Annotated in this window: 60 protein-coding genes and 1 pseudogene (1 of these 61 running past the window's edge); 20 read left to right on the top strand and 41 right to left on the bottom strand. The window is 45.9% G+C overall.

Annotated elements, in window-relative coordinates; all coding sequences use genetic code 11:
- The 3 genes from recJ to lysS form a co-directional block, all read left to right on the top strand.
- Positions 1-372 carry the 3' portion of a single-stranded-DNA-specific exonuclease RecJ gene (recJ, locus tag ICN25_RS06865; protein ID WP_216180525.1) on the top strand. Its footprint begins 1,374 nt before the window's first position, so only the last 372 of its 1,746 coding nucleotides appear in the window; its start codon lies off the left edge, out of view; its stop codon occupies positions 370-372.
- 28 nt (positions 373-400) lie between these two features.
- Positions 401-1,505, top strand: a protein-coding gene (prfB, locus tag ICN25_RS06860) for a peptide chain release factor 2 (protein WP_216180522.1) whose coding sequence is annotated in 2 segments (ribosomal slippage) — positions 401-481 and positions 483-1,505 — 1,104 coding nt in all. Because the reading frame shifts where the segments join, the coding sequence is not laid out codon by codon here.
- A 34-nt stretch (positions 1,506-1,539) separates the two neighbouring features.
- The gene (gene lysS, locus ICN25_RS06855; RefSeq protein ID WP_216180519.1) at positions 1,540-3,090 is read left to right on the top strand and encodes a lysine--tRNA ligase; all 1,551 of its coding nucleotides are present in this window, start codon (positions 1,540-1,542) and stop codon (positions 3,088-3,090) included.
- Positions 3,091-3,174: 84 nt separating this feature from the next.
- Here the strand turns inward: lysS and ICN25_RS06850 are convergent, their stop codons facing one another.
- From ICN25_RS06850 to ICN25_RS06840, 3 genes are read right to left on the bottom strand one after another with little or no spacing between them, the layout of a single operon-like run.
- Positions 3,175-3,627 carry an OsmC family protein gene (locus ICN25_RS06850; protein ID WP_216180516.1) on the bottom strand — a complete coding sequence of 151 codons (453 nt, stop codon included), beginning with the start codon at positions 3,625-3,627 and terminating at the stop codon, positions 3,175-3,177.
- Between the two features lie 28 nt (positions 3,628-3,655).
- Positions 3,656-4,141, bottom strand: coding sequence for an isoprenylcysteine carboxylmethyltransferase family protein (locus tag ICN25_RS06845; RefSeq protein ID WP_216180513.1), 486 nt, complete (start codon positions 4,139-4,141; stop codon positions 3,656-3,658).
- A 41-nt stretch (positions 4,142-4,182) separates the two neighbouring features.
- Entirely contained in the window at positions 4,183-4,455 is a 273-nt protein-coding gene (locus tag ICN25_RS06840) for a hypothetical protein (RefSeq protein ID WP_216180510.1), read from the bottom strand.
- Between the two features lie 149 nt (positions 4,456-4,604).
- Here ICN25_RS06840 and ICN25_RS06835 point away from each other — a divergent pair, with 149 nt between their 5' ends.
- Both ICN25_RS06835 and ICN25_RS06830 read left to right on the top strand, forming a co-directional pair.
- A complete protein-coding gene (locus ICN25_RS06835) occupies positions 4,605-5,381 on the top strand; it encodes a ferredoxin--NADP reductase (RefSeq protein ID WP_216180507.1) in 777 nt (258 codons plus the stop codon).
- 107 nt (positions 5,382-5,488) lie between these two features.
- On the top strand, positions 5,489-5,653 hold the full coding sequence (locus ICN25_RS06830) for a hypothetical protein (RefSeq protein ID WP_216182353.1): 165 nt from the start codon (positions 5,489-5,491) through the stop codon (positions 5,651-5,653).
- A 19-nt stretch (positions 5,654-5,672) separates the two neighbouring features.
- Here ICN25_RS06830 and ICN25_RS06825 read toward each other — a convergent pair whose 3' ends face one another.
- The 7 genes from ICN25_RS06825 to ICN25_RS06795 all read right to left on the bottom strand — a co-directional run bounded on the left by ICN25_RS06825 (position 5,673) and on the right by ICN25_RS06795 (position 11,810).
- Positions 5,673-6,209 carry a c-type cytochrome gene (locus ICN25_RS06825; RefSeq protein ID WP_255536714.1) on the bottom strand — a complete coding sequence of 179 codons (537 nt, stop codon included), beginning with the start codon at positions 6,207-6,209 and terminating at the stop codon, positions 5,673-5,675.
- Positions 6,199-7,458 (bottom strand): sulfite dehydrogenase, encoded by a 1,260-nt coding sequence (gene soxC, locus ICN25_RS06820; RefSeq protein ID WP_216180500.1) that lies wholly within the window; start codon positions 7,456-7,458, stop codon positions 6,199-6,201. The genes ICN25_RS06825 and soxC overlap by 11 nt, the downstream gene beginning before the upstream one ends.
- An 85-nt stretch (positions 7,459-7,543) precedes the next feature.
- The gene (locus ICN25_RS06815) at positions 7,544-8,536 is read right to left on the bottom strand and encodes a YeiH family protein (protein WP_216180485.1); all 993 of its coding nucleotides are present in this window, start codon (positions 8,534-8,536) and stop codon (positions 7,544-7,546) included.
- Positions 8,537-8,540: 4 nt separating this feature from the next.
- Positions 8,541-9,260, bottom strand: coding sequence for a GntR family transcriptional regulator (locus ICN25_RS06810; protein ID WP_216180482.1), 720 nt, complete (start codon positions 9,258-9,260; stop codon positions 8,541-8,543).
- Positions 9,261-9,269: 9 nt separating this feature from the next.
- On the bottom strand, positions 9,270-10,442 hold the full coding sequence (locus ICN25_RS06805) for a UxaA family hydrolase (RefSeq protein ID WP_216180479.1): 1,173 nt from the start codon (positions 10,440-10,442) through the stop codon (positions 9,270-9,272).
- A 43-nt stretch (positions 10,443-10,485) separates the two neighbouring features.
- The gene (locus ICN25_RS06800) at positions 10,486-10,767 is read right to left on the bottom strand and encodes an SAF domain-containing protein (protein WP_015421504.1); all 282 of its coding nucleotides are present in this window, start codon (positions 10,765-10,767) and stop codon (positions 10,486-10,488) included.
- A 32-nt stretch (positions 10,768-10,799) separates the two neighbouring features.
- Complete coding sequence (locus ICN25_RS06795) at positions 10,800-11,810, bottom strand: Ldh family oxidoreductase (protein WP_216180476.1); 1,011 nt, start codon at positions 11,808-11,810, stop codon at positions 10,800-10,802.
- Between the two features lie 301 nt (positions 11,811-12,111).
- Here ICN25_RS06795 and ICN25_RS06790 point away from each other — a divergent pair, with 301 nt between their 5' ends.
- Positions 12,112-13,098, top strand: coding sequence for a tripartite tricarboxylate transporter substrate binding protein (locus tag ICN25_RS06790; protein WP_216180474.1), 987 nt, complete (start codon positions 12,112-12,114; stop codon positions 13,096-13,098).
- 67 nt (positions 13,099-13,165) lie between these two features.
- Here ICN25_RS06790 and ICN25_RS06785 read toward each other — a convergent pair whose 3' ends face one another.
- The 7 genes from ICN25_RS06785 to ICN25_RS06755 are packed head-to-tail and all read right to left on the bottom strand — an operon-like array spanning position 13,166 to position 18,577.
- Positions 13,166-13,867, bottom strand: coding sequence for a sulfite exporter TauE/SafE family protein (locus tag ICN25_RS06785; RefSeq protein ID WP_216862905.1), 702 nt, complete (start codon positions 13,865-13,867; stop codon positions 13,166-13,168).
- A 53-nt stretch (positions 13,868-13,920) separates the two neighbouring features.
- Positions 13,921-15,639 (bottom strand): L-aspartate oxidase, encoded by a 1,719-nt coding sequence (locus ICN25_RS06780; RefSeq protein WP_216180471.1) that lies wholly within the window; start codon positions 15,637-15,639, stop codon positions 13,921-13,923.
- On the bottom strand, positions 15,636-16,247 hold the full coding sequence (locus ICN25_RS06775) for a fumarate hydratase C-terminal domain-containing protein (protein WP_216180469.1): 612 nt from the start codon (positions 16,245-16,247) through the stop codon (positions 15,636-15,638). The genes ICN25_RS06780 and ICN25_RS06775 overlap by 4 nt, the downstream gene beginning before the upstream one ends.
- An 8-nt stretch (positions 16,248-16,255) precedes the next feature.
- A complete protein-coding gene (locus ICN25_RS06770; RefSeq protein ID WP_370624711.1) occupies positions 16,256-17,119 on the bottom strand; it encodes a fumarate hydratase in 864 nt (287 codons plus the stop codon).
- A 23-nt stretch (positions 17,120-17,142) separates the two neighbouring features.
- Positions 17,143-17,502, bottom strand: coding sequence for a succinate dehydrogenase, cytochrome b556 subunit (gene sdhC / locus ICN25_RS06765; protein ID WP_216180463.1), 360 nt, complete (start codon positions 17,500-17,502; stop codon positions 17,143-17,145).
- On the bottom strand, positions 17,499-17,849 hold the full coding sequence (locus ICN25_RS06760) for a succinate dehydrogenase (protein WP_216180460.1): 351 nt from the start codon (positions 17,847-17,849) through the stop codon (positions 17,499-17,501). The genes sdhC and ICN25_RS06760 overlap by 4 nt, the downstream gene beginning before the upstream one ends.
- Complete coding sequence (locus ICN25_RS06755; RefSeq protein WP_216180457.1) at positions 17,846-18,577, bottom strand: succinate dehydrogenase/fumarate reductase iron-sulfur subunit; 732 nt, start codon at positions 18,575-18,577, stop codon at positions 17,846-17,848. The genes ICN25_RS06760 and ICN25_RS06755 overlap by 4 nt, the downstream gene beginning before the upstream one ends.
- Positions 18,578-18,659: 82 nt before the next feature.
- On the opposite strand from ICN25_RS06755, the gene ICN25_RS06750 reads away from it, so the two are divergent.
- Positions 18,660-19,547, top strand: coding sequence for a LysR family transcriptional regulator (locus ICN25_RS06750; protein ID WP_216180454.1), 888 nt, complete (start codon positions 18,660-18,662; stop codon positions 19,545-19,547).
- Positions 19,548-19,630: 83 nt separating this feature from the next.
- On the opposite strand, the gene ICN25_RS06745 is transcribed toward ICN25_RS06750, so the two are convergent.
- Entirely contained in the window at positions 19,631-20,614 is a 984-nt protein-coding gene (locus ICN25_RS06745) for a tripartite tricarboxylate transporter substrate binding protein (RefSeq protein WP_216180451.1), read from the bottom strand.
- A gap of 109 nt (positions 20,615-20,723) precedes the next feature.
- On the bottom strand, positions 20,724-21,797 hold the full coding sequence (locus ICN25_RS06740; RefSeq protein WP_216180448.1) for a TauD/TfdA family dioxygenase: 1,074 nt from the start codon (positions 21,795-21,797) through the stop codon (positions 20,724-20,726).
- Between the two features lie 354 nt (positions 21,798-22,151).
- Between ICN25_RS06740 and ICN25_RS06735 the strand changes: the two genes are divergently transcribed.
- Together ICN25_RS06735 and ICN25_RS06730 are read left to right on the top strand one after the other, a co-directional pair.
- Entirely contained in the window at positions 22,152-23,786 is a 1,635-nt protein-coding gene (locus ICN25_RS06735) for a thiamine pyrophosphate-binding protein (protein ID WP_216180445.1), read from the top strand.
- Positions 23,787-23,844: 58 nt separating this feature from the next.
- Positions 23,845-25,203 (top strand): FAD-binding oxidoreductase, encoded by a 1,359-nt coding sequence (locus ICN25_RS06730; RefSeq protein ID WP_370624710.1) that lies wholly within the window; start codon positions 23,845-23,847, stop codon positions 25,201-25,203.
- A gap of 61 nt (positions 25,204-25,264) precedes the next feature.
- On the opposite strand, the gene ICN25_RS06725 is transcribed toward ICN25_RS06730, so the two are convergent.
- The 8 genes from ICN25_RS06725 to ICN25_RS06690 all read right to left on the bottom strand — a co-directional run bounded on the left by ICN25_RS06725 (position 25,265) and on the right by ICN25_RS06690 (position 33,104).
- Entirely contained in the window at positions 25,265-26,416 is a 1,152-nt protein-coding gene (locus ICN25_RS06725) for an iron-containing alcohol dehydrogenase (protein WP_370624729.1), read from the bottom strand.
- Positions 26,417-26,443: 27 nt separating this feature from the next.
- Positions 26,444-27,448, bottom strand: a complete 1,005-nt coding sequence (locus ICN25_RS06720) for a galactitol-1-phosphate 5-dehydrogenase (RefSeq protein WP_216180440.1) — start codon at positions 27,446-27,448, stop codon at positions 26,444-26,446.
- Positions 27,449-27,458: 10 nt separating this feature from the next.
- A complete protein-coding gene (locus ICN25_RS06715) occupies positions 27,459-28,232 on the bottom strand; it encodes an SDR family oxidoreductase (protein WP_216180437.1) in 774 nt (257 codons plus the stop codon).
- Positions 28,229-29,542, bottom strand: a complete 1,314-nt coding sequence (gene hisD / locus ICN25_RS06710; protein WP_216180434.1) for a histidinol dehydrogenase — start codon at positions 29,540-29,542, stop codon at positions 28,229-28,231. The genes ICN25_RS06715 and hisD overlap by 4 nt, the downstream gene beginning before the upstream one ends.
- An 85-nt stretch (positions 29,543-29,627) precedes the next feature.
- Positions 29,628-30,692 (bottom strand): ABC transporter substrate-binding protein, encoded by a 1,065-nt coding sequence (locus ICN25_RS06705; RefSeq protein WP_216180432.1) that lies wholly within the window; start codon positions 30,690-30,692, stop codon positions 29,628-29,630.
- Between the two features lie 31 nt (positions 30,693-30,723).
- Complete coding sequence (locus ICN25_RS06700; protein WP_216180429.1) at positions 30,724-31,521, bottom strand: ABC transporter ATP-binding protein; 798 nt, start codon at positions 31,519-31,521, stop codon at positions 30,724-30,726.
- Positions 31,522-31,524: 3 nt separating this feature from the next.
- A complete protein-coding gene (locus tag ICN25_RS06695; RefSeq protein ID WP_216180426.1) occupies positions 31,525-32,310 on the bottom strand; it encodes an ABC transporter permease in 786 nt (261 codons plus the stop codon).
- Positions 32,310-33,104 (bottom strand): ABC transporter permease, encoded by a 795-nt coding sequence (locus ICN25_RS06690; RefSeq protein ID WP_370624709.1) that lies wholly within the window; start codon positions 33,102-33,104, stop codon positions 32,310-32,312. The genes ICN25_RS06695 and ICN25_RS06690 overlap by 1 nt, the downstream gene beginning before the upstream one ends.
- A 70-nt stretch (positions 33,105-33,174) precedes the next feature.
- Between ICN25_RS06690 and ICN25_RS10040 the strand changes: the two are divergent.
- The 4 genes and pseudogenes from ICN25_RS10040 to ICN25_RS06675 form a co-directional block, all read left to right on the top strand.
- Positions 33,175-33,324: pseudogene (locus tag ICN25_RS10040) on the top strand (LacI family DNA-binding transcriptional regulator); the annotation flags it as partial.
- Positions 33,325-33,354: 30 nt separating this feature from the next.
- Positions 33,355-34,212 carry a substrate-binding domain-containing protein gene (locus ICN25_RS06685; RefSeq protein ID WP_255536713.1) on the top strand — a complete coding sequence of 286 codons (858 nt, stop codon included), beginning with the start codon at positions 33,355-33,357 and terminating at the stop codon, positions 34,210-34,212.
- A 213-nt stretch (positions 34,213-34,425) separates the two neighbouring features.
- The gene (locus tag ICN25_RS06680; protein ID WP_255536712.1) at positions 34,426-35,658 is read left to right on the top strand and encodes a DUF3300 domain-containing protein; all 1,233 of its coding nucleotides are present in this window, start codon (positions 34,426-34,428) and stop codon (positions 35,656-35,658) included.
- 52 nt (positions 35,659-35,710) lie between these two features.
- Positions 35,711-36,055, top strand: coding sequence for a Rap1a/Tai family immunity protein (locus ICN25_RS06675; RefSeq protein WP_216180419.1), 345 nt, complete (start codon positions 35,711-35,713; stop codon positions 36,053-36,055).
- Positions 36,056-36,140: 85 nt separating this feature from the next.
- Here ICN25_RS06675 and fdx read toward each other — a convergent pair whose 3' ends face one another.
- The 8 genes from fdx to uvrB form a co-directional block, all read right to left on the bottom strand.
- Positions 36,141-36,479: an ISC system 2Fe-2S type ferredoxin gene (gene fdx / locus ICN25_RS06670; protein ID WP_215301387.1), complete on the bottom strand. Its 339-nt coding sequence runs from the start codon at positions 36,477-36,479 to the stop codon at positions 36,141-36,143.
- Between the two features lie 18 nt (positions 36,480-36,497).
- Positions 36,498-38,363 carry a Fe-S protein assembly chaperone HscA gene (hscA, locus tag ICN25_RS06665; protein ID WP_216180417.1) on the bottom strand — a complete coding sequence of 622 codons (1,866 nt, stop codon included), beginning with the start codon at positions 38,361-38,363 and terminating at the stop codon, positions 36,498-36,500.
- Positions 38,364-38,381: 18 nt separating this feature from the next.
- Positions 38,382-38,921: a Fe-S protein assembly co-chaperone HscB gene (hscB, locus tag ICN25_RS06660; RefSeq protein WP_216180415.1), complete on the bottom strand. Its 540-nt coding sequence runs from the start codon at positions 38,919-38,921 to the stop codon at positions 38,382-38,384.
- Positions 38,887-39,210, bottom strand: a complete 324-nt coding sequence (iscA, locus tag ICN25_RS06655; RefSeq protein WP_046330505.1) for an iron-sulfur cluster assembly protein IscA — start codon at positions 39,208-39,210, stop codon at positions 38,887-38,889. Before iscA ends, hscB begins: the two co-directional genes overlap by 35 nt.
- A gap of 19 nt (positions 39,211-39,229) precedes the next feature.
- On the bottom strand, positions 39,230-39,616 hold the full coding sequence (iscU, locus tag ICN25_RS06650; protein ID WP_216180413.1) for a Fe-S cluster assembly scaffold IscU: 387 nt from the start codon (positions 39,614-39,616) through the stop codon (positions 39,230-39,232).
- Positions 39,617-39,648: 32 nt separating this feature from the next.
- The gene (locus ICN25_RS06645; RefSeq protein ID WP_370624708.1) at positions 39,649-40,908 is read right to left on the bottom strand and encodes an IscS subfamily cysteine desulfurase; all 1,260 of its coding nucleotides are present in this window, start codon (positions 40,906-40,908) and stop codon (positions 39,649-39,651) included.
- Between the two features lie 38 nt (positions 40,909-40,946).
- The gene (locus tag ICN25_RS06640) at positions 40,947-41,516 is read right to left on the bottom strand and encodes a Fe-S cluster assembly transcription factor (protein ID WP_216180411.1); all 570 of its coding nucleotides are present in this window, start codon (positions 41,514-41,516) and stop codon (positions 40,947-40,949) included.
- Between the two features lie 103 nt (positions 41,517-41,619).
- Complete coding sequence (uvrB, locus tag ICN25_RS06635; protein WP_255536711.1) at positions 41,620-43,773, bottom strand: excinuclease ABC subunit UvrB; 2,154 nt, start codon at positions 43,771-43,773, stop codon at positions 41,620-41,622.
- Between the two features lie 171 nt (positions 43,774-43,944).
- Between uvrB and ICN25_RS06630 the strand changes: the two genes are divergently transcribed.
- Genes ICN25_RS06630 through ICN25_RS06605 form a run of 6 tightly spaced genes read left to right on the top strand, consistent with a single transcriptional unit; the run spans position 43,945 to position 49,132 of the window.
- A complete protein-coding gene (locus ICN25_RS06630; protein WP_216180408.1) occupies positions 43,945-45,144 on the top strand; it encodes an amino acid aminotransferase in 1,200 nt (399 codons plus the stop codon).
- 42 nt (positions 45,145-45,186) lie between these two features.
- Entirely contained in the window at positions 45,187-46,485 is a 1,299-nt protein-coding gene (locus tag ICN25_RS06625; protein WP_216180405.1) for a polyhydroxyalkanoate depolymerase, read from the top strand.
- 54 nt (positions 46,486-46,539) lie between these two features.
- Positions 46,540-47,232 carry an electron transport complex subunit RsxB gene (rsxB, locus tag ICN25_RS06620; protein WP_216180402.1) on the top strand — a complete coding sequence of 231 codons (693 nt, stop codon included), beginning with the start codon at positions 46,540-46,542 and terminating at the stop codon, positions 47,230-47,232.
- Positions 47,232-47,888, top strand: a complete 657-nt coding sequence (nth, locus tag ICN25_RS06615) for an endonuclease III (protein WP_216182152.1) — start codon at positions 47,232-47,234, stop codon at positions 47,886-47,888. The genes rsxB and nth overlap by 1 nt, the downstream gene beginning before the upstream one ends.
- Entirely contained in the window at positions 47,881-48,306 is a 426-nt protein-coding gene (locus ICN25_RS06610) for a DUF1841 family protein (protein WP_216182155.1), read from the top strand. Before nth ends, ICN25_RS06610 begins: the two co-directional genes overlap by 8 nt.
- A gap of 31 nt (positions 48,307-48,337) precedes the next feature.
- Positions 48,338-49,132, top strand: coding sequence for a DUF4239 domain-containing protein (locus ICN25_RS06605; RefSeq protein WP_216180399.1), 795 nt, complete (start codon positions 48,338-48,340; stop codon positions 49,130-49,132).
- 73 nt (positions 49,133-49,205) lie between these two features.
- Here ICN25_RS06605 and ICN25_RS06600 read toward each other — a convergent pair whose 3' ends face one another.
- From ICN25_RS06600 to clpB, 6 genes are all read right to left on the bottom strand, one after another.
- On the bottom strand, positions 49,206-49,685 hold the full coding sequence (locus ICN25_RS06600) for a hypothetical protein (protein ID WP_216180396.1): 480 nt from the start codon (positions 49,683-49,685) through the stop codon (positions 49,206-49,208).
- 18 nt (positions 49,686-49,703) lie between these two features.
- Positions 49,704-50,507, bottom strand: a complete 804-nt coding sequence (locus ICN25_RS06595; RefSeq protein ID WP_216180393.1) for a DUF2092 domain-containing protein — start codon at positions 50,505-50,507, stop codon at positions 49,704-49,706.
- 443 nt (positions 50,508-50,950) lie between these two features.
- Positions 50,951-51,391 carry an HIT family protein gene (locus tag ICN25_RS06590; protein ID WP_216180390.1) on the bottom strand — a complete coding sequence of 147 codons (441 nt, stop codon included), beginning with the start codon at positions 51,389-51,391 and terminating at the stop codon, positions 50,951-50,953.
- A 104-nt stretch (positions 51,392-51,495) separates the two neighbouring features.
- A complete protein-coding gene (aceA, locus tag ICN25_RS06585) occupies positions 51,496-52,794 on the bottom strand; it encodes an isocitrate lyase (RefSeq protein ID WP_216180387.1) in 1,299 nt (432 codons plus the stop codon).
- 269 nt (positions 52,795-53,063) lie between these two features.
- Positions 53,064-54,302: an MFS transporter gene (locus ICN25_RS06580; protein WP_216180384.1), complete on the bottom strand. Its 1,239-nt coding sequence runs from the start codon at positions 54,300-54,302 to the stop codon at positions 53,064-53,066.
- Positions 54,303-54,350: 48 nt separating this feature from the next.
- Positions 54,351-56,945, bottom strand: coding sequence for an ATP-dependent chaperone ClpB (gene clpB / locus ICN25_RS06575; RefSeq protein WP_216180381.1), 2,595 nt, complete (start codon positions 56,943-56,945; stop codon positions 54,351-54,353).
- Positions 56,946-57,010: 65 nt separating this feature from the next.
- On the opposite strand from clpB, the gene ICN25_RS06570 reads away from it, so the two are divergent.
- Entirely contained in the window at positions 57,011-57,304 is a 294-nt protein-coding gene (locus ICN25_RS06570; protein ID WP_370624707.1) for a GIY-YIG nuclease family protein, read from the top strand.
- The last annotated feature ends 50 nt before the right edge of the window (positions 57,305-57,354 follow it).

Here is a 57,354-nt window from a genome sequence, read left to right as displayed (position 1 = left end):
GCCAATGAATTGCTGAACGATGAATTATTAGAGCGTCGCCATATTCATGATGGCTCGCTCGATCTTTCTGAATTCACACCCGAAACAGGCGATCTTCTTGCTGAAGAAATCTGGGGTCAAGGCTTTCCTCAGCCGATTTTTTATGGGGAATTCGAAGTTGGACAGCAAAGCCTCATGAAAGAAAAACATCTACGTTTGCAGCTTCGTCCTATTGGCGACGGTCAACTGGCTAGCAAACCATTCACAGGGGTTTGGTTCAATCGGACCCAGCCCTTGCCAGCCAAGGCCAGGCTGGCCTATCGCCTAGTGACAGACCGCTTCCAGGGGCAGGCACGCGTGCAACTCATGATTGAGGCCCACGACGAGGGCTGAGTCGCAATAACCCCCTTATAATTAGGGGATGGAAGCCGAACAACTCAATATTATTTCAAATACCCTGTCCGATCTGCTCACTCGTGAGCAAGCACTTCGGGGGTATCTTTGACTTCGAAGTAAAGTCACGACGCCTTACTGAAGTTAACTCTATTCTTGAAGATCCCACTATCTGGGATGATCAAAAGAAAGCGCAAGCCCTCGGCAAAGAAAAGAAATTGCTCGATGGCGTTGTTGCCACCCTCACCGATTTAAATAGCAATATCACTGGCGCCCTCGAATTATTCGACATGGCTAAAGAAGAAAGTGATTTTGAAACGATTGGCGCAATCGAACAAGACGTTGAGAGCTATAGCAAGATCATTCATGATCTTGAGTTCCGCCGCATGTTCCATAACGAGATGGATTCATGCAGTTGCTTTATAGATGTTCAAGCAGGTGCCGGCGGAACAGAGGCTTGTGACTGGGCCAGTATTCTCCTGCGCCAATACCTTAAGTATTGCGAACGCAAAGGCTACAAGACAGAAATCCTAGAAGAATCCGATGGCGACGTTGCGGGCATCAAGAGCGCCACTATCAAAGTCGATGGTGAGTACGCTTATGGCCACCTCCGTTCAGAGACTGGTGTGCACCGCTTGGTACGTAAGTCACCATTTGACTCATCCAATGGCCGCCATACTTCTTTTGCCAGTATTTATGTGTATCCAGAGATTGATGACTCCATTGAGATTGACGTTAATCCTGCTGATATCCGCACTGACACCTATCGCGCCTCTGGTGCAGGTGGTCAGCACATTAACAAGACCGACTCTGCCGTTCGCTTGACCCACCTTCCAACCGGAATCGTGGTTCAGTGTCAGAACGACCGAAGCCAACACCGCAATAGAGCAGAAGCGATGACGATGTTGAAGTCACGTCTATATGAGCACGAGATGCAAAAGCGTCGCGCCGAGCAGGACAAGCTTGAGGCCAGCAAAACCGATGTGGGCTGGGGTCATCAGATCCGCTCCTACGTACTGGATCAAAGCCGCATTAAAGACTTGCGTACTAACGTTGAGATATCTAATACACAAAAGGTATTGGATGGCGATCTTGATGCCTTTATTGAAGCGAGCCTGAAACAAGGCGTTTGATTTACTACCCCTATTCCAGTTATTAACACTCCATATGAACGATCAAGTGAATTCCACCCAAACCCCTGCCACTGAAGTTGTTGATGAAAACCACATCATTGCTGAGCGTCGCGAGAAATTAGCCAAGTTACGCGAAGGCGGAGTAGCCTTTCCAAATGACTTCGTGCCAACCCACTTAGCAGCAGATCTCCACACTCACTACGACAGCCTCACCAAAGAAGAGTTGGCTGCTAAAAAGGTGCATGTCAAAGTTGCCGGCCGTATGGTGCTAAAGCGTGTGATGGGTAAAGCTAGCTTTGCCACTATTCAAGATCGCAGTGGTCAGATTCAGTTCTACATCAACGATGAAATCAGCGGTGCAGATACCCATGGTGCATTCAAGCACTGGGATATGGGTGACTTTATCTCTGCTGAAGGCAATCTATTCAAAACTAACAAGGGTGAGCTCTCAGTTGAATGTAGCAATCTCCGTCTCCTAAGCAAATCTCTGCGTCCTCTTCCAGACAAATTCCATGGCCTCTCAGATTTAGAGACCAAGTATCGTCAACGCTATGTTGATTTGATTGTGAATCCAGAGAGTCGCAATACTTTCAGAGCGCGTAGCAATACGATCGCTTCCTTGCGTCGGCATATGCTGGATGCAGACTTCATGGAAGTCGAAACACCAATGCTCCACCCAATTCCTGGTGGCGCTACAGCTAAGCCATTTATTACACACCATAATGCTTTAGATATGCAGATGTTCTTGCGTATTGCGCCAGAGTTGTATTTGAAGCGTTTGGTGGTTGGCGGCTTTGAACGTGTCTTTGAAATTAACCGCAACTTCCGTAACGAAGGCGTTAGCCCGCGTCACAACCCAGAATTCACAATGATGGAGTTCTATGCGGCCTACACCGACTATCGTTGGTTGATGGACTTCACGGAAGGCTTGATTCGTGCAGCTGCGATGGATGCACAAGGCACAGCAGTTCTAACCCATCAAGGTCGTGAACTCGATCTAAGCAAGCCATTCCAGCGCTTAACTATTACCGAAGCTATTCTGAAGTATTGCGGCCAGTCCAATAAGAGTTATGGGCCAGCCCAATTAGAAGATGCTGCATTTATCCGCTCCGAATTGAAAAAAGGTGGCGAGAATCCAGATTCCCCTACCTTGAAGAACGCTGGCATTGGCGCCCTTCAATTGGCCTTATTTGAATTGGTTGCTGAGTCACACCTCTGGGAACCAACTTACATCATCGATTACCCAATTGAAGTAAGTCCTCTTGCCCGGGAATCTGATACACGCCCTGGTATTACGGAGCGTTTTGAATTATTCATTACCGGTCGTGAGATCGCCAACGGCTTCTCAGAGTTAAATGATGCAGAAGATCAAGCCAACCGCTTCCGTAAGCAAGTAGAGCAAAAAGAAGCTGGTGATGAAGAAGCAATGTACTTTGACCATGACTTCATTCGTGCGCTGGAATACGGCATGCCCCCAACAGGTGGTTGCGGTATCGGTATTGACCGCTTAGTCATGCTTTTGACTGATGCGCCCAATATTCGTGATGTGATTTTGTTCCCACACCTGCGTCGCGAAGAAGAGTAATCAATCCAATCGCTACTTTTTAGAAATACAAAAGCCGCAGAATTTAAACTCTGCGGCTTTTTTCTTTTTGCGGATTCGAATAACTCAGCTTACTGGATATAGCTTCGTGTTGTCGCTATCGATTACCGTAACATTGACCGGAATACCTAGACTGACACTAGAGGATACGGTACAGAAATCCTGAAATTGTGCCAATACGCGATCAAGGTTTTCCAAAGTATTTCCTGGCACACCAATACGAATCTCTACCTGGATTGACAGAATACGGAGGCGGTTTTCTGCATTTCTACCTATCTCGCAACCAGCTTTAGTTTCGATTGGCTCAGGATTCTGCTTGAACTTACGTAATGCGAATAGCAAAGAATCGGATAGGCAATTGGCCACTCCGGCCAATAAAAACTGTGACGGTGTAGCCCCTTGAGACCTGCCCAATGGTGGCGGCTCATCCCCATAAATGGGATCCCGCTCTTCGCTGTAATGGATGGCAAATTGATAATCAGCCTGCTGGACAAGTCTTACGGAAGGTACGCCACTCATAGCTACTCCAATAACTTAAAACTCTATATTAATAGATGCCAGGGATTAATTTTTTGACCGTTGCCTGATAGTCCCGGTAGGCTGGGAAACGATCTACCAGCCATACCTCTTCACGCCTTGCTTTGATGTCAAATAGAAAAAACAAACCAAGGGCGTATACCAATACAAAAAGTCCGGGGAAGACGAGTAGCCAGGCTAGAGCCGCTAAGAGCACTCCGAAATAAATGGGGTGCCGAACATATCGGTATAAGCCAGTCTGAATCAGAACGGCATCGTCTTTAGGACAAGGTAAGGGGGTGAGATTTTTTCCTAGATTAATTACGGCAATCACCATAATTAAACAAGCTAGCAAACCAATGGCAATGCCACAGGATTGAAGAATGGCGGTGAGAGGCTCCGAGGTGATGAGTGGAAATCCTTGGGGCCCGAATAAGATCAGACCAATCAAAATTCCCTGAACCACCACATACCATGCTCCTCTCTCGAAGATGGATTTATGGTGCGATGAAATCATATTTGTGGCCTTATGGGGATAAGACCACAGTCTATCTTCCTTTAGTAGTTCAGGGCCTGAATAAAGTGATCATCAATGCTAGCTTGATCTTGCGTGAGAACATGCTGCGCAATAAGAAACACGCCTGAAATGAAGCTAAGGCAAACCAGTACTCCAAAGGCATGGTATTGGTTCAGGCCGCTCTGATTGAGGACCTCAAGATAAAGGGAGCTTTCCAGCGCTAAGTGGGTCGACAGGCTCAACAAGGCCAAACCCAGAAAAATCTGGATGATGGTTAGAAATAAGGGCTTCTGTACTGCAGGCTTTGTAGACATGTGACTCTTTCGGTTGGGTATGAAAGGATCATAGGGAACTAGCAAGCATAAGTAAAAGAATCCCTTTTTATAAGCTAAATACTTTTTTATCTATAGAACCACCCCAAGAATGGGGATAATTGAGGTTTACACCTCATTATTAAGCGTTTATGGCAGCCTACAACACTGAAACCGTTCTCACAGTCCATCACTGGAACGACACCCTATTTAGCTTTACCACCACCAGAAACAAAGGTCTGCGCTTTCGTAGCGGCCATTTTTTGATGATTGGCTTAGAGGTTGAAGGCAAGCCATTAGTACGCGCCTATAGCGTGGCAAGCCCTAATTATGAAGAGCATTTAGAGTTCTTGAGTATCAAGGTCCAAGATGGTCCCCTTACCTCTCGCCTTCAGAAGATTCAGGTTGGTGACCCTATTTTGGTGAGCGAGAAATCTGTTGGCACCTTGGTCATTGATGACTTAAATCCAGGCAAACATCTTTACCTTTTCAGTACCGGGACAGGCTTGGCGCCATTCATGAGCATCATTCGTGATCCAGATACCTATGAAAAGTTTGAGAAGGTAGTGCTCATCCATGGAGTTCGCTTAGTTAGCGAATTGGCTTATGGTGATTACATCAAAAACGAGCTCACCCAAGATGAATATATTGGCGAGATCATTCGTGAGAAATTAATCTACTACCCAACCGTGACGCGCGAAGCCTTCAAACATACTGGCCGCCTAACTACCGCCATTGAATCTGGTCAACTCTTTAAAGATATTGGCTTGCCCCCACTAGATCCAGCCGTGGATCGCGCAATGATCTGCGGTAGCCCATCCATGCTGAAAGAAACTGCTGAGATGCTAGATGCTAAAGGCTTCAAGGTATCCCCCAGCTTAGGTCAGCTAGGTGACTACGTATTCGAACGCGCATTCGTAGAAAAGTAATCCGCTTTATATATCTAAAAGTAATTTAGATATCGCTATATATTCCTTGTGGATATATAGATGCCTTGGTAAATTATCTATAACGAGATATTTATCAAGGAATCGAGATGTCACCTGTACGCGAACACTACAACCCCATCATTACCCAGCTACTGCGTGAGCATGATCAGCTGCCGCATGAGAATGTCAGTGAGCGCAAAAGTTTCCAGCGCAGAATTCTGTTCTTGATGACTACGATCAAAATGGAAGAGTTTGAGGACTCTTACGCTTAAATAGACTCAATGCAGATCCCTACTTGATGATTGGAATAAACCCATCTCGATTTGGCATCTTTACCAAGGGTAATGTGCTCGCGTTCATTACCTCATCTTTTGAGACGATCTTATTCATATACAAGATATAGGCAGTTAAAGCGTACACCTGATCATCCGTGAGTGATTGCGGAGCTTGGTGTGGCATAGCCCGTCTTACATAATCGAATATGGTTGTGGAATAAGGCCAAAAACTACCCACTGTTTTAACTGGCTTATCTGTATTGAGATTGCCCCCACCAACCAATCGGTTAGCAATTGCGCCCTGCCCTTTGTCACCATGACAGGATGAACATTTTTGCTGGTAAATGGTTTCGCCTATTGCGGCTGTGCCAGATCCTGGTGGCAGGCCTGCACCACTTGGACCAATATCAATATTCCATGCTTTGATTTGGTTTTCAGTAACCGGCTTACCAAGACCAACTGGTCCAGTCGTGTGATACCCACTGCTGCAAGCCACTAGAACGCCAGACAATGCCAAGGCTAGAGGAAGTTTCACAAAAGATTTAACGACCATTTGTAATCTCCCCGTTAGCAGCAACACGCCATGGCTGAATTGCATTGTTGTGATAAAAACTATTAGGGCTCTTCACCTTTAATAAAGCTTCCATGCTTGGCTGGGTATCGCCACTAGAGTCGATTGCTCGACTCATAAATACTGTCGGCTCACCATTCCAAACCCAGGGATAGCGAAAGCGCACTAAAGACTTGTCCATGACCGGCTCTTGCAAGATGGCATCGCCCCAAGACTTTCCACCATCGGTTGATACTTCAACCTTTTTAATTTTTCCATTGCCAGACCAAGCGACACCTGAAACCTCATAGAATCCCTTGGACTTGAGTTTCATCATGCCAGAGGGTTGCGTAATGACAGACTTCACATCCATGGCAAATGTAAATTGCTGAGCCTTACCATCCTTCTGCAAGTCAGTATAGGCAGACGTTTCTTCACGGGTTTGCCAAGGCTCGGCTCCTAATTTAATACGCCTTAACCACTTAATACTCATGTTGCCTTCGAATCCTGGCAAGAAAAGGCGCAGTGGATAGCCCTGCTCTGCGCGTAACATCTCTCCATTCTGGGCATACACCAATAAAGCATCGTCCATCATCTTGCTCATCGGAATACTTCGAGTCATTGCAGCGCCATCGGCGCCTTCTGCTAAAGCCCATGTAGCGCCAGGCTGGATTCCACATTCTTGAAAGATGGTGGATAGGCGAACGCCAGTCCATTCGCAACAAGAAAGCAGCCCGTGAATTTCTTGGGCAGTTTTACCGCTTGCCTTTTTTAACTCAGCAGCACTATTGCCAGAGCATTCTAAAAAATAAATTCGAGACTCTGATGGGAAACGAACAATGTCTTCCATCGATAGCATCAAAGGTCTATCGACCATGCCATGAATGACTAAACGATGCTGATCAGGATTGATATCCGGCACACCAGCGTGATGTCTCTCAAAGAAGAGTCCATTTGGCGTGATAATGCCATGCAAATTTTGTAGCGGTGTGCGCGATCCAGTTAAAAATGTTGGAGCCGGAGATGGCAAGACCCGAACTACATTCTTCTCATATTTTGAAGGAAGGCCATATGGTGGATTAATGAAAGTCGAGCCCTGCACCTTAGTCCAAGGATCTACCTCTAAAAATTCACTTGTTGAGGATTGGGCAAGCGAAGCACCAGAGACCATTGCGGCTCCAAGACCTGCACCAACCCCAGCAGAATTTTTTAGAAATTTTCGGCGACTAGAAGTATTGCTGTTGTCTGACATAGGTATTTCACCTTTTTAAAATAGACACATCAATTAAGAACGCATTATTTAAAGAATATCGCCAAAATAATTAATGGCAATAACGTTAAGCCAGATTCATGATAAAAATTAAGCCTATTGAAGCAATAAATAGGGTTTCCACTACCAACATCACAACTGGTTGCCAGCCGAGCTTTGCTAACTCCTGAAAGTTTGTCTTCAATCCAGCAGCGCCGATAGCAATCACGAGCATCCAGCGAGATATGCCGCCAATAGAGTGGGTTACCGAGCTTGGCAAAATCTGCATGGATGCAACAACGGACAAAGCAACAAATCCCAATAGGAATGTTGGTATCAGACGCAAACTTCCCCAGCCTAAGCGTTGAGATGATTTTTCAGCGCCAAAGAAAATAGAGATAAATAAAACCACGGGCAACAACAATGCAACCCGGAATAACTTAACAACCGTAGCGACATCGCCTGCCTCCGGCCCAAACAACATACCAGCAGCAACTACCTGTGCAACATCATGAATGGTTGCACCTAGAAATATGCCTGCAGGTAAATCAGTAATGTTGAGTAACTGTAGGGCAAATGGATACACCACCATTGCGATGGTTGAAAGAACGGTTACCCCAACCACTACCAGTAAAGTAAAGCGCTCATTCTCTTTTGTTTTTGGAAGAACCGAGGCAACTGCTAATGCTGCAGACGCCCCACAAATACCAACAGACCCTCCCGCGATCAGACCAAAGTCAGGGGATAGCTTCAACAGTTTGGCCAGGAAGAAGCCAAGGCATACCGTAGCGCCTACTGCAAACATCACCATTAGCCCAGTATTCCAACCGATTGCACCAATATCAGCAAATGTAATGCGGATACCTAGGAATGCAACGCCTAAACGCAAAACCGTTTTTGCACAAAAATCAATTCCTGGCTTTACTGTTTCATTCAGGTATAAAAAATGTAGGGATAAGCCAATCAGTAAGGCATACAACAACTGTGGGCCGCCATAGTTCTCAGATAGAAAACTGGTTGACATGGCAATGACCAGGCAGACTAAAAGTCCTGGAATATTTTTTCGAGTGGTAGTTAGCATCAATCTAAGCTACTAACTCACTGAAATACTCGTGTTGAGTAGTATTTAAGGTAGAGACGCGCCACTCCAAAGGTTCATCCTGAATACCAAGCGCTACCCTTCGAATGATGAGCACTGGGGAGTCTGGCTTTAATCCAAGCCATTCACCATGCTGTTTGCCTGCCAATCCAGCGCGTAAGCGTTCACTGCTTCGCACTACAGTCTGGCCATACTCCATTTGGTACATTTGGTAAATGCTACCTTTGCGATCAATAAAGTCTGCACGGGTTAAATCCTTAAACCGCTTTTTATCTAGCGTGATCTGGTCGATCATCACGCATTGCCCTTCCAATGAAAGGCGATTGGTAATTCTCCAAACAGGTGATCCCTCTTTAATTTCCAACTTACTTGCCTCTTCTTTATTGGCAGCAGCACTATTTAAGGAAACCAGTTCAACTTTGGGATACACCTTTTTTTCAGCATCGTGTTTAACGATGTGGAAAAAATAATATAAAAGTCGTTTGAGATCATGCTCAACAACATAGGTGCCCCTGCCTTGGCGTCGAACCACAATACCTTCAGCAACCAACTCGTCCACCGCTTTACGCAGGGTACCTATAGATACATCCAACTCTTTCGATAAATCCTTTTCGGCAGGCAATGCCTGCCCCATAGGATATCGACCCCTGACCAGATCCTCGGTGATCTTTTGCTTGACTTCTTGGTAAGCGGTCAGGTTTCTCATGCTGCAGTCTTATGCTGATTCGTATAAACGAGTCAATACAAACTCACGGTGACCGAGAATCTCAGAAGCAGTCAACTCACCATCAGCGGTACGCTTCAAGCAATCTAACAACTTGTTTCCTGCATCATCCATATTCTCTTCACGACGCAATAAGCCTGACACATCAACGTCAATGTGTTCACCCATAGTGCGAACAGTCTTTGGATTAGCGCAAATCTTAATTACTGGAAGAATTGCATTACCAATTACGTTACCCTGCCCCGTTGGGAAGAAATGAGCTGTAAAACCTGCGGCTGCACACAAGGTGACCATTTCAGCGGCAGCTGATGATGAGTCCATGAAATGAAGTCCAGGAATTGTTGGCTCTTCACCCTTATCAAGCACGCTATCCACAATACATTTCTTACCAATTTTTTGGATATTACCCAAAGCCTTCTCTTCGATGGTTGTTAAACCACCTGCAATATTGCCTTTGGTTGGCTGGGAGTCAGATAGATCGCTTGTCTTATGACGCTCAATAACATCTTGGTAACGATCAAACATCTCACGGAATTTCTTCTTCACCTCAGGTGTACGGCAACGTGCCTCAACTAAATGCTCACCACCAGTCAACTCGGTAGTCTCACCGAATACCAAGGTAGAACCAATTCCATAGAGCTTATCGAAAGCATCGCCAACAGTTGGGTTTGCACCGCAACCAGAAGTCGTATCAGATTCACCGCATTTTGTAGAAACCCACAACTCTGAAAGAGGAGCAGAAACTCGTTTTTGCTTAGATGCATGCTTCATCATGCTATACGCAGCTTTGCTGGCAGAGGCAATCGTTGCTGTATCGCCATTACCCTCAATCCAGAATCCCTCAACTGGCTTACCTGATGCCTTGATGCCATCGACAATAATTTTTGTCCACTGTGGCTCAATACCAATCACCACTACTGCTGCCACGTTTGGATTGCAACCAGTTCCAATCAAAGTGCGGAAATGCAAATCTAAGTCAGCTCCAAACTGCAAACGACCATAGGAATGAGGGATTGCCATCGTTCCTTTGATGTTGTTTGCTACTGCTTCACAGGCTGCGTTAGATAAGTCGTCTAAAGGCAAAATCAATACATGATTTCGAATACCCATGCGTCCGTTTTCACGGCGATAACCTAAAAAGGTCGCGTCTTTCAAATTAGTCATTTTTTATATCTCTCTCAATGAATAGGTAGGTAAGGAGGCTGGATTACCAGCGCTTAGTTTTTACGTTTTGGACGTGGAGGTGTTCGCCTTTTTTAATTGGGGCTACCACCTTGCCAATATCAACGCCGTATTTCATTACCGTGTCACCTGGCTTGAAATCGTTCAATGAAATTTTGTGACCAATTGGAATGTCACTTTCAGACTTGATATTTAAAGTTAGGTCACCATCCATTACCCAACCAATCAAGTCGGTTCCGGCTTTAACACCCTCAACTACCACTACACCTACACCATCTGCTGGCTCATGCACGACAAAGTGGATCATTACTATCTCCTCAATAATCTCGTTTATAAAAACTACTCAGTCCATGACTGGCGGATACCAGTCTGAATTTCTTCTACAACTACATCTGAAACTATGACGCCGCCTTTTAGTCCTGTGGCGCGCTGCTTAAAACGACGCTGCCCAGGAAGACGAGTTCCGGCATCAGCACTTAAAACTTGTAAAAAATCTTGAATTCGACCAGCAAAAACAGATGCGCCTGCTAAGCCTGGATCAATCGTCAATATCAACTGACCAATCCGTGGGCGGTTACCCTTCGGATCAAAAAAAGAATCTGCCTCATAGGAAAATCTACTGCCAGAAAGCCCAACTACTAGTAATTCAACGATGAGGGCAAGCAAAGCCCCTTTATCACCGCCCAGAGGAACCATCAGACCCTTCAGGCCCTCTTGTGGATCCGTGGTTGGCTTACCGTCAGCAGTCAATGCCCAACCTTCTGGAATCTGCTGGCCATTTTTTGCTGCGACCAATAATTTTCCGCGGGCAACCGCAGAAAGTGACATGTCGATGACCAGGGGATCGCTACCCGGAATTGGGAAGGCTGCAGCCAAAGGATTGGTCCCAAAAATAGCTTTCGCACCACCAACCATTGGCATTGCCGCTGGGGTGTTTCCAAATAACAATGAGATATAGCCCGCTCTTGCAGCAGCCTCAACATAATGACCTGCGACGCCAAAATGATGGCTATTGGTAACCGCGACTAAACCAAGGCCACTTTTGGAGGCCAGATTCACGGAGAGGTCAGTAGCAAAACGAAGTGCAGGAAAAGCGAGGCCATCACGCGCATCAACCAACGCTGCTGCCGTCTTGAATGGTCGAACCTTCAATTTGGGATCTAGTTCAATACGCCCATTTTTTGCATGGCCAGCGTATTGAGCCACCCGTGCGAGGCCATGTGATGCAAGCCCATCCAGCTCCGCTAAAGCCAAAAATTGCGCCGTTTCATAAGCGGCCTTTGCACCAATCCCTGCGGCCCTCAGACCTGAATCGGCCAACGTCAGCAATTCCTGATAACTGAGATTCATGCATGCTCCCCTCGGGAAAAGGCAATCAGGCTCAACCCATTAAAACGCAGGGTTTTTAGGGCTTGACTAGACTTGGCTTTAGGGGACAAAATAGATGACATATCTGAATCATATAGATGATTTAGATATCTTGCAAGAATCAATTCATTGTGCGGCGCAACGAATACAAAGTGGCGCAATATAGTGGGTGGAGGAGACAGTAGTGACGTATAAGCATATAACTAATAAATAGCAATAAAGCGTATTTTTTGATGCCTAAGTAGATAAGATACAAAGATCAAATTACCACTGGAGATCACCGATGTTTAAGATTGAAAATTTCAAACTGAGTAGACGATTTATTTTGCTTGCTGGAGCGCTATCGCTCGCCCTACCCCAACTAGCAATCGCGCAATCTTGGCCTACTAAGCCAATTAAATTAGTAATCCCATTTGCAGCTGGAGGAACTACCGATATTCTTGGCAGACTCCTGGCTCAGCAATTAACAAAAGACTTGGGACAGAACGTTATCGTTGAAAACAAAGGCGGTGCAGGCGGTAATATCGCAGCTGAATTTGTAGCGCAATCCCCTGCTGACGGTTACACCATCATGCTTGCTTCTGGAAGCATGCTCACAGTTAACCCCAACTTGTACAAAAAATTGCCGGTTAATTACAGCAAAGATTTTGTGAATATCACCAATGTTGCCAGTGGTCCAATGCTGCTATCAGTAAGTACTAAATTGCCCGTTAAAAATTTAAATGAATTTATTACCTACGCCAAAACTAAAGATCTGAATTTTGGTTCAGCTGGTATCGGCAGCCAAGTGCATATGGCTGGCGAGAATCTCACCTACTCTGCCAATATTCCAGCAACACATGTACCTTATAAAGGTGAATCAGCGGCTATCAATGACCTCGTAGCTGGACAAATTGATTTCATGGTTGGTAACTTGACAGCTGCAACTGGATTTGCAAAGACCGGTCAAATTAAGCCGATAGCCGTTACCAGTGCTAAGCGAGTTAAACAACTTCCTGATGTGCCTACCGTTGCCGAAAGTGGGATTCCTGGATTTGAAAGTACAGGCTGGTTTGGCTTGATTGCCCCCGCCAACACTCCTAAAGCCATCACCGATAAGATTTACGATGCCACGGTAAAGGCAGTGAACTCAGAAGCGATGAAAAAGAGCCTAGAGCTTAACGGCTTAACTCCAGTAGTCAATTCTCAGAAAGACTTTGATGCTCAGATTAAAGCTGAGTCAGCAAACTGGGAGAAGGTGATTAAGGGTCGCAATATTAGTGCCCAGTAATGATTCATAGCGGTATAAAAAAGCGAGGATTCGTCCTCGCTTTTTTACTTTCTAATAAGCAATCATTTTATGCAAGCTGTCTAAGCAATAACATTGAACCAGAAAATACCAATATAGAGCCATAAGCTATCCGCATCGAAGTATTGCTAAGCTTGGTGTGGACATGGGATCCAGTCCATATACCCAAGAATGCAACCGGCATTAAGCAAGCGGCAAGGACGATTACCTCCCAACTCAGTATCAGCCCAGTAACCAGCATCAAGGCAAGCCTTAAGAAGGTCAGCATAAAAATAGCAAAGGCCATTGTCGCGCGAAGAACCTTGGGGTCATTAATTCTTAAACCTAGATAGGATGCATACACTGGCCCACCTGTAGCAAAAAGAGCAGTAAATGCACCTCCAAAAAATCCAAATGGCACTGCCCACCATTTATTGATGGGATCTCGAAACTCGACGTTTCTCTGAACTAAAACACGCACGCCATTAATGGCTGCAAAGATCCCAAGAATCAATAACAAAGGCTCGCTTGGCGCCTTCACCAATAAAAAGATCCCTAATACCATCCCGATTAGACTAAAAGGAAATAGCCATTTCAATTCTTGAATATTGGCATCACTAGATGACTTTCTACCCACATACAGCGAAGCGCAGATATCAATAAGCACCATCATTGGCACCACTACCTTTAGCGGGTACATCTGAACCAGTAAAGGCACAGCCGCTATTGATGAGCCAAATCCAGAAACTCCAAAGATGAAGAATGCGCACAGAACAATTAGAGTTGCTAGCGCAAACGAGGCCGGCTCAATTAATTCAAAAATAATTAGGCCTCTACCAAAATAGTCTCGCCAGGTTTAATCATCGTAAATTGAACTGGTCTATTTTTAATATCCAACCCATTTTTACCCAATTGAACTGCTGTGAAATAAGACTCTTCTAAAGAGCCGGGTTGAGGAAAATCATCACGATAGTGAGCTCCTCGAGAGTTTTCACGAGAAAGCGCAGCTTCGGTTACAGACTTGCTAACTAAGATCAGATTATTTAAATTCATCCAATCCTGCCATGTAATGCTGTATTCCCTTTGAATATCGCCAACGCCAATTTGATGCAACTGCTCACCTAACTGATCAAGCTTGATGCGAGCTCGGAGCAAACTTTCTTTTGTTCTTGAGATGCCTACGTCATCCCACATACACTCTGCCAGAGCATCACGAATTAACTCAATATCGCCAGCAGGCCTCTCTAATGGCGCCTCATGAGCCTTGATGCTGGCGTGCACCTCATCCATATTGCACTCCTGCAAATTCTGCGAAACAACCCATTTCGCCATTTCTTCACCAGCAATACCGCCAAATACAGTGGAGTTAGCAACGCCATTACCACCCAAGCGGTTTGCACCGTGCACCCCTCCAGTGTCTTCACCTGCTGCAAATAAACCTGGTAACTCGGTGCTGCAGTCTGCCTTAAATATCAATCCGCCCATCATGTAATGTGCAGTTGGAACAACCTCTACAAGATCTCCAGCCAAGTCAAAGCCACTATCAGCACATCGCTCGACCATGCCTTTAAATTGCTTGCGAACGTTATCAGGGCCGAGATGACTCATCTGAATAAAAACACCGCCATTAGGGGTGGCTCTACCCGCTCTAATTTCAGAATTAATAGAGCGAGAAACAATATCTCGAGTTGCACGTTCATTACGGGGATCGTAGTTACCCATAAAGCGCTCTTGATTACCATTAAGCAAATATCCACCTGCCCCACGCAAGCCTTCCTCAAGAACAGTTCCAGTCATCCTGGTGCCAGGGCCGGCTAACAAACCAGTTGGATGAAACTGCACCATTTCCATATCGCGCAATGTGAGGCCAGCACGCAGAGCCATTGCTAAGCCATCACAGCTCTTATCGCCCGAAGGCGTGTGGTACTTATACATTGTTGGACCACCACCAGTAGCAAGGAGTACTGCCTTGGCTCGTACCAATGTGAATTCACCAGTCTGCATATTGAGCATGAGTACCCCGGCGAGTGACTTTCCATCAGCACTATGAATTAACTCAAGCGCCCGATATTCCTCAAGGCGATGAATTCCTCTAGCCCAGACTTGCTCAGCCAATCGACTGATAATTTCAATGCCAGTCAAATCACCCTTATGAACTGTACGGTCAAAGGTTTGTCCAGCAAATGCTTTTTGATGGACTGTTCCATCTGGATTGCGATCAAAAAAACAGCCGAGCTCATTCTCAAGCTCATGAATACGTTCGACAGCCTTATTAACTAAGGTCCAAGCTAACTCTTGATCGGACAGCCATTTACCACCCTCAATCGTATCCATAAAGTGACGCTCAACAGAATCACCTTCTGCTAGCGCAACGTTATAACCACCCTGCACCATCCGGGTACAACCACATTTCCCCAGCAGCCCCTTTACGGCAATAGTGATCTTAAGGTTTGGATTAGCTTGATGTGCGTGCAGGGCTGCAAATAATCCTGCACCACCAGAACCCAGAATTAGGATATCAGTTTCAATAGTGGCGATATTCATGATGCAATTCCTAAGCTCTTTAAAACAGCTTCTTTATTGCGCGCAACATCGCTCTTCACTTCTTGATAAATGCTGCCACCGTGGCTATCCATTGCTACCAGCAAAGGACCAAAGTCCTTAATCTTGAAGCGCCAGAGAGATTCTGGATTGAGATCATCCATATCGACATCTTCTATTTGTTCAATCCAAGTCGTCTCTAGTGCCGCTGTGCCGCCAATAATAGCAAGGTACACGCCACCGATTTCCTGAAAGGCTGCCGCAGATCCTTCACGCATACCGCCCTTGCCTACAATCATTCGCACACCATTTTCAGTCATCAAAGGGCGAGTAAAACGCTCCATACGATCTGAAGTAGTAGTCCCAATGCAGATTGGCTGGTAGCCAGCTGGGAATTCTTCGCTGACAGGCACCTTACGCACATTCGGCGCTGTATGAATCACAGCATGCCCATTGAGATCAAAGCGAGTTTTTCGACCCTTATCAAATAAGTGGATCTGCGTAGCATCTCGAATACCAAACAAGGTATTTTGAAGTGTAACTGTGTCATTAATACGTAGCTTACGAATATCCGCTTCGCTAACAGGAGTTGGAAGGTAGTAATGGGCCATCGTTATTCCTAGAATCCGTAAGTCACACCAGCGGGTGTGAAAGTTGCTCGCGCTCTTCGCGCAGAATGGCACTGCATATTGACTGCCACTGGATTTAAAGTGATATGGGTGTGTGCAAGCTCGACATGCACGGCAAATGCCGTTCCATCGCCACCTAAACCTTGGGGGCCAATACCTAATTTATTTACAGCAACAGTTAACTCTTGCTCTAACTTGGCGCCTTCTTCGTCACTACATACGCTCCCCAATGCCCTGGTAGCCGCACGCTTGGCCATCGCAACACATTGCTCGGAGGTGCCACCAATGCCAACGCCAACAATCGTTGGGGGGCATGTCTTACCTCCAGCAGATACCACACTCTCAATGACAAAAGCTTTAACGCCATTAATCCCATCAGCAGGAATAGCCATCTTCAAAAATGAATTATTTTCTGAGCCACTTCCCTTTGGAACCATCTCAATTTCAAGCGTCTCATCATCGTCACAAAAATCAATACTGATTGCAGGCATATCAATGCCGCAGGAGGTGTGATTATTTTTTCTGGTGATTGGATGGACTACTGATGAACGCAATGGATATTCAGTTGTTGCACGCTCACACCCTTTACGAATAGCCGCCTTGAGCTCCATGCCATCAAGCTGAACATTGCGACCAATCTTGACCTTGTAGATCGGTAGGCCCGTGTCCTGGCAAAGTAAGTTGTCCTCACGCTCTGCAACAGCAATATTGGTGATCATGGTTTTCAGCACTACCTGTGCGCGAGCATCCGACTCACCTTGGTTTAAGCGCTCAATACCCGCTTTAACATCATCTGGGAGTACTTTTAAGGCGCGGATATAAAGCTCTTTACATGCGTCTTCAACTGCTTTCATTTGCAACTGCATAAATTACCCAATCAATTTGCTAAATACAAGAATAGAAGGCCACAAGCAATGCCAAACAAAATAGCCACTTGGGTCCAAGCCTTACGCAGTCCGCGCCACGGACCAAACTCAATCATGATGAGCCGAATTCCACCCACCAAATGTATCGCCAACAAAATAACGAGCGCCCACTCACCAAATTTGAATACCCAAAAATCAGTTAATTCTAAATAGCGCTCAAATCCACTGGCCCCACGTAGGGACTGAGAAAGCATTAAGAAATGCAAAGGAATAAAGCAAGCCAACAATAATCCGGAGAAACGATGGCATGCATATGCAAAGTAAGAGAGATGAGACTTTGCGCGTAAATCGAGCTTTGGTCTAGATCTCATAAAGCACCTCCGGTATAGACGCCGATTACCGCTGTAGTTCCCAGGGTGATGATGAGGGCCGCCAGAACCCAAGATAGAGCCTTGGAAATAAATCCTTTGCAAAAGGTTTCTTCGAGAATGTTAGCCACACCGATAGGTGCATGTACAAAACAGGCCAAAACAAAAATCTCATAAAAAATGGCAAATGCAATATTGCCTTGCGTGCGCCCAAGAATCTCTTCAGCAGTGAGACCGCCGCGTATTGCGTAAAAAATAATGATGAGGTGGATGCTGACACAGAGTCCTAAAATCATGGCACTAATTCTTTGGGCATACCAAAGCTTTGCCTGCAATACTCCCGGACTCATAACTTACCCCATTTGCTGCCACGCACGGCAGCCCTGGCTACCAATTTCTTAAGGCCAGCAATACTGGCTGTAGGCTCAAGCTTCTTAGGACAGCGCTCTGTACAAGATCCCTGCGTATGACATGCATGACAACCTTCATCGCCAGCAACAGCACGCAGGCGATCCAATTGCTGCACATCACGCACATCGTTTGTTAGCGTCCAGGCGCGATTCAAAGCCGCAGGACCAAGATAGTTAGCGCGTTTTTCAACAACCTCACACGAGGAATAGCAAACTCCGCAACCAATACATTCGATGCCAGCATTAGCCAACTGGCGCTCAATCGATTCTGGCTCTACTTTCGCAAAATCATCATGACGTGTTTTATTGCCCTTGAAGAAGCCGACAGCACCTTTCCACTTGTTAAAGAACTCTCGCATATCCGTTGCAAGATCTTTAATGACGGGAAGATTATTTAAGGGGGCGATCTCTAGTGAGTCACCCTCCACAATCTGAGAAACGTGCGTGCGACATGTCCAGCGAGCAACGCCATTCACTGTCATAGCGCAAGAACCACACATACCAACTCGACAAGCGAAGCGATAACTTAGGGTTGGATCCAGCTTGCGCTGAATATAGGTAACAACATCCAGCACCGTTTGATTGGAGTTTCGTGGCACCAAATACTCAACAAACTCACCTTCTTGAGCACCGCGCCAGACTTTTACTTTGAGATCTGTATTGGACATGAGCTGATTATATCGATAGATAGTAAAAAATAAATCGAATATAATTTTCTTCGAGATAAAAAAATACTTTATATTTAAGCCTATGTCGAGCATTCGAGTACTCAAGAACTTTCTAGCTATTTCAAGACACAAGAGCGTGGCGGCCGCTGCACGTGAAATAGGGCTTACCGCAGCTGCTGCGGGACAACAATTACAGCAACTGGAGGCAGATATTGGTATTGAGCTTTTTGATAGGACTAAACGCTCCATGACTCTAAATCACCACGGCAGATCATTAGTTGAGCCAATCCAGGAGATCGTGGCTCGTTATGAGGCCCTGGGCTCTGATTTCAAATCCGAAGTGAGCGGAACCATCGTTTTAGGTGCACTTGTTTCAACCCTCATGGGGGCATTTGGCAATGCCCTCAATAAAATCAAACAAAGTTATCCAAGCCTTGAGGTCAAATTAATAGCTGGCTTATCTAGCAACTTTCTTGATCAAGTTCTTGACGGGAGTCTGGATGCAGCCATTGTTACAGAATCCCCATATGCATTACCTCAAAATGTGCAATGGACTGAGTTGTACAACGAACCCATGGTGTTAATTTACCCAACAGTCAAAAATAGAAAAGGTGTCTCCACAAAGGCATTGTCTAGCGAGCTACCATTTATTCGATTCGAGAGAAACACTTGGACAGGCCACCTTGTAGATCAAACTATTCGCTCAAACAAACTAGTTATTAAGGAAGGTATGGAGCTCAATTCCGTAGAAGCAATTATTGAGCTCGTGAGGCAGGGGCTAGGCTACGCAATTGTCCCTAAGCTAGCGAACATCTCCTGGGGAACTGATAAACAATTACACATTTCGGAGTTGACAGGGAAAACAGTGTTTCGTAAGGTGGGACTGCTAGAACGAAAAAAACACAGTCGCCAAAATATTACCCAGGTCATTAAGCAACACTTCTTATCCATTCATCCAACAAATAACTAGCCAACTTAAGTGGGTTCTGTAGACATAGCAACAATAAGAAAAGTCCGGCATTACCGGACTTTTCATTAGGCGCAATAAAGGCCTTATTTCTTAAGATTCAATTCAGTACCTAATTTGCTATAAAGATCGTATTGCTCTTTTGCAAAGGCTTCGGTATCTGCTTGCGAGCGAATCGCTGAGATTGCACCAACCATGTCATTACCATTTATCCATGCAGGATTTTTTGCAACCTCTTTGAGAATAGCCTGCCACTTGTCAACAACTTCGGACGGTAGCCCAGGAGGTCCATATAAACCACTCCATCCCATAACCTTCTCGAGGCTTCCCATTCCCTCCTCTTTTGCGGTGGGAATATTTGGAAAATCTTTTAAGCGTGTAGGTGATGAAGTTACAAGGGGTCGCATTGCATTTCCTTTTAACTGCCCTGTAATGGTCGTTAAGTTATTGCATAAGAAATCCACTTCACCACTCAACAAAGCAGTAGAAGCCAGTCCAGCACTTTTATAAGGGATCATCGTTGCAGCTGATGATGGTAAGCCAACGTCACGCAAGAGAACCTCTACAGCCAAATGTTGCGTGGTCCCCGCACCCGCAGTGGAATAATTCAATTTAGTTGGATTTGCCCTAATGACCGCTATTAATTCCTTCATATTTTTATAGGGTGCATCAGGCTTCACAACGCAAACCAAGGGATTAAAGTCAAGTAAGGAGATGAACGTAAAGTCATTCCATTTATAAGGAGTACTACTATCGAGTGCCGGAACAATCGCCTGAGAGCCAGCCCTTGAAACTAATAAAGTGTAGCCATCAGGCGGGGATGTGCGAACTTTTTGCGAGCCAATCGTCCCTGATGCGCCCGCAATGTTTTGCACAATCACGTTTTGGCCTAATAACCTGCCAGCTATAGGCGCTAAATTTCTGGCAGAAAAGTCACTATCACCACCAACTCCATAGGGCGCAATGAGCGTAATGGGTCTATTTGGATAATTTTGAGCTACTGCAACATCAGCAGCCAACGCCATCAAAAATAATGCTGGAATAAATCGATTTTTTACTAAGCGCAGCATGCTACCCCCTGTTTTTTAAAATCCGGCATCCCATAGAAATACAAGCTAATGCTAAAGAGTATTTGTAAAAAATAAAGTAAGGGTTTAAACGAGTAAGAGCGTCGATTGACTATACAGTCAACTCAACAGAAAGTTTGGTCCCTGGAACCAAGATTCCACCCCTATCCCCTGGTGTCACACCCCCCCAGCGAGAATCAAAATAGGCGGGCAAAGGTCTTGCTGATAGAGGCGCAATCCAGAGGCGCAACAGATGGCGCTGAAGTTTAGGGTCTGGCCAATTCTCAAAATCATTTCTTGAATGGAGAATTTGATGGTTATGCAAGAGTTGAATATCGCCTTGCTCAAAAGCCATCTGCAGGGCAAATCCAGGCTCTTGCAAAATGGCATCAATTTCATCCATGACTTCGATTTGCTCTGGAGTTAGTCTCGGAGCTTGCGGATAAAGTCGTTGTGCGTCTTCTATGTAGTGCCGCAAGTAAACACAGGAAAGATGTCCTTGATACCAATTAAAGATTGGAATCTCAAACCATGGATCCCGACCTTCAGGAACTTCTCCTCGGCGATCAGTCGGGTAAGGAGTAAACATAGCAGAGATTAAATCCGGCCTGCGTTCAATCAACTTGTTATAGAGGGCCATCGAGCTTGCAATAAATGACTCCCCGCCCGCCTTAGCTTTTTGTAGGCAAAGCAAGCCCACAATATCTGCAGAATCGGTATGGTAATCAAGCTTTCTATTGGTCTGATAAAAACGTACTCCAGCCTCTACCTTGACACCTTGATCACGTACATGACCCAAAAGATGACCTTTACCATTACTACTTCTTAAGCTACCCATATGGCGACCAAGCCCCATATAAACAGCAGCAGCCTTTTCTATTGACCAGTTTTTGATTGGAAGACCACGCAACAGCACAAAGCCACGCCCGGCTAGTAGCTCATTAAGCGTTTTAGCAACAAATGGCGCAAGCTTTTTTAGTGGAAATGATTCAGGGCTGATGTCTTCTAATGCAATGCCAGAGCTAAGAAAATGATCTGCGGCCGCCTCAAGCTCGGCGATTTGCTCTGAGTCCCAATGAACAATCCAGCTAGGATCATTTTGAATAACCTCGCCTAACCATGCACCAGCCCCCTCAATCACGCTTGGGGCATTGTCCAGTTTATTTGCGGCGTGTTCTGCATGCATATTCATTACCTCATCTAATTACATACATTTGGATTTTGACTGCGCTCGAATTAAAAGCAGTCTATCTCAAAAAATTTGAGAAATAAATCACAAATATACTTTTTCATATCAATTTATTTTATTTTTAAAACTCTCATATAACTAAACTCTATAGATGATGGTGAATGATTAAGGGTTATCACCCATTTTTACCTCTGCCCCTACATAAGAAGAAATTCCGAAAAATCCAAAAATAAATTCGCCTATGCGCCAGAATAAAAATAGATTGTTTTTGAACAAATGAATTTACAAAAATATCGTATGCTCTACTGACAGAGAGCAGTACTCAATGAAATTTTTAGGGATGTATTTTTTATGGTCACAAAAATTACCAGCGGTGCCGATAACTTTGTTAAGGCGCTAGAGCTTGCGGGTGTTACTAAAGTGTTTACGCTTTCTGGAAATCACATCATGCCTGTGTACAACGCACTGTTTGATTCCAAAATTGCGCTCATACATACGCGACATGAGGCGGCTGCAGTTCATATGGCTGATGCATGGGCAAGACTGACTGGTGAGATCGGTATTGCCTTAGTGACAGGCGGACCAGGTCATGCAAATGCAGTCTCTGCCCTCTACACCGCCTCAATGGCTGAATCACCAGTTGTTCTTGTCTCAGGGCACGCACCCTTAAACCAGCTGGGTAAAGGTGCATTTCAGGAGATGGCTCAAGCAGACATTGCAGCGCCGTTAACAAAGGCCTCCTGGACTTGCCAAAAAGTTGAAGATATCGCCATCGATACTGCAAAAGCAATACGCATAGCAAAGTCGGGAAGACCGGGCCCTACACACCTGAGTCTACCTAGCGATATTCTAGAAGCTGCAAGTCCATTAAATGCCCCCCTACCCTCAAGCGAGGATTTCTTGGTGGAGCATCAGTCCAGTAATGTAGATGTTGCGGCAATTCTGTCGCCGTTAATGGCTTCTAAAAAACCACTCATACTCGTTGGACCAATGATGCTCTCCAAGTCCGGAAGAAAGCAATTGCTACAACTTGAAGCAGCGTTAAACATTCCCGTGGTTGGCATGGAAAGCCCAAGAGGCATTGGCGATCCTAGTCTCGGCGCCTTTTCTGAAGTTTTATCTCAAGCCGACTGCATTCTTTTGCTTGGCAAAAAACTCGACTTTACCTTGAAGTTTGGTAATAGCCCTGGCATCAATCCAGAGTGCACTTTGTTACAAATTGATCCCGAAGCAAATGAAATTGAGCGAGTCAAAAAAGCAGTAAGCAATCGCTTGAAGTCATCATGCATTTGCGACACCCCCACTGCAATCGACAAACTGATCGCTGCTAAATCGGCAAAACATCCAAGCCCAGATGAATGGCTAAAAGAGGTTAATTCAGCCATTACCTATCGCCCTGCTTCTTGGAAAGAGTTACCACCAACAGCAGGCAGAATTCATCCAGCACAAGCATTTCTGCCTCTTCAAGAAATATTGGATAGTCACCCAGATTCAGTGCTAGTCAGTGATGGCGGTGAAATTGGACAGTGGGCTCAGGCATGCTTGAATGCACCCAATCGTGTTCTCAATGGCATCGCCGGCTCCATTGGGGCCGGGATCTCTTTTGCATTGGCATCAAGAGTTGCAAAACCAAACGCACCGATTATTGCTGTAATGGGAGATGGTACTTTTGGTTTTCATAGCGCTGAAATTGATACAGCCGTTCGCTATGGACTAGATTTTGTCCTTTTAGTTGGAAACGATGCGCGATGGAATGCCGAATATCAGATCCAACTCAAAGATTACGGTAAAGATAGAACCATTGGCTGTGAACTGTTGCCATCGAGCTATGAAAAAGTCTGCCAAGCTTTTGGTGGTTACGGGGAGCTAGTGACAAGCTCTAATGAAATACTGCCTGCAGTAAAACGTGCAATCGCGAGCAATTTACCATCCTGCATTAATGTCATGATTGAGGGTCTAGCGGCACCTAATATCAAAAGGGGCTAATCTGACTAAGTACCAGAATTTCCTTGAACAATGTCGTTCAATCATTGGGCTGGACTTTGTGTGCGACTCAAAATCCGATAACCAGCCTTTTTTAACGGATTGGAGTAAACGCTTCTCGGGTGATGCCATTGCTGTCTTAAAACCAAAGAACACTCAGGAGGTAGCTGCCTTAGTTTCTTTGTGTAATCAAAATAAAATATCTATCGTGCCGCAAGGAGGAAACACTGGACTTTGTGGTGGCGCAACCCCCATCAGCGATTATCAATCGGTTGTCATTCTCACAAGCAGAATGAACCGAATCCATGAGGTTAATCTTGAAAACTCGACGATTACCCTTGATTCTGGAGTGCTACTAGCAAGCGCTCAAGAGACTGCAAAACAATCGGGAAAGTTATTTCCCCTTAGCCTCGCTTCAGAAGGCAGCTGCACTATTGGAGGAAATTTATCCACCAACGCAGGGGGAGTACAAGTTCTTCGCTATGGGAATATGCGTGATCTCACACTAGGCCTTGAGGTGGTGACACCATCTGGCGAAATCTTCAATGGTTTACGCGGCCTTAGAAAAGATAACACCGGGTACTCATTAAAAGATCTCTACGTTGGCTCAGAAGGAACGCTTGGAATTATCACTGCTGCAACCTTAAAGCTATTTCCATTACCTCGATCTAAAGCTACAGCACTCGTTGCCCTAGAAGACATAAACGCCAGCATCCAACTGATTGAATTAATTAATCAGCATTGCAATGCAGACTTAACCGCATTTGAGATCATTTCATCTAAAGCGCTCAGCCTTGTTCCCATCGGGAATGAAAAACTAGCCGGGCTAGTTAACAACAAATCTTATTGGACAGTGCTGATAGAGCTATCAAGCATGGAGGATGAAGAAAAATCATATACCCAGCTTGAATCATTGCTTGAGAAGGCCTTTGATGTCGCACTAATCAATGACGCTGTCTTATCAAAATCCTTACAGCAGTCAAAAGAGCTCTGGAAAGTAAGGGAGGGCATACCGGAAGCGCAATTCAGCCTTGGGACAATCATCAAGCATGACATTTCATTGCCAATATCTGCACTGGCGGAATTTGTCTCATCAACAGAAGTGAAATTGAAAAACTTTTGGCCGCATTTACAAACAATTATTTTTGGGCACATTGGTGATGGCAATCTTCACTACAACATTGCGCCACTCACCCCAGAATTTTCTACAGAACTTGAGTCAAGAAGAAAAGACATTAATCAATTGGTTCATGATGAAGTCTATAAATACTCAGGCTCATTTTCAGCCGAACATGGTATTGGGCAGCTGAAAAGAGATGAGCTAACGCAAAGAAAGAGTTCTGTAGAACTGGGGTTGATGAAAAGCATCAAAATAGCACTTGATCCAAACGGAATCATGAATCCTGGCAAAGTACTTTAGCAGCAATACCTATGAATATTTCTCCGTACCTATAGAACGTATTCACTAGAAACTTGAAATCCTACAAAGCCTCTCTGTAGATGGCGGCAGCATCTTCAAGCTTGATTTCCCGCGGACTATTCATTAGCAAACGGGTTTGTAACATCGCATCGATCGCCAATTGATCAATATCTTTTTCAGCAATCCCAACATCTCTAAGACGAGTGGGCAGGCCTAACTCCCCTGCCAAGGAACCAAGATAATCTACCAATTGAGAAGCTTGCTTCATAGTCGACCCTTGTAAACCGGGCCGAATAATCTGTCCAAGATCCGCATACATTACATGCGCAACCTCTAAGTTAAATCGCATTACCGGAGCCAGCACTAGTGAATTTGACAGCCCATGTGGCACATGAAATCTTGCTCCAATTGGATAAGCTAAAGCATGAACACCGGCGACTGGTGCATTAGTAAATGCCATTCCACCTAAACATGCTCCGAGTAGCATATTTTCACGTGCCTCAATATCTCCACCCACAAAGACTGCACGATGCAAGTTGTTCGATAACAATCTCAGGGCCTCTTTTGCAAGGCAGTCAGCCATGGGATTTTTTAAATGCTTTGTTGTAAATGCCTCGATTGCATGAACCATGGCATCGATTCCAGTGGCTGCAGTGACATGTGCTGGAAGACCCAATGTCAACTCAGCATCTAAAAGAGCAACATCCGGTAGTAAGTGGGGGGATAGGACACCCTTCTTTTCACTCTCGCTCACAGTAACTACTGAACTCTTAGTTACTTCTGATCCAGTTCCCGCAGTGGTGGGTACCAATATTAACGGTAACCTAGGGCCTTTCGCATTGCTGATCCCATAGATATCAGCCAATGCCTCCTTGCCCAGCGATAGCAAGGCAACGAGCTTTGCCACATCCATCGAGCTGCCACCGCCAAACCCCACAATACAGTCTGCTTTATATTCTTGAGCCACCTTAACCGCTGTTTCGATGATTGAAACCGGTGGATCAGCCTGGACTTCAGAAAAAATATGTACAGGAATGTTTAACTCTTTGAATTGAGGTAATGATTTTTCCAACAATCTTGCAGCAAGTACTCCGGGGTCCGTAACAATTAAAACGTTGCTAGCACCCTGCTCACGAGCGATTTTTGCCAACTGGTTAGAGCCACCCCGCTGAACCAGGATAGAACGAGTGGAATGAAAATCAAATTGCATCAGCAATCCTTTGGTAATAAATAAATACGCTCAGAAGGGCTTAAGCAAAACCTTTGCCGCTGCAGTCTTGCCGGCATGTAAATCCATAAAAGCTTGAGGCCCATTATCTAGGGTTCGCTTTTCCACCCAAGACAAATCTCCAAACGCATTACGAGCCAATAGATGAACCGTGGCCTGAAGATCAACGGTTGAATAAGTGTAGGTGCCAAGAAGTGTAATTTCCGCAAGTGTGAGCTTACGCATATCAATCTCACTAGACCAATCCTGAAGACCTACGTGCATAATCACACCTCCAGGTTTGATAGCTGCCATGGCAGCATTTCGAGTTACGGCAGCACCAACACAATCCATTACAAACTCATAATAGTTTTCAGATGCCTTCTGCTCAATTGGATTAAAGGTCTTGCATGCAGCATGAAGCTCAATAGCGCTTCTGCGCAATGGATTTACCTCTGCGACCGTTAAGTCACCAACCCCATAATGTTTGAGAAGGAGAGCGGCTAACATGCCAATCGCCCCACCACCGAGGATTAAAACGCGACATTCCTGTATGGGGCGCTGAAGTGCGCGCATTGCTAAATTGATTGCATGCACTGCAGTTGCAGCAGGCTCAGTGAGTGCCGCCGCATCTACCGACAGATTCTCTGGGACTGCTATCAATGAGCTTGCCGGAATACTCATATACTCAGCAAAAGCACCAGGGCGAGTCATGCCAACCATTGTTCGGTTAGCGCATAAATTATTTCTACCTTGCAAACAATACTCACAATGTCCGCAGGTGATTAACGGATTACCCGTGACTCTTTGCCCGGGAGAAAATAATGGGGTACTAGCTTCCGCAATTGTTCCAGCAAATTCATGTCCCAATACAAGCCCTGGTTTTCTTCTGGGATCATGTCCATGAAAAGCATGCATGTCACTACCGCAAATGCCAACTGACTCTATCTTCAAAACCACTTCTCCTTCTACTAGATCGGGATAGGGTCGATCTAATATTTGCATCTCATTGGGTTGCGTATAGACCAAAGCTTTCATAGTTCCTTCCTTATGATGCGGTGTAACCACCATCAAGCATGATGGTTTGCCCCGTGATGTATGAGGATGCATCGCTAGCCAAAAAAATTGCTAAGCCATCGACATCTTTTATCTCCCCGTTGCGGCCAACGGCCGTTTTACTTGCGTGCATTTTGACCAACTCTGGATCCCCAAAGACTGGTGCAGTGAGTGCGGTTGGGAAAAAACCGGGGCCGATTGCGTTGCAGGTAATGCCAAACCTTGACCACTCCTGCGCAATTGCACGTGTAAGCTGCACTATTCCACCCTTGCCTGCGCCATAAGGAGCACTATTTGCAAACGCCCTAAAACTTTGCAAAGAGGCGATATTAATAATCCGCCCCCACCCTCTTTCTCTCATTTGAGGTGCCAAAGCTTGTGTCAAAAAAAATGGAGCGCCCAAATGAACATTCAATTGCTCTTGCCAACTTTTTGGTGAGACCGCAGTAAAAGGTTCACGTAAATTCATTCCAGCAGCATTAACCAAAATATCGACCTTGCCTAGCTTAGTTAACACCTTCTGAGATAACTCTGCAGGTTGCTCGAGCAGGCTGAGATCGGCTACAAAGCAAGAGGCTTGAACGCCCTGTTTATCTAGACGCTCAGCAGCTTCAAACAATTGCCACTCCCTGCGAGCAGCAATCGCAACCTGAGCCCCAGCTCGACCGAGCGCTAGAGCAATGCCCTCACCCAGGCCGCTACTACCACCAGTGATCAGAGCGGTTTTTCCCTGCAAGCCAAATAACTGTTCAATCTTCAGACTCATACCTCCACCGGAGTTCCGCGATCAAATTTTTCATCTGGGAAATACTTTTCCAGTCGATCATCTGCAGTGCGTGCGTGCGCTTCCATACCCTCCAAACGACTAATTCTGGCAGTGACCAAGGCCATTTCCTTGCTACCTTCTCGCGTCATTTTTTGCCATGTCAAGGTTTTCATAAACTTATGAACCGATAAGCCTCCGGAGTATCTTGCTGCACCCTTAGTGGGTAAAACATGATTTGGTCCGCTAGTTTTATCGCCAAAGGCAACTGTAGTTTCCTCACCCAAGAAGAGCGACCCATAACAAGTGAGATTGCTAAGCCACCAATCCAAATCTTTTGCATGAACCTCAAGGTGTTCACTGGCATATTTATCAGAGATCTGGGCAACCTCTTCGCGAGAACTGCAAACAATAACCTCACCATAATCACGCCAAGCGCAGGCTGCAGCATCTTTAGCAGTAGGGGGCAATAGGTCAATCATTTCAGGAACTAATTTCATTACTTCATTCGCCAGCTTCTCTGAGGTTGTAAACAACCAAGCGGGAGACTCATGTCCATGCTCTGCTTGCCCAACCAAATCACTTGCGACAATTTTGGGATCAGCAGTTTCGTCAGCAATCACCGCCACCTCAGAAGGGCCGGCAAAAACGTCAATACCCACCTTACCAAATAAAGAGCGTTTCGCCTCTGCTACAAACTTATTTCCTGGACCAACCACTACGTCAGCAGGTTTGCCGGTAAATAAGCCATAGGCCATTGATGCAATTGCCTGCACGCCACCCAAGGTCATAATGACGTCTGCACCCGCGGCCTTGAAAGCATATAGAACGTATGGATGAATACCTCCGCCCCGAAATGGACTGGAGCAAGCAATAATATTTTTTACTCCCGCCGCTTTAGCAGTAGCAACTGTCATATAGGCAGAAGCAATGTGGGCATATCGACCCGAAGGGGCATAACATCCAACGACATTCACTGGCAGCACTTTTTGACCAGCCGTAACACCAGGATGCAAGGTTGTTGCGAAGTCCTGGATACTATTTTTCTGAGCAATAGCAAAGTCATAAACTTGCTTCACCGCGAAATCGATATCTTTTTTTACAGCACTAGGCACGTCAGCCAAAGCTGCATTAATAGCTTCTTGAGACATCACAATCTCACCAGCCCATTTATCGAGCTTGAGAGAGTACTCCTTAACAGCTGCTTCGCCATTTTTTTCAATATTAGCGAGCATCTCATTTACTACCTGCTGCGCTGCAGAGGTCTCAGTTTCAGGGGTCTTTGCTGCTTTTTTTAAATAATTAATCGACATATATTTAACCTTAATTTTGTAAGCGCTTACAGCTTCAATCTAAAAAATGAGGTTTCCCCCATTTTTTAGATCTACTTAATAAATCCTACTTGCTGTTATTTGCAAACTCACGGAGTTTTTTGTCTGCATTAACCATCTTCATGAATTCATCAGTGATGTACTCATTTGCAGGTGGAATAGCCTGAATAGCGCCAGTAGACTGCATGAATGCAGCAATAGCATTAAACCAACCATCTACCTGTGATGGACCTTTGGAGCTATCCATAATCTTTAACTCGCCTGCAAGATCATAGGTTGGGCGTGTATCAAACTCTTTCTTCATTGATGCCTCAGAAATTGTTACACCACCTTGCTCATAAAACTTTTTCATCATTGCAATCGCTTGTGGCTGATTGGCATTCATCCACTTCCAAGTGCGTAAATAGATTGCTAAGAATTTAGCGACATTTTGAGGATTCTCTTTTGCATAATCGCCGCGAACGATCAAAGCTCCTGGAACAAAAGCACCGCCATCCTTGCCACTACAAATCACCTTGGCGCCAGCTTTTTCTTCCAAGGTATAGATATTTGGCGCCCATAAACCACCTAAATCTGCGTTACCAGATGACATCGCAGAAATAATTTCACCCTGCCCCATATTCTTAATGGTGACATCAGTTTTAGATAGGCCATATTTCTTCAGGCAAGATTGAACAGCGTAATCGCCAGTGGAATTTCCAGTGAGAACGATTGTTTGACCTTTTAATGATTGAGGGTTGGCTGCAAAAGCAGCTGCAGCCTTTGGGGTTGCCAGCAAAGCATTACCCATTGACTCATCATTAGAGAGTCCAATCGTTTTAATGCCAAAACGCACATAGCCCAATACCGCCGGTACAGATCCTGTTCCACCAACATCCCATGACTTTGATGCTGAGGCGGCAATTTGTGGGACCCCTGCCGGGAAGGTGCTGAATTCAGGCTTAAGACCTAGCTCAGCCCACCAATTTTTCTCAGTTGCCACGTAAAAAGGTAGCGCCCAATAAAGGGCTGGTTGATAGCTAACTTTAATTTCCGTTAATGCCGGCTTTGCTTGCGCCTGCACCTGACTAATGCTGACTGCCGATAAAACCGTTGCACCTAAAATGCCGGCTAATGTTTTTTTAAATTGCATTCTTATCTCCCTCGTACCTTACAAAAGTGAATCAATGATCAACGCCCAAGTTTTGCTCCCGTAACAACTTCCAAATCTGACTACGCAACTGCACAAACGAACTTAAATCCATTACATCTTCAATGCGTGAATGACTATCCCAGCTTTCTTTTTCACGTATAGGCTTAATTTCAATGACATCTCGAATGAGTCCCGGTCTTCTAGACATTACGACTACACGATCTGCGAGATATACCGCTTCTTCAACCGCATGTGTAATGAACAAAACTGTTTTGGGATTCTTACGGGCAAGCCTCACGAGCTCCTCTTGCATCACTACCCGCGTTTGGGCATCTAAGGCGCCAAAGGGCTCATCCATCAAGAGCACTTCCGGCTCCAGAACATACGCACGGGCAATGGCAACGCGTTGCTGCATGCCGCCAGATAATTGATGAGGATAAGCCTGCTCATAGCCCTCTAGGCCCATCAAGGATATCAATCGAATAGTCTTATCGCGCTTCTCTTCAGAACTCATACTCATCGATTTCAAACCAAACTCAATATTCTCTTGAACCGTCTTCCAAGGAAATAATGCGAATTGCTGAAACACAACGGCACGATCCGGTCCAGGACCCCTCACCTCCTTGCCGCCAACTAACACATGCCCCTTACTCGGCATCTCTAGGCCAGCGACCATGCGCATGCAGGTAGTTTTGCCACAACCAGACGGGCCAACAATAGCCACGAACTCTTTATCCTTGACCGTTAAATCAATTCCCCCAACAGCTAAAAATTCCTTGCCGCCTTGCTTAAAGCTTCTCTCTACGGAATCAAAAACAATATCTGCCATAAATCAAATTTCTTTATAGTGAACGGCAAACTTTTCAGCCTGCCTTAAAAGTACATCAATCAATAAACCAATGAGTCCAATTGCAATCATCCCGCTCATCACAATATCTGTCTGAATACTGGCCTGACCTTTAACCATCATGTAACCCACACCACTAGATGCCACAATCAGCTCAGCACCCACCAAAGATTGCCAACCTAGTCCAGCAGAAATTCTTAAGCCGGCAATAATGGATGGAATGGCTGCTGGGAACAAGACTTCTGTCATTAAACGCAACCTGCCTGCCCCCAACATCTTTGCGGCCTCAAGATATTTTTTATCCACATGTATGGCGCCGCGATAAGTATTAATTAAGACTGGTGGAAATGCGCCCATAAAAATAACCAGAACTGGTCCACCAATGCCAGTGCCAAACCAAAGGGCGGCGAACGGAACCCAAGCGATTGGCGCAACAAATCGAATGCTTTCAAAGAATGGAGTAATTAGCTGGTTTGCAAAACGAGATAAAGCCATTAACAAACCAAGTGGCACCCCAATGACTACCGCCAATACAAAGCCATATAGAAAGCGCTGGAAGCTTGATGCAATGTGAGCTAGTAAGGTGTAACCAGAAAAAGGCTCATTCATTAAATGAATGAATTTAAGAAGAACCTCATGTGGAGCCGGCAAAAATTGCTTTGGCACAACACCCAATAGAGCTGACAGGTACCAAATTCCAATAAAACTAGCAATACCGAGTCCTGTCCATAAAATAAACTCACTCTGATTTAAGCGCCCTTGATGTGCCATTACGCTCTCCAAGGCATTGCAAGACGTTCAGCTTTCGCCAATATCTGCGTCATGAGCCACCCCGAAATTGCCACGCTGATCATGCCCACCAGAATCATGGCAGGGTTAATATCCTGCGCAGCTTGATTGAGGATTGAACCCAAGCCTAATGTAGCCCCAACTAACTCAGCAGCAACTAAGGTAGTCCATGATGCTTGAAGTGAAAGTCTCAGGCCTGTAAAAATTAAAGGAAGCGCACCCGGAATGAGCACTTCACGGTAATAGGCAAAGCGGCCAATCCCCAACATAGCAGCTGCTTCACGCTGCGGAACTTCAATCGACTTAACCCCTGTAAAGCTATTAATGACAGCCGGCACAAAAGCAGCCACATAAATAACCATCACCTTAGCCGAATTACCCAATCCCAGCCAAACAATGGCTAAAGGAATCCAAGCTAAGGGTGGTATGGGCCTGAGGGTTAGGAAGATGGGATTTACAAATGCTTCAATTTTTTTATTGGCTCCCATGAGAATTCCCAAAAGAATCCCCAGAGAAGAAGAAACCAAAAATCCTGTCGTGACTAGGACCACGCTTTGCAAGATATGTTGGTACAGCTTGCCATTTCCGTAGCCCTGCATTGCAATAATCTTGAAAGAGTTCCAAGTCTCTGTAGGCGCAGGAAATCTAGCGCTCGAGATTGCCCCTGTCCATTCAGTTAGGCCAAACCAAACGAGTAACGAAATACCAAAGAACAAAACGAGAGAGAAAAGTCTGCTAAAAATTTCTAATTCCTTATAAAATGTAAGCGCTTTCACGATCACCCTCAATTTAACAGTAATATAAATTCTGTCTAGCTACTTTCTTAAGTATTTACCCGAACCAAAAATGAAAAAATTGATTGGCGCAGTCACTATTAGTGATGTTGCAACTGCAGCAAAAGTCTCTACTGCAACGGTATCTAGGGCCTTAAATCGCCCCGACACCGTAAGCACTTCGCTTAGAGAAAAAATTAATAGCGTCATTAAAAAATTGGGTTACATACCCAATGCTGGGGCACGCGCTTTAATGCTTAAGCGCTCTGGGACTATTGGCGCTATTGTCCCCACTCTAGACAATGCTATTTTTGCCCAAGGGCTAGCAGAGTTTCAGAAACAGTTAAATCAAGCTGGTTATCAGCTATTGGTTGCTAGTAGCAACTACGACCCATCAATTGAATCAAACCAAATTAATAATCTGCTTGCGCGAGGCGTTGAGGGAGTAGCTCTTTTTGGAGTAAGCCAGGAGAGGGATGCTCTTAAGCTACTCAAGAACCGCTTTATTCCTTATATCCATGTTGGCTCCCTCACAACCCCTTTACAGGGCTTTGCCTCAGGCTTTGATAATAGGGAAGCCATTAAGCTAGGTGTTCAACACCTTCTTGAGATGGGTCACAAATATTTTGGTATTTTGACGGGTATCACCGCTGATAATGACCGAGCAAAGGATCGAGTTGCGGGGGCTTTAGAGCTTTTAGCGCAAAATAAAATCCATCTTAGACCTGAAGTCATTGTGGAGTGCCACTATGAGCTTCAGGAGGCAAGACTTGCTTTAAAAAAATTACTTTTATCCAATCCAAAAATAACAGCCATTATTTGCGGGCAAGATGTGCTTGCGCTGGGGGCGATACTAGAGGCACAAAATCAAGGCATCAAAGTTCCCAAAGAGCTATCTATCGTTGGGTTTGACGATCTGGAAATATCTAGACACATACTGCCCAGTCTAACTACCATACATATTGATGCAGTTGCCATGTGGGCTCAAGCAGCCAATCATTTAATTTCACAAATTAATGGAGTAGAAGACTTGCCGAAAAAAATTAAGGCGGGCGTGAATCTAGTGATCCGAGGTTCAACCTCTACAGTTCCAAAATCTAAAAGAATATGAGGCAAAGAAAAACCACCCCGTAGGGTGGCTTGAAAGAAAATCTATGGAGGTACTACTAAAGAATGAACAACAAATTCATAGTATTCCCCTACCCTTCATCACAATTATTAACCTGCCTGGTTTAAGTGCGCTATGCTTCAATTTGGTGCATATCTGAGGATTTACGCCATTCTGTAGAATCAAAGCATATTCAACCTAGAAAAAGGGGTGCCAATGTTGGCGACAAAGAAGATGGGCATTCCATCTCGTTTAATAGCAAGCCTACTTACGGCTGCACTAATCATTCCTGCAACGGCTCCTGTGGCATATGCCCAGAACACTAGCCAACAGCAGTCCGCTAAGCTTTCTCAAGCTCAATTAGAGGCTTTGGTAGCGCCGATTGCACTTTATCCAGACGCACTTGTTTCGCAAGTATTGATGGCTGCCACCTACCCACTAGAGGTTGGGGAGGCATCAAACTGGGCTAAAGCTAATAGCAAGCTTAAGGGCAATTCTCTGAATCAAGCGCTTCAACAGCAGACCTGGGATGCCAGTGTGAAGTCCCTCGTATCATTTCCACCAGTACTGGAGATGATGGGCTCCCAGCTGAGCTGGACGCAGCAACTTGGCAATGCAGTTTTGGCACAGCAATCTGAAACCATGAGCGCGATTCAAGCATTGCGCGCAAAAGCCAAGCAAGCTGGTTCACTGCAATCGAATTCACAGCAGACAGTAACAACACAAGGTAGTGGTAGCAGTCAGACCATCATCATTGAACCTGCTAACCCACAAGTCGTCTATGTTCCCACATACGACCCAATGGTTGTTTACGGTCCATGGGCCTACCCAACATACCCTCCATACGCATACTATCCGCCTGGATACGTAGCCAGCACTGCACTTCTCTCTTTTGGAGTTGGTATGGCAGTTGGTGCGGCTCTTTGGGGCGGCTGTCACTGGGGAGGTGGTTATGGCGGTGGATCATTGACCGTAAATAACAATAACTTCAACAACTTCAATAAGAACACCAACAACAACTGGAACGGCAATCGTAATGGCGGCTCCAGCGACTGGAAGCCCGACCAACAACGTCGTAGCGCCAATCTTGGTGGCGGTGCTGGAGCTAATGCAAATCGCGATGCGGAGCGTGATCAATTACGTCAGAACTTGCAACGTGGTGACTTAAGCAATAACCGCTCCGGTGATCGTGCTGGCAATATGGGTGGTGATCGCGGAGGCAATCGTGCAAGTGCAGACCGAACACCTAACAGAGATGGCGGCGACCGCGGTGGTAATTTTGGTGGTGATCGCGCTCCAGATAGATCTTCCGGCGGTGGCGATCGATTTGGTGGTGGCGGCGGCTTTGGTGATACTCGCAGCGCGCGCTTTGATGGCGGTGGCGAGCACTTTGGTGGCGGTAACCGCGGTGGCGGCTTTGGAGGCGGTGGCGGTCGAGGACGCCGCTAATTACTCGCACTCATCCACATTGATATATACAAATTTGATTAAAGGAATGAACATGAAGAAATTTTTAATTGCCGCTACCCTAGCCTTCGGAATGGCCACTAGCATGCAGGTAGCAAACGCAACAACTACTGATGAGCTATTGCAATACTGCAAAGGCGACGGAAGCACAAACGTAACTTGCCAAATTTATGGTCAGGCCGTTTATGACACCTACCTTGCAACACGCAATCCAAAAACTGCGCCCAGCAAGATTTGCGTTAAGCAACCTGCCCCAACACGCATCCAAGTGGTAGACGAATACATTGCCTGGGCCAATGCAAACCCATCTAATGGACCTAAACCAGCAGCAGAAACTATGTTGAAGTTTTTAGAAGGCGTATTCCCTTGCGGCAAGTGATGCATTGAATTGCTTGATCTTCTGATCCAGCATTAAAAAAGCCACCCTGAGGGTGGCTTTTTCTTTATCTGCATCTTGAAAGCAATTAATGGTTTTCTTTTGCGTGATTGATTGAGTATTTCGGAATCTCAATCACCAAATCTTGACGGGCAACAATTGCCTGGCAGGATAAGCGAGATTGGGGATTAAGACCCCATGCGCGATCAAGCAAATCTTCTTCATTCTCATCAGGCTCATTGAGGCTCTGATAGCCCTCTTTCACAATGACGTGACAGGTAGTGCAAGCACAAACCATATCGCAGGCATGCTCAATTGGAATATTGTTTTCTAGCAGCGCTTCACAAATAGAAGTGCCGGGGGTTACTTCAACTACAGCGCCCTCTGGGCAATATTCACTATGGGGTAGAACAACAATCTGAGTCATCTGGGTAGTTTTCTTTTCTTAAATTTCTGCAACATTCTTACCAGCTAAGGCCTTCTGAATACTCGCGTTCATGCGCTTCTGAGCAAAATCATCGGTTGCCTTTGCGGCATGATCTACTGCCTTTCTCAAAATGGCGCTATCTGTTTCTTCTGTAAGAATCTTTTGTAGAACAGCCATCTCTTGATCAACAGCAGCCTGCTCTTGAGCATTCAATAATCCACGATCAGAATCCAATGCAGTTTGCACAGCATCTAATAATCTTTGTGCATTCACCTGCTCTTCACGCAAAGATCTAGCCAAGAGATCCACTTTGGCAGAAGCAAAACCGTCTTGCAACATGCGAGCAATCTCAGCATCAGTCAAGCCATAAGATGGCTTGATATCAATCGAGGCCTGCACACCTGAGCCCTGTTCTGTTGCGCTAACTGAAAGCAGTCCATCCGCATCCACTTGGAATGTCACCCGAATACGGGCAGCACCAGCAGCCATCGGTGGAATGCCACGCAACTCAAACTTACCTAGAGAACGGCAATCTTGCGCTAACTCACGCTCACCCTGCACTACCTGAATAGCTAACGCTGTTTGGCCATCCTTAAAGGTTGTGAAATCCTGAGCACGCGCAACCGGAATTGGTGTGTTGCGCGGAATAATTTTTTCTACCAAGCCACCCATGGTTTCAATACCAAGGGAAAGCGGAATGACATCCAATAAAAGCCATTCATCATCTTTGCTTTGATTGCCGGCCAGTAAATCGGCCTGCATAGCCGCACCAAGTGCGACAACTTGATCTGGATTAAGGTTATTTAAAGGCTTAGTACCAAAGAGTTCGCCAACCGCACGTTGTACATGGGGCATGCGTGTTGCGCCACCAACCATTACCACCCCTTTAACTTCATCCGCCTTGAGGCCAGCGTCACGCAAAGCCTTCTTCACAGCGACCAAAGTTTTATTGATTAAGTTTTGAGTAATCTCAAAAAACTGGGCCTGGCTAATACCGACGTTCACTACGGTGCCATCAGTGAGGGTTTCATGAACACGGGCTAATGGGTTGTGACTTAATTGTTCTTTGGCATGTTTGCAAGAAAGTAATAGCTTGCGATGGTCCTGAATCGAGATTGGCTGAAGCTTGGCCTGCTCGATCACCCAGCAATAGAGGCGGTGATCAAAGTCATCACCACCTAAAGCAGAATCACCGCCAGTAGAGAGCACTTCAAACACGCCCCTACTCATCTTCAAGATGGAGATATCAAAGGTGCCACCACCCAAGTCGTAAACAGCGTAGATACCTTCAGAGGCATTATCTAGACCATAGGCAATCGCAGCGGCGGTGGGCTCATTCAGTAAACGTAAGACTTCGATACCAGCCAATTTAGCAGCATCTTTAGTTGCTTGACGTTGAGCATCATCAAAATAAGCAGGCACAGTAATCACTGCACCAACAATGTCATCATTTACCGAGTCTTCAGCTAACTGACGCAAGCGCGCCAGAATTTCCGCTGAGACTTCGATGGGACTCTTGTCGCCAGCAACTGTTCTTAACTTCAACATGCCTGGCTCATCGACAAAGTCGTAAGGCGTGTTCTCGATGTTTTCTACGTCAACGATACCGCGACCCATAAAACGTTTTACAGAAACAATGGTGTTCTTAGGATCAGAAACAATACTTTCAATAGCCTCAAAGCCAGCTTGGGTTCTACCATTAGGCAAATAGCGCACTACCGAAGGAAGCAACTCTCGCCCTTCGGAATCGGGAAGCACTTTAGGCAAAGCATCTCGCACAATTGCCACCAATGAATTAGTGGTGCCTAGATCGATACCCACCGCAATCCGACGTTGATGCGGAGCGAGTGATTTACCAGGTTCGGAGATTTGTAATAAGGCCATGGGGACTAGAGTTTAAAGCTATACCAAAGCTGAGATAGCATCATCTAGCTCAAGCGCAAACTTATCTATAAAAAGAAGGCCCCTGAGCAATTCAGCAGCACGCTCATAGTTCTTAGCGCCATCGATAGATTGCGTAATCTCCACTAAGGTCTCGCGCTTGGATTGATCGACCTCTTCAGCTAAAGCTTCCAAAGCACCAAGGTCCTCATCTTGATCCTCAAGACTCTCACGCCATTCCATTTGCTTCATGAGGAAAGCGGCTGGCATAGCAGTATTGGTTTCCAGGCGGGCATCCACACCATGAAGCTGGCAAAGATAAAGGCCTCGCTGAATAGGGTTCTTAATAGTCTGAAAAGCCGTGTTGGCCAAGGTTGCCATTTGCATGGCTAATCGCTGCTCAGTATCGCTTCCACGAGCATGGCGATCTGGATGGACTTCTTTTTGAATCGCTAGATATGCCTGATCCAATGCAGACAAATCGAGATTAAATTTCTGCTCTAAACCAAAGAAACGAAAGTAATCGTCAGACGCGGAAGGATTCACCACAACCACACTCATCTTTTACATTCGGATTCTGGAACTTAAAGCCTTCGTTCAATCCTTCGCGCACAAAATCTAATTCAGTGCCGTCTAAATAGGCCAAGCTCTTGGGATCGATAAAAATAGTGATGCCATTGGATTCAAACTTGGCGTCCTCAGGGGCAGCCTCATCCACATACTCCAGTTGATAGGCCAAGCCAGAGCAACCGGTCGTACGAACACCCAAACGCAAGCCGCAACCTTTTCCACGCTTATCTAAATTACGCTGTACGTGCTTTGCTGCTTTGTCAGTTAAGGTAATTGCCATGATGGATGCCTCTTTATAGTTACTTAGCTGGATGCTTTTCTTTGTAATCAGCCACAGCTGCCTTGATGGCATCTTCAGCCAAGATAGAGCAGTGAATTTTTACAGGTGGCAAAGCCAACTCTTCCGCAATTAAGGAGTTCTTAATCTCTAAGGCTTGATCTAAGGTCTTACCTTTGACCCACTCAGTTACCAAGGAAGATGAAGCAATTGCTGAGCCACAACCATAGGTCTTGAACTTAGCATCTTCAATCACGCCCTGATTGTTTACGCGGATTTGTAATTTCATGACGTCACCGCATGCAGGTGCACCAACCATGCCAGTACCTACCTGGTCATCACCCTTTTCAAAAGAACCCACATTGCGGGGATTTTCATAATGATCAATTACTTTATCGCTATATGCCATGGTATTTCCTCGTTATTTCTTTAGTATTTTATTTAGTGTGCTGCCCACTGGATGGTGCTGAGATCAATACCATCTTTAAACATTTCCCAGAGCGGTGAAAGTTCGCGCAGCTTAGCAATCTTCTCTTTCACCAGCTTGATAGTGAAATCTACTTCTTGTTCGGTAGTAAAGCGACCCAAGGTAAAACGAATTGAGCTGTGCGCCAATTCATCATTGCGACCCAGTGCGCGCAATACATAGGACGGCTCCAAGGATGCAGAAGTACATGCTGAACCAGATGAGATAGCCAAATCTTTTAATGCCATCAACATTGACTCGCCTTCAACATAGTTAAAGCTGATATTGAGGTTGTGTGGAACGCGGTGATCCATATCACCATTCACATAAACCTCTTCGATATCCTTTAGGCCAGTCAACAAGCGATCGCGCAATGCACGAATGCGAGCATTCTCTTCAATCATTTCAACACGGGCAATACGGAAAGCTTCACCCATGCCAACGATTTGGTGAACGGCCAATGTTCCAGAACGCATACCGCGCTCATGACCACCACCATGAATTTGTGCCTCAATACGGATACGGGGCTTACGACGAACAAACAAAGCGCCGATACCTTTTGGACCATAAGTCTTGTGAGCGGAAAAACTCATTAAATCAACTTTGATCTTCTCTAAGTCGATTTCGATTTTGCCAGTAGCCTGGGCTGCATCCACGTGCAAGATTACGCCACGGGTACGGCATAACTCTCCAATACGAGGGATATCTTGTACAACGCCAATCTCGTTATTCACATACATGACTGATACCAAGATCGTGCCAGGCTTCATTGCTGCTTCAAGCTGAGCAAAATCAATCAAGCCATCAGGCAGTACATCTAAGTATGTGACTTCGTAACCCTCGCGCTCAAGCTCACGACATGTATCTAAAGTTGCCTTGTGCTCAGTCTTCACGGTAATGATGTGATTACCGCGATCTTTATAAAAGTGGGCGGCACCTTTGAGTGCCAAGTTAATACTTTCAGTTGCGCCACTAGTAAATACGATCTCTCTTGGATCCGCATGAACTAACTGGGCCACCTCTGAACGCGCCCACTCAACCGCCTCTTCTGCAGCCCAACCATAAGCATGGCTACGAGATGCCGCATTACCAAACTGCTCACGCAAGTAAGGCAACATCTTATCCACTACACGCGGATCAATCGGCGTGGTGGCTGAATAATCCATATACACCGGGAAGTGCTTAGGACTAAACATCGGTATCGGCTGCTGAGGAATGTCTTGTGGTGCGTTCATTTTTTACTTATCGATTAATAGACTAAGAAGTTAATCTCTTAACTTTGCTGAGCCAGGTTAAAAACAGAATTCACGAGAGGTCGCTTCGGAGCGGCCTCTTTTGCTGCTGCGACTGCTGATGCCGGCTTTTCTGCCTTGGCACTTTCAGTCTTAATTTTCTTAGGGCGCAAATCGTGCAGTACGATTCCACGTCCAGATTGCTGTTGTACTAAGTCACGCAACGACACGGAACTCAGGTACTCCACCATCTTGGCATTCAGGTTTGACCACAGATCATGCGTCATACAACGACCATGGTTTTCTTCATCACTATGGCAATTGCCCTTGCCGCCACATTGGGTTGCATCTAGAGGCTCATCCACGGCCACAATGATGTCGGCCACGCTAATTTCTTCTGACTTGCGGGCTAGGGTGTAACCACCGCCAGGACCACGAGTGCTCTCAACAATATTGAAACGGCGTAATTTGCCGAACAACTGCTCTAAGTAAGACAGGGAAATCTTCTGTCTTTGGCTAATTCCAGCCAAAGTTACAGGCCCGTGCGTTTCACGCAGGGCTAAATCAATCATTGCGGTTACTGCAAAACGGCCTTTGGTTGTAAGTCTCATATGTCACCTTGGTAATGGATTGTTATGGACAGCTAACAGTCGGGCGGGTAATACCCGACCATTCCGCTCAACTTTACCATATACCCCACTAATCTGCTCAGGATTAAATAGCATCCCTCGAGCGCGCCCCAAAGGCCATTTCTTTAACTTTAGTAAGGCGATCCCGGGTAGCTGCAGCCTTCTCAAACTCCAAATTCTTGGCCTCAGAGTTCATTTGCTTCTCCAAACGCTTGATTTCGCCTGCCAGGTCCTTCTCGCTCATATCCTCATAGCGAGCCCGCTCCTGCTCCACCTGCATCTCAGAGCGCTTCTCCTTGACGTCGTAGACCCCATCAATAATGTCTTTAATGCGCTTTTGGACGCCGCGTGGCTCAATCCCATTCGCCTTATTAAAGGCGATTTGCTTGGTTCGGCGACGCTCAGTCTCCCCCATTGCCCGCTTCATGGAATCGGTAATCCGATCGGCATACAAAATTGCCTTGCCTTTGACGTTTCGTGCCGCCCTACCAATCGTCTGAATCAAGCTACGCTCAGAGCGCAAGAAGCCTTCTTTATCCGCATCCAAAATGGCAACCAGTGAGACCTCTGGAATATCCAGACCCTCACGCAATAAATTAATACCCACCAGCACATCAAAAACGCCCAAACGCAAGTCACGCAGAATTTCTACGCGCTCTACAGTGTCAATGTCTGAATGGACGTAACGCACCTTCACGCCGTTATCAGATAAGTAGTCTGTCAACTGCTCGGCCATGCGTTTTGTTAATACTGTTACTAAGACACGTTCATGTACTTTGACTCGCTCATGAATCTGATTTAGCAAATCATCTACTTGCGTGCTTGCTGGCAATACTTCAATTTCCGGATCAACCAAGCCTGTTGGTCTAGCCACTTGTTCCACGACTTGTCCGGTGTGCGTATTTTCGTAATCAGCTGGTGTTGCAGAGACGAAAACAGTTTGACGCATCTTGGTTTCAAACTCGGTGAACTTAAGCGGACGGTTGTCCATTGCTGAAGGCAAGCGGAAACCAAACTCGACCAAAGTATGTTTGCGAGATTTATCGCCGTTGTACATGGCATTAAGCTGCCCTATCAAGACGTGACTCTCATCCAAGAACATCAAGGCGTCGTTCGGCAAGTAATCTACCAGGGTCGGCGGGGCCTCACCAGGCATGGCGCCAGAGAGGTGGCGGGAGTAGTTCTCAATACCTTTGCAGAATCCCAATTCATTGAGCATCTCTAAATCAAAACGAGTGCGCTGCTCTAAACGTTGTGCTTCAACTAACTTTCCATCTTTAACGAATTCATCCAAGCGAATACGTAACTCCGCTTTGATCGTTTCAATCGCTTTAAGAACTGTGTCGCGCGGCGTAACGTAGTGCGAACTCGGGTAGACAGTAAAGCGAGGAATTTTCTGACGAATTCTTCCAGTAAGCGGATCAAAGAATTGCAAGCTCTCGATGACATCATCAAAAAGTTCAACGCGCACAGCTAATTCATTATGCTCAGCCGGGAAGATATCAATCGTGTCGCCCCGCACTCTAAAAACACCGCGCTTGAAATCGGTTTCGTTGCGGTCATACTGCATCGCAATTAAGCGCATCAAAATATCGCGCTGACTCATCTTGTCACCAGGACGTAAAGTCATCACCATGCTGTGATAGTCGCCTGGATTACCAATACCGTAAATTGCGGAGACAGTGGCTACGATGATGACGTCACGTCTCTCCAATAAGCTCTTAGTGGCGGACAGTCGCATTTGCTCAATATGCTCATTGATTGATGAATCCTTTTCAATGAACAAATCACGTGTCGGGACATAGGCCTCTGGCTGGTAGTAGTCGTAGTAACTAACAAAGTACTCCACCGCATTTTTAGGGAAAAACTCTCGAAATTCACTATAGAGCTGGGCGGCTAGGGTCTTATTGGGGGCAAAAATGATGGCTGGACGACCAGTTCTAGCAATCACATTAGCCATCGTGAAGGTTTTGCCCGAGCCTGTGACCCCTAAAAGGGTCTGAAAGGTCAATCCGTCCTCAATTCCAGCCACCAGAGCATCAATTGCAGCCGGTTGATCGCCTGCGGGTGGAAACGGCTGATAGAGCTGAAATGGCGAATCTGGGAAGGAAACGAACTTAGCCGGATCCAGGTCGTGGCCTACCTCACCCAAAGGATCGGCCACAGGGCTTTTCTTGCTTTCAGCGTCTTTAGAATTTGAGGAAGTTTTAGGCAACTTAGGGGGCATCTCAGCTATCATTTCACCTGTGACTTTTAGTTCACAGCGAATTTTGTACAAACATTGATTTTGCCGTTTTTATTTGGAAATAGTTGAATCTAGCCTCAAAAACAGCCATTTAAAGTAAATTTAACTGAATTTAACGTCAATTAAGCCTGTAATACCTTATTAACTACCCTTTTCGACCCTCAAATGAACCTTTTCACTTCAGTCCAGTTAGCCCCTAAAGACCCTATTTTTGGCCTCACAGAAGCCTATGTCGCCGATCAACGCGCAGACAAGGTCAATCTGGGTGTTGGCGTGTACTACACCGACGAAGGCAAGGTACCTCTTTTGAAGGCAGTCATTAAAGCTGAAGAGGCAATTGTTGCAAAGCACTCTCCTCGTAGCTACATTCCAATTGAAGGTCCAAACCCATACAACAGCGCAGTACAGAACCTATTGTTCGGCGCTGATTCTTCCCTGATTAAAGATGGTCGCGTTGTGACTGCTGAGTGCCTTGGTGGCACTGGTGCGTTGCGCGTTGGCGCAGACTTTATTAAGCGCCTCAATTTAAATGCGCCTTGCGCAATTAGTAACCCTACCTGGGAAAACCACCGCGGTATTTTTGAATCCGCAGGATTTGAAGTAGTTGAGTACACCTACTTCGACGGCAAAACACGTGGTGTTGATTTTGATGGCATGGTGAAGTCTTTAGAGTCTTTCCCTAAGTTCACCACTGTATTGCTACACGCTTGCTGCCACAACCCAACTGGTGCAGACATTACTGAAGCGCAATGGCGTCAAGTAATCGCTATCTGCAAAGCAAAAGAATTAATTCCGTTCCTGGATATGGCTTACCAAGGCTTCGCTGCTGGTATTGAGCAAGACGGTATTGCAGTACGTCTGTTCGCTGAATCTGGAATGTCTTTCTTTGTTTCAAGCTCTTTCTCCAAATCATTCTCACTCTATGGTGAGCGCGTTGGCGCTTTATCCATCGTGACCCAAAGCAAAGATGAATCTACTCGCGTGCTGTCTCAATTGAAGCGCGTGATTCGCACAAATTATTCCAACCCGCCAACTCATGGTGCCGCTATTGCAGCCGCTGTTCTAAATTCACCAGAACTCAGAAAACTTTGGGAAGATGAATTGGCTGAGATGCGTGATCGCATTAAAGCAATGCGTCAAGGACTCGTACAAAAACTCGCTGCTGCTGGTGTAAAGCAAGACTTTGCTTTTATCGAAGCGCAGCGCGGTATGTTCTCTTACTCTGGCTTAAGTGCCGAGCAAGTTGAGCGTTTACAAAAGGAAGATGGTATTTATGCCCTCTCCACAGGCCGTATTTGTGTGGCTGCTCTCAATACTAAAAATATTGATAAAGTAGCCAAAGCAATCGCCCGCGTATTGGCGTAACAACGCGCAATAAGCGGCTACACTGATTTACTAGGAGTCACCATGCTATATCAGCTACACGAATTTCAAAAAGCCTTACTTCAACCAATGAGCTCATGGGCTCGCGCTGCTTCTGAAGCCTTCATTAACGCTTCAAATCCTGCGTCCAAGGTTCCGGGCTCCGAACGTTTAGCTGCTAGTTACGAACTTCTCTACCGCTTAGGTAAAGACTATAAGAAACCAGAGTTCGGTATTCGCTCTGTAAAGGCACACGGAAAAGAAGTGGCGATTCACGAAAGAACGATCGTTGCCAAACCATTTTGCAATTTAATTCGCTTCAAGCGTTTCTCTGATGATGTCGAAGTTATCAAGAAACTCAAAGATGATCCATCGGTATTGGTAGTTGCCCCGCTATCTGGACATCACTCCACATTATTGCGCGACACTGTGCGCACACTATTGCAAGATCACAAGGTATACATCACTGACTGGATCGATGCTCGCATTGTTCCTGCGGATGCAGGTGACTTTGGTTTAGATGACTATGTTCATTATGTGCAAGATTTCATCCGCGCTATTGGCGCTGAGAACTTACATGTGATCTCTGTTTGCCAACCAACAGTTCCTACGCTTGGTGCAATCTCTTTGATGGCCTCTGCCGGTGAAGTAACGCCGGCCTCTATGATCATGATGGGCGGCCCAATTGATGCACGTAAGTCACCGACTGCTGTTAATAACCTAGCCGATCAAAAGTCTTACGATTGGTTTGAGAGTCATGTGGTTTATAAAGTGCCACCGGGCTACCCAGGCGCTGGTCGCAAAGTGTATCCAGGCTTCTTGCAACACACTGGTTTTATTGCTATGAATCCCCAGAACCACTTGCAGTCACATTGGGATTACTTCCAAAATCTAGTGCGCGGCGACGAACAAGATGCCGAAGCGCATATCCGTTTCTATGATGAATACAACGCTGTTCTCGACATGGATGCGAAGTTCTATTTAGACACGATTAAGACCGTGTTCCAGGACTACTCATTGCCAAATGGCACATGGGAAGTATCCGGCGATCTAGTTAAGCCACAAGATATTAAGAAAACCGCCCTTCTTACTGTTGAGGGTGAGTTAGATGATATTTCTGGTAGCGGGCAGACTCGTTCAGCACATGCCTTGTGTGCAGGCATTCCAAAAACTGATAAAGATCACTACGAAGTTGCGGGTGCTGGGCACTACGGCATCTTCTCCGGCCGTCGCTGGCGTGAAAAGGTATATCCAAAAATTAAGTCGTTTATTCGTGAGCACCAAGGCGTTCAGAAAAAAACAAGGGCCAGACCTCCTAAATTAGAAGGCTCAAAGTCTGCATAAAACAGCAGCGCGACTCTAGGGTCGCGCTTCTAGTTTTAGGGCACACCAATTGCAATGAATATTCAGCAGACGAAAGAGCTTGCCAATCGTCTCGAGGACATCCTTCCTCAAACCCAATGCACCAAATGCAGCTACCCAGACTGCAGAGCCTATGCAGAAGCAATGGCAACAGGCGAGGCTTTGCCTAATCGCTGCCCTCCTGGAGGCGCAGAGGGCATTCAGAGACTCAGCGCCATCCTTGCCCCCATCTTCCCTCAGGATGCTTTTGAACTGCACCCTCAGATTGATTCTGAATGCGGCATAGAACGCCCTAGGCCGGTAGCATTTATTGATCCCAAGACTTGCATTGGTTGCACCTTATGTATTCAGGCGTGCCCCGTAGATGCGATTGTGGGAGCCTCAAAACAAATGCACGTGGTCTTGAGTGATTGGTGCACGGGGTGTGATCTTTGCATACCGCCCTGCCCCGTAGATTGCATCACCATGATTGATGTTACCGATGAGAAAACCGGCTGGGATGCTTGGTCACCTGAATTGGCGCAACTCGCACGTACTCGATACGAGGCGCGTGATATCCGACTAGATCGCGAACAGCGTGACAATGATGAGAGGCTGGCAAAGAAAGCTGCCGCTAAATTGGTAGCAGTCAATGCGGAGAATCCAGATTCAGAAGAGGCTATAAAAGAGCAAGAAAGAAAGCGAGCCATCATCGCCGCTGCCATTGCGAGAGCCCAGCAAAAGAAATGATGAATCTCGAAAAGCGCCAAGCCTTTTTTGAATTGCTCCGGGAAAATAATCCCCACCCAGAAACAGAACTGGAATACAGCTCTCCCTTTGAATTACTCATTGCCGTTTTGCTATCTGCACAAGCCACCGACATTTCAGTGAATAAAGGTACGCGCAAGCTTTTTAAGATTGCCAATACACCTCAAGCACTTTTGGATCTGGGTGAGGAAGGCGTTAAACCCTTTATTCAACACATTGGTTTATTCAATTCCAAAGGTAGGCATATCCAAGAAACTTGCCGACTGCTCCTGGAAAAACATGGTGGTGAAGTTCCGCAAATCAGAGAAGATCTAGAGGCACTGCCTGGTGTTGGCAGAAAAACTGCGAACGTCATCCTCAATACTGCTTTTGGCCAACCCACCATGGCTGTTGATACCCATATCTTTAGAGTCTCAAACCGAACGGGTTTAGCGCCCGGCAAGGATGTTGTAAAGGTAGAGGAACAATTACTGAAGCGTGTGCCAAAAGAGTTCCTAATGGATGCTCACCATTGGCTTATTCTGCATGGTAGATATACCTGCAAGGCACGTAGCCCTGATTGTGAGCAATGCATTGTTGAACCACTCTGTGGATTTAAACAAAAAACTGGCAAAGGAAAAGTTCGTGGCAATATTTAATCCAACTCGCGAAGAAGTGCGTCGCTTTTTCTGTGACACCTGGAAGAAGAAAACTGAGAATCAGATTCTGACGCCAATGGAAATGATTGCCAGCGACTGGATGCTTGAGCACCCGGAATATCACACTCTTCTATCAGATCCAGAAGGCGCAGTGGCACAAGACTACACACCAGAACGCGGTGAGACCAACCCCTTCTTGCACCTCTCAATGCACCTGTCGATTAGCGAGCAAATCTCCATTGATCAACCGCCAGGCATTAAAGCGATTGCAGAAAATCTAGCAAAGAAGCTGGGGTCTGAACACGAAGCACAACACGCCATGATGGAATGCCTTGGACAGGTGATGTGGGAAGCGCAGCGTGAGGGTCAGCCGCTCAGCCCCGAGAAGTATCTTGAAGCACTGAAGAAGCTAAACTAAACGCTCTACAGAGACAGCCCGGAACCAAGCAATGACTCCATTCACTCTTGATGTATTGAAATTTTTGGCAGCCTCCATAGTCATGATTGCATTAGTCACCTATGCGATTTACTGGACTCTAAATGACTCGCCCATATCTCGATGGCTTAATGATTCAGATGCAGTCGTTCCATCTTTCCTATCCATTACTGCATTTATTTTTGGGCTTACTGTTTCTACCCTTGCGGGCTTTTCATTTGAGAAGCATGAATCAGCTATCTCCAACTTGATTACTGAATCAAGCGCAATTGATAGCCTCATCAATATCTCAACAGTCTTACCCCCACAGGATCAGGCGCAAATTAAGTCGGTGGTAAAAGACTATCTCAATGCAGTCATTGAAAAAGAATGGCCGGCTATGAATGAAAAAGAGGCTAAAAATCGAGAGATTGCATTGCCTGAATTTATAACCTTAAGCAAGACAATCAACCAGATAGCGTACCAACCTAATCAGCGCCCTTCCATAGTGAGTCAACTTGAAGCAGAGTTAACCATCATTCGGCACAATCGGAAAGTTAGACAATCAATAGCATATGACACCGACAATATAAAAAAATGGATTGTCATCCCCATTTCTTCGATTCTGCTGCTTATTTCAGTTGGGATCGTGCATCTTGGCAGCATTAAAGCGATGAAAGCATCACTATCAATAGCGTCGCTATGCATACTCACGGCGATGACTTTTCTCTACATCACTATTTCGCCTTATGGCATGTGGAATCCTGTCAAACCTTATCAACTCGAGGAATCATTATGGATGTTGGGAACCATCAATTTAAATAAATAAATTGATGGTTCGTTGACTCTTCGGAGCTAGGTAGTTAGTCACCAATAAAAAACCACCCGAAGGTGGTTTTTTATCATCCTGGCACAACGCGATAGTAGAAGGCGTTTCCACCGTAAAGCGGTCTCATTCTGAAGCCTTGGCATTGATAGAAATTAATCCCATTTCTTGGGGCCAGAAAACATCCAGGCAATAGGTTTGGGAAAGTCGAGCCAATTGGTGGAATTGAATAACCTACAGCACCAGCTGGTCCGGGAGCAACTGCTACTGGTGCAGCAGCAGGCACCACAACGGCAGGTGCAGCTTGCTGCACATAAACAGGTGCCGGCGCCTGCTCAACTACGACTTGCGGTGCGGTAGAACCCTCAACCACCTCAGTACCCGCCACAACTGCTGCAGGCCCAACCCAACCCGGTCCACAACGCCAGCAGCCACCACCCCAACCTGGACCGCGCCAACCTCCGCGGTAGCCATGCCAATAGGCTTCAGCATCCGTAGTAGCAGTTAATGTAGCGAAACCAACCAAGCCCAATAAAACGTACGAAAGAATTTTCATGTGATGTCCCTAATGCTTTTAATTAAGAGGCGCATCAGGCTGCGCGAATTCAATAGTGAGCGCCTTTGAAAATCTACCAGCATCAAAGCGTGTCTCAGGAATACTGGAATTGAGTTTCCAGTTTTTATATTGGAGCGTTGTTCTTGGCAAAGATTTATCACCTAAGTAAATCCAAGAGGCCATATAAGGAAGATTATCTTTAGCACCAATCCAGATTTGGCCCTGCAACTGTCTACCAGCCATCACAATGACATTAGTCTCTACACCACCCACCAGCTTCGTCTTGCCAACAATAAAGGCATCGGTAAGGCCCTGGGTTAAGTGCGCATAAGGATTGGAGAGAATCAAATCATCACCAGGGAAAAACAATCCCGCCTTTTCGTAAGCAAATTTTGCGGCCTCATCTATATTGCTCGGCGCATTGCTAACGGCCACTAGATTTTTTTCAGGGCTATAGGCAAATAATTGCTTGCCATTAAACAGAACCTCGCTTGAAGGCCCATCACCCCAAACAACTACATCAAACTTATTCGGGCGCTGAAGCGCCACTTTTGCAGCAGTTGAATAAATTACAGGAATTCCATCAATTGATGGAAACTCAGATAGGACTAAAGCTTCAAACTGCATAGACTTGGCTGCGGATAACTTGTCCGTCATTGCCTTCAAAAGATCCAAAGCAGCTGGTTCAATTGCCGTCATGCCCTTTGGTAACTGAGGTCTCTTTGGCGCCTCGGGACGATTACCACCTGCGGACTGAGCACTGGCAATACTCAAAATACAACATGAAACCAGCGCAGCAACGATCTTGCTAAGCGAATGCATAAAGAGCCTTAAATTAAGTGGGTGTAATGCAAATTCTATTGCAATCACCCCTGCAACGGCAGCCTATTGGGACGGGCAAACCCTGATAAAGAGAACATTGTCTTTAATAGGATGTGCACTCATTCCCCTGAAACTGAGCCTGTACTACAACATTATTTTGAATTGAGAAGATGGTAGAGCAATATAAAGGTGTAACAGTCCTTCCCCAATAGCCACCTTGCACATAAACTCCATCATTGCGGGCATAAGTCAGATACCTTGTATTTCCACTAATGACAATGGATGATGGCACTCCCCAACTAGCCTCTAACGCTTGCTCAGATTGACCAACCCAGGTTTGTAGGTTTGCCTGATAATTCGCTACCGTAGAGCAGCCAACCAAAATTAGTGCGGCACACAAATAAAGCTGTTTTAAAAATCTCATGGGTTTCTTCACTTATTCCTCAGGAAAGTGCCGCAATGGCAGACTTGATTGCAGCAGGCAGTTCTTGAGCTAATTTTTTTCTTGCTTCTAAATTTGCTGCGGGAGTTTTCTGGGTCTTTTGAGACCAGGCTGAACCCGGAAAGAAGGCATCGTCTTTGTATCTAGGGATCACATGCCAATGGATATGGGGAACCATATTACCCAGCGCTGCAATATTGACCTTCTCTGGGTGCATTACATGCCTTACAGCCCCTTCAACCGCAAAGACCAAGGCCATGAGGTGCTCCCGCTCACCATAAGTCAGATCAGTCATTTCAGCGACATGCCGATTCCAGATCACGCGGCAAAAACCAGGAAGATCGGGATCGTTTACTAGGATCACACGGCAGTCATCACCACGCCAAATTAACTGACCCTCTTCAGGCTTGAGTTCTTCTTTACAGAGTACGCAATTAGTCATGGGAAGAATGTAAACGAAAACGGCATCTAAGTCACCCTTGTGAGGTAATTTAGATGCCGCGACAGTAAGGATATTACTGCTACTACGTACTACTTAGGGATTTCTTAGTGGAACTGCTCTTCTTCTGTAGAACCAGTCAACGCTGTTACTGAAGACTTGCCACCCTGAATCACAGTAGTTACATCGTCGAAGTAACCAGTGCCAACTTCTTGCTGATGGGATACGAATGTGTAACCACGATCACGAGCAGCAAATTCTGGCTCTTGTACTTTCTCGATGTAAGCAGTCATACCGCGCTGCATGTAGTCTTGAGCCAAGTCGAACATGTTGTACCACATGGAGTGAATACCAGCCAATGTGATGAACTGATACTTGTAGCCCATTGCGCCTAATTCGCGTTGGAACTTCGCAATTGTTGCGTCGTCCAAGTTCTTCTTCCAATTGAAAGATGGTGAGCAGTTGTAAGCCAACATCTTGCCTGGGAACTTCGCGCGAATTGCTTCAGCGAACTGACGAGCAAACTCGAGGTCAGGAGTACCTGTTTCACACCAAACCATATCAGCGTATGCAGCGTATGCCAAACCACGGGAGATCGCTTGATCCAAGCCCTTACGTGTTTTGTAGAAGCCTTCAGCAGTGCGCTCGCCTGTCAAGAATGGCTTGTCGTTTGCATCGTAGTCAGATGTCAACAAGTCAGCAGCTTCAGCATCAGTACGAGCCAAGATGATGGTTGGAACACCCATTACGTCAGCAGCTAAACGTGCAGAGATCAGTTTCTGAACAGACTCAGTAGTAGGCAACAATACCTTGCCACCCAAGTGACCGCACTTCTTAACAGAAGAGAGTTGATCTTCAAAGTGAACGCCAGCAGCGCCCTGCTTGATCAATGCTTTGCTTAGTTCAAATGCATTCAATACACCACCGAAACCAGCTTCAGCATCAGCAACGATTGGAGCGAAATACTCGATATAACCAGCGTCGCCTTTGTTAATGCCTTTGGCGGTTTGGATTTCGTCAGCGCGTTGGAATGAGTTATTAATACGCTCAACCATCTTAGGAACTGAGTCAACTGGATACAAAGATTGGTCTGGATACATCGCTGCGTATGAGTTACCGTCAGCAGCAACTTGCCAACCTGACAAGTAAATAGCTTGAACGCCAGCTTTAACTTGTTGCATTGCTTGACCACCAGTCAAAGCACCTAAACAGTTAACGTAAGCTTCGTTATTAACCAAGTCCCAGAGACGCTCTGCGCCATGCTTTGCCAATGTGTGCTCAATCTTCAATGAGCCACGGAGACGAATAACGTCTTCAGCCGTGTAACCACGAGTAATACCTTTCCAGCGTGGATTGGTATCCCAGTCTTTTTGTAGTGCTGCGATTTCTGCTTTGCGATCTGCCATGTTTTTCTCCCTAAGTTAAACAAGTACTTCAAATATTTGGACATTCAAGTCTTATGTCTTATATAAGAGTTTAAGGATCCAGGAAAAGCATGCAAGCACTATTTCAGTAAAAACTGAAAATAATTAATTCAATTAATTCAATAAGTTAAATGATAATTTTTATAATATGGAATGGCCATTCAAGGGGCGAAAGAATTCCAAACCTCAAATGTTGCACTGCATTTTACGTATGGGAATGTCTTTTCACATTATGAAAAGAAAGTAACTATCTAGGTAGTTTTTGGGGCGCTGATAGTAGCGACTTTGAATCCAGTCAAAATAATCATGAGCTGCAGGACTGCTACGCCAATGAATAAGAGCTTTGGCAAGCCAACATCCAAGAAGATTCCGAAGATTAATGGGCTTAGAGCAGCACCTAGATCGATGCCAGAGTAAACAATGCCGTACACCCTTCCGGATGACCCTGACGGTGTCGCAGAGCGAATCATCAAGTCACGTGATGGAGCAGCAATGCCCAGACCAAGTCCAATCACAATAAAAGCAATCACAATCAATTCAACTGGCACTAAACCGGTAGCCAATAAAAGACCCATCACGATATTGACGGTAAAGCAGATCGTAATAATGCGTTCGGGCACTTTTAACTTGGTAGCAAGATAGCCACCCAAAAGCATCCCTCCGGCACCACCCATAGACATGAGCGTTAAGTAGTAATTACCGGAACTCACGGCAATGTCATAGATCTTAAAAAGCGCGGTTGGGGCAAATGACTGCAGGCCTGTCGTTGCAGCCATGCTAAAGAAAAAGAAAATCCAGCAAAGCCATACAACCGGTAACTTCAAAAATCCAAAGGTACTCATCGGTGCCCCACCAGGATTGCTTTGAGCATGACTAGCCTGCGACTCCTCGCGCCTTGCATGAACATCATCAATTAAGCGCGCTCTACCAATCCAGAGAGTCAATAAGATCAACGCCTCAAGCACTGCAGCAGATAAAAAGGCAATACGCCAATCAGCGATAGTAGCCACAGCCACCATAAAGGCTGGAGCTGCTGCCCAACCGATATAGCCTGTTACCCCATGAATGGAATAGGCATAAGGCAAATTAGGCGGTGAAATTTTGTGATTGATCAGCGTGTAATCAACGGGATGAAAAACGCCATTGCCACATCCCGCTATTACTGCGCCCAAAACCAACATGGCATAACCATTACTTTGTGAATAAGTCAGTGCAGCCAATGCAAGCAAACCAACCCCAGCAAAAAGTACGGGGCGGGCCCCAATACGATCTACCAAAAAACCAGATGCTGCTTGGACAATGCAGGAGACCACAAAGAAAATGGTCATGAGCAGACCTAGCTCAGCATAGTTAAACCCAAACTCCGCCTTCAACCATGGGAACATGGGCGGCAGGATTAAATGAAAGAAATGGGAGCTGCCGTGAGCCAGGCTAATGAGACCAACAACCCGGACATCACTGGCGCGCCTCATTTTCAGAGCGTCAGTCATGTACCGAGTTTACTGGTGCAGGGAAATTCCTGCTGATATTGCTTTGTCTTACTTGCTAAAGCTAAAGTCGCCGTTCTTATCGACGTTCACAGGAACGGTGTCCTTAGGACCAAACTTGCCTTCTAAGATCATCTTAGAAACTGGGTTCTCGATATGTTGCTGAATCGCACGCTTTAGGGGTCTGGCTCCAAATACAGGATCAAAACCGACTTCCGCAATCTTGCTAAGGGCAGCATCGCTGACTTCCATCTGCATATCCACCTTTGCCAACCGATCCGACAAGTTCTTGAGCAAGATCTTCGCAATATTAGCGATGTTGCCTTTATCCAAGCCATGGAATACCACGATCTCATCAATACGATTGAGGAACTCTGGACGGAAATGATTCTTCAGCTCTTCAAATACCGCATCTTTGATCTCGGACTGCTTCTTATCAGTCATTGACTGAATGAGATGCGAGCCAATATTACTAGTCATCACAATCACAGTGTTCTTGAAATCAACAGTACGACCTTGGCCATCGGTTAAGCGGCCATCATCCAATACTTGCAAAAGTACGTTGAAGACATCGGGATGTGCTTTTTCAATTTCATCAAACAAGATGACACTGTATGGGTGGCGACGTACCTGTTCAGTTAAGTAACCACCCTCTTCGTAACCAACATAGCCTGGAGGCGCGCCGATTAAACGAGCCACGCTGTGCTTCTCCATGAATTCACTCATGTCGATACGAATTAAATGATCCTCGCTGTCGAATAAGAAACCAGCCAAGGCTTTGCAAAGCTCAGTCTTACCTACGCCTGTAGGGCCCAAGAATAAGAATGACCCGTAAGGACGATTCTCTTCAGCAAGACCGGCACGGGAACGACGAATAGCATCCGATACCGCACGAATAGCCTCTTCCTGACCAACTACGCGCTTATGAAGGAGCTCTTCCATCTTCAATAACTTATCGCGCTCACCCTGCATCATCTTCGATACCGGAATACCAGTTGCACGTGACACTACTTCCGCAATCTCCTCTGCGCCCACTTGGGTGCGCAAGAGCTTATTCTTGACCACGCCATCTTTATCGCCTTTTGCTTCAGCAGCTGCGGCAGATTTAAGCTTAGCCTCAAGCTCAGGCAGCTTGCCGTATTGCAATTCAGCAACTTGCTCTAACTTGCCATCGCGTTGCAACTTAGCAATATCAGCACGGACTTTTTCAATCTCTTCTTTGAGATGAGCGGCACCCAATACGGCACCTTTTTCCGCCTTCCAGATTTCTTCTAGGTCAGCGTACTCGGCGCCAAGACGCTTGATCTCATCCTCAATGAGGCCGAGACGTTTTTGTGATGCTTCATCTTTTTCTTTCTTAACAGCTTCACGCTCAATCTTGAGCTGAATCAGGCGACGCTCTAACTTATCCATCACTTCAGGCTTGGAATCAATCTCCATCCGAATGCGTGAACCAGCCTCATCAATTAAATCAATCGCCTTATCTGGCAAGAAACGATCAGTGATGTAACGATGAGATAACTCTGCCGCTGCGACGATGGCAGGATCAGTAATTTCAATACCGTGGTGCAGCTCATAGCGCTCTTGCAAGCCACGCAAGATGGCAATTGTTGCCTCTACGCTTGGCTCTTCCACCATGACTTTTTGGAAGCGACGCTCAAGCGCTGGATCTTTCTCAATGTACTTGCGGTACTCATCTAAAGTCGTTGCACCGATGCAATGCAGCTCACCACGCGCTAAGGCGGGCTTGAGCATATTGCCGGCATCCATTGCACCATCACCTTTACCAGCGCCAACCATCGTATGAATCTCATCAATAAAGATGATGGTCTGACCTTCGTCTTTAGCTACATCGCTTAAAACAGCCTTTAGACGTTCTTCGAATTCACCACGGTACTTGGCACCCGCCAATAACAATGCCATATCCAATACGAGGACGCGCTTGTTTTTGAGGGTTTCTGGAACTTCGCCATTAATAATGCGTTGGGCCAAGCCCTCGACGATGGCAGTCTTACCAACACCTGGCTCACCAATGAGTACTGGGTTGTTTTTACCGCGACGTTGCAAGATCTGAATGGTGCGACGAATTTCATCATCGCGACCAATAACAGGATCAAGCTTGCCCATACGAGCACGCTCAGTTAAATCGACGGTGTATTTCTTTAAGGCTTCACGTTGACCTTCAGCATCTGCACTATTCACTGACTCTCCTCCGCGCACTAAATCAATAGCCGCCTCTAACGATTTACGATTTAATCCATTCTCACGAGCAATCTTGCCGAGCTCGCCCTTATCATCTGCCACCACCAGCAAAAATAGCTCACCAGCGATAAATTGATCGTTACGCTTATTAGCTTCTTTTTCACATAAGTTGAGCCAGTTGCTTAAATCACGGCCGACCTGAACGTCACCACTAGTGCCCTGCACTTCGGGAAGATTGCCAATAAGCTTCTCGGTTGCCTTCTCAAGACCAGGCACATTAACACCGGCGCGAGTTAACAAACTCTTGGCACCACCATCAGAATCACGCAACATCGCCAAGAGCAAGTGGGCTGGCTCGATATATTGATTGTCCTTTGCCAAAGCAAGGCTTTGCGCCTCGCTGAGCGCTTCTTGAAATTTAGTAGTTAATTTATCTATTCTCATTTTTTAAGTCCTATCTACTACAGCTATTTTTTACATATATCTATCTATAGAATATAGGGGCATTCTTGATAATTTCAAGTCTGTTAGACCTCTTTTTAAGCGAATTTATCCCTATTTTGACCTGGCTTGTTTACCTCCTAGAGTGCTCTGATGGCAGCTATTACGCTGGCATTACGAACCGCCTAGAACATCGCTTGGCAGCCCATAATTCAGGGGATGGTGCTCGGTATACGAGGGCTCGCAGACCTGTAATCCTTTTGGCCACCCAAGAGCACCCAGATCGATCTGAGGCGTCTAAGGCGGAGGCTAAGTTAAAGAAGTTGCCCAGATCGGAAAAGCTGGGCTTTTTTGAAGTTTAGACTACAAATGTGAAGCGCCCACAGTCGGTGGACAGCATTTAGGGCTAAAG

The sequence above is a fragment of the Polynucleobacter sp. 80A-SIGWE genome (genome assembly GCF_018882295.1).
GTDB lineage: Bacteria > Pseudomonadota > Gammaproteobacteria > Burkholderiales > Burkholderiaceae > Polynucleobacter.
This window is presented reverse-complemented; position numbering and strand designations above follow the sequence as displayed.

Excerpts from the sequence above, each read along its gene's own strand:
- ICN25_RS06625 (WP_216180405.1), top strand. The coding sequence starts at position 45,187 with ATGCTATATCAGCTACACGAATTTCAAAAAGCCTTACTTCAACCAATG.
- ICN25_RS06810 (WP_216180482.1), bottom strand. The coding sequence starts at position 9,260 with ATGAGAAACCTGACCGCTTACCAAGAAGTCAAGCAAAAGATCACCGAG.
- fdx (WP_215301387.1), bottom strand. The coding sequence starts at position 36,479 with ATGACTCAGATTGTTGTTCTACCCCATAGTGAATATTGCCCAGAGGGC.
- ICN25_RS06780 (WP_216180471.1), bottom strand. The coding sequence starts at position 15,639 with ATGAATATCGCCACTATTGAAACTGATATCCTAATTCTGGGTTCTGGT.
- iscA (WP_046330505.1), bottom strand. The coding sequence starts at position 39,210 with ATGGCAATTACCTTAACTGACAAAGCAGCAAAGCACGTACAGCGTAAT.
- ICN25_RS06685 (WP_255536713.1), top strand. The coding sequence starts at position 33,355 with ATGCTTAAGCGCTCTGGGACTATTGGCGCTATTGTCCCCACTCTAGAC.
- ICN25_RS06835 (WP_216180507.1), top strand. The coding sequence starts at position 4,605 with ATGGCAGCCTACAACACTGAAACCGTTCTCACAGTCCATCACTGGAAC.
- ICN25_RS06680 (WP_255536712.1), top strand. The coding sequence starts at position 34,426 with ATGTTGGCGACAAAGAAGATGGGCATTCCATCTCGTTTAATAGCAAGC.
- ICN25_RS06830 (WP_216182353.1), top strand. The coding sequence starts at position 5,489 with ATGTCACCTGTACGCGAACACTACAACCCCATCATTACCCAGCTACTG.
- ICN25_RS06770 (WP_370624711.1), bottom strand. The coding sequence starts at position 17,119 with ATGAAAGCAGTTGAAGACGCATGTAAAGAGCTTTATATCCGCGCCTTA.
- ICN25_RS06740 (WP_216180448.1), bottom strand. The coding sequence starts at position 21,797 with ATGCATGCAGAACACGCCGCAAATAAACTGGACAATGCCCCAAGCGTG.
- ICN25_RS06735 (WP_216180445.1), top strand. The coding sequence starts at position 22,152 with ATGGTCACAAAAATTACCAGCGGTGCCGATAACTTTGTTAAGGCGCTA.
- ICN25_RS06720 (WP_216180440.1), bottom strand. The coding sequence starts at position 27,448 with ATGAAAGCTTTGGTCTATACGCAACCCAATGAGATGCAAATATTAGAT.
- ICN25_RS06840 (WP_216180510.1), bottom strand. The coding sequence starts at position 4,455 with ATGTCTACAAAGCCTGCAGTACAGAAGCCCTTATTTCTAACCATCATC.
- ICN25_RS06700 (WP_216180429.1), bottom strand. The coding sequence starts at position 31,521 with ATGGCAGATATTGTTTTTGATTCCGTAGAGAGAAGCTTTAAGCAAGGC.
- ICN25_RS06590 (WP_216180390.1), bottom strand. The coding sequence starts at position 51,391 with ATGACTAATTGCGTACTCTGTAAAGAAGAACTCAAGCCTGAAGAGGGT.
- ICN25_RS06640 (WP_216180411.1), bottom strand. The coding sequence starts at position 41,516 with ATGAGACTTACAACCAAAGGCCGTTTTGCAGTAACCGCAATGATTGAT.
- ICN25_RS06705 (WP_216180432.1), bottom strand. The coding sequence starts at position 30,692 with ATGCAATTTAAAAAAACATTAGCCGGCATTTTAGGTGCAACGGTTTTA.
- ICN25_RS06760 (WP_216180460.1), bottom strand. The coding sequence starts at position 17,849 with ATGAGTCCGGGAGTATTGCAGGCAAAGCTTTGGTATGCCCAAAGAATT.
- aceA (WP_216180387.1), bottom strand. The coding sequence starts at position 52,794 with ATGGCAGATCGCAAAGCAGAAATCGCAGCACTACAAAAAGACTGGGAT.
- ICN25_RS06600 (WP_216180396.1), bottom strand. The coding sequence starts at position 49,685 with ATGAAAATTCTTTCGTACGTTTTATTGGGCTTGGTTGGTTTCGCTACA.
- clpB (WP_216180381.1), bottom strand. The coding sequence starts at position 56,945 with ATGAGAATAGATAAATTAACTACTAAATTTCAAGAAGCGCTCAGCGAG.
- ICN25_RS06675 (WP_216180419.1), top strand. The coding sequence starts at position 35,711 with ATGAAGAAATTTTTAATTGCCGCTACCCTAGCCTTCGGAATGGCCACT.
- sdhC (WP_216180463.1), bottom strand. The coding sequence starts at position 17,502 with ATGAGATCTAGACCAAAGCTCGATTTACGCGCAAAGTCTCATCTCTCT.
- ICN25_RS06755 (WP_216180457.1), bottom strand. The coding sequence starts at position 18,577 with ATGTCCAATACAGATCTCAAAGTAAAAGTCTGGCGCGGTGCTCAAGAA.
- ICN25_RS06715 (WP_216180437.1), bottom strand. The coding sequence starts at position 28,232 with ATGAGTCTGAAGATTGAACAGTTATTTGGCTTGCAGGGAAAAACCGCT.
- ICN25_RS06695 (WP_216180426.1), bottom strand. The coding sequence starts at position 32,310 with ATGGCACATCAAGGGCGCTTAAATCAGAGTGAGTTTATTTTATGGACA.
- ICN25_RS06630 (WP_216180408.1), top strand. The coding sequence starts at position 43,945 with ATGAACCTTTTCACTTCAGTCCAGTTAGCCCCTAAAGACCCTATTTTT.
- ICN25_RS06605 (WP_216180399.1), top strand. The coding sequence starts at position 48,338 with ATGACTCCATTCACTCTTGATGTATTGAAATTTTTGGCAGCCTCCATA.
- iscU (WP_216180413.1), bottom strand. The coding sequence starts at position 39,616 with ATGGCATATAGCGATAAAGTAATTGATCATTATGAAAATCCCCGCAAT.
- hisD (WP_216180434.1), bottom strand. The coding sequence starts at position 29,542 with ATGTCGATTAATTATTTAAAAAAAGCAGCAAAGACCCCTGAAACTGAG.
- ICN25_RS06805 (WP_216180479.1), bottom strand. The coding sequence starts at position 10,442 with ATGACTAATTTGAAAGACGCGACCTTTTTAGGTTATCGCCGTGAAAAC.
- ICN25_RS06750 (WP_216180454.1), top strand. The coding sequence starts at position 18,660 with ATGTCGAGCATTCGAGTACTCAAGAACTTTCTAGCTATTTCAAGACAC.
- nth (WP_216182152.1), top strand. The coding sequence starts at position 47,232 with ATGAATCTCGAAAAGCGCCAAGCCTTTTTTGAATTGCTCCGGGAAAAT.
- hscA (WP_216180417.1), bottom strand. The coding sequence starts at position 38,363 with ATGGCCTTATTACAAATCTCCGAACCTGGTAAATCACTCGCTCCGCAT.
- lysS (WP_216180519.1), top strand. The coding sequence starts at position 1,540 with ATGAACGATCAAGTGAATTCCACCCAAACCCCTGCCACTGAAGTTGTT.
- ICN25_RS06845 (WP_216180513.1), bottom strand. The coding sequence starts at position 4,141 with ATGATTTCATCGCACCATAAATCCATCTTCGAGAGAGGAGCATGGTAT.
- soxC (WP_216180500.1), bottom strand. The coding sequence starts at position 7,458 with ATGTCAGACAACAGCAATACTTCTAGTCGCCGAAAATTTCTAAAAAAT.
- ICN25_RS06595 (WP_216180393.1), bottom strand. The coding sequence starts at position 50,507 with ATGCATTCGCTTAGCAAGATCGTTGCTGCGCTGGTTTCATGTTGTATT.
- ICN25_RS06645 (WP_370624708.1), bottom strand. The coding sequence starts at position 40,908 with ATGAACGCACCACAAGACATTCCTCAGCAGCCGATACCGATGTTTAGT.
- ICN25_RS06850 (WP_216180516.1), bottom strand. The coding sequence starts at position 3,627 with ATGAGTGGCGTACCTTCCGTAAGACTTGTCCAGCAGGCTGATTATCAA.
- ICN25_RS06775 (WP_216180469.1), bottom strand. The coding sequence starts at position 16,247 with ATGGCCCATTACTACCTTCCAACTCCTGTTAGCGAAGCGGATATTCGT.
- rsxB (WP_216180402.1), top strand. The coding sequence starts at position 46,540 with ATGAATATTCAGCAGACGAAAGAGCTTGCCAATCGTCTCGAGGACATC.
- ICN25_RS06795 (WP_216180476.1), bottom strand. The coding sequence starts at position 11,810 with ATGAATCTCAGTTATCAGGAATTGCTGACGTTGGCCGATTCAGGTCTG.
- ICN25_RS06580 (WP_216180384.1), bottom strand. The coding sequence starts at position 54,302 with ATGACTGACGCTCTGAAAATGAGGCGCGCCAGTGATGTCCGGGTTGTT.
- ICN25_RS06800 (WP_015421504.1), bottom strand. The coding sequence starts at position 10,767 with ATGATCCACTTTGTCGTGCATGAGCCAGCAGATGGTGTAGGTGTAGTG.
- uvrB (WP_255536711.1), bottom strand. The coding sequence starts at position 43,773 with ATGATAGCTGAGATGCCCCCTAAGTTGCCTAAAACTTCCTCAAATTCT.
- ICN25_RS06790 (WP_216180474.1), top strand. The coding sequence starts at position 12,112 with ATGTTTAAGATTGAAAATTTCAAACTGAGTAGACGATTTATTTTGCTT.
- ICN25_RS06815 (WP_216180485.1), bottom strand. The coding sequence starts at position 8,536 with ATGCTAACTACCACTCGAAAAAATATTCCAGGACTTTTAGTCTGCCTG.
- ICN25_RS06825 (WP_255536714.1), bottom strand. The coding sequence starts at position 6,209 with ATGGTCGTTAAATCTTTTGTGAAACTTCCTCTAGCCTTGGCATTGTCT.
- ICN25_RS06745 (WP_216180451.1), bottom strand. The coding sequence starts at position 20,614 with ATGCTGCGCTTAGTAAAAAATCGATTTATTCCAGCATTATTTTTGATG.
- hscB (WP_216180415.1), bottom strand. The coding sequence starts at position 38,921 with ATGAGTGTGGTTGTGGTGAATCCTTCCGCGTCTGACGATTACTTTCGT.